At 42.3% G+C, this 57671-nt stretch carries 42 protein-coding genes, 5 rRNA genes, 1 other RNA gene, 8 pseudogenes and 1 other annotated feature (2 of these 57 only partly in view); of the genes and pseudogenes, 46 read left to right on the plus strand and 10 right to left on the minus strand.

Going from position 1 to position 57671, the window contains the following annotated elements; translation table 11 throughout:
* A 23S ribosomal RNA gene (locus tag NDM98_RS13875) occupies window positions 1-1438 on the plus strand (it extends 1497 nt beyond the left edge of the window).
* A gap of 235 nt (window positions 1439-1673) precedes the next feature.
* Window positions 1674-1789: ribosomal RNA gene (gene rrf, locus NDM98_RS13880) — 5S ribosomal RNA — on the plus strand.
* Window positions 1790-2772: 983 nt separating this feature from the next.
* On the opposite strand, the gene NDM98_RS13885 is transcribed toward rrf (NDM98_RS13880), so the two are convergent.
* Window positions 2773-3723: a YaaC family protein gene (locus tag NDM98_RS13885; RefSeq protein ID WP_251608644.1), complete on the minus strand. Its 951-nt coding sequence runs from the start codon at window positions 3721-3723 to the stop codon at window positions 2773-2775.
* A 148-nt stretch (window positions 3724-3871) separates the two neighbouring features.
* Between NDM98_RS13885 and guaB the strand changes: the two genes are divergently transcribed.
* The 7 genes and pseudogenes from guaB to NDM98_RS13920 all read left to right on the plus strand — a co-directional run bounded on the left by guaB (window position 3872) and on the right by NDM98_RS13920 (window position 12055).
* The gene (gene guaB / locus NDM98_RS13890; protein WP_251608646.1) at window positions 3872-5329 is read left to right on the plus strand and encodes an IMP dehydrogenase; all 1458 of its coding nucleotides are present in this window, start codon (window positions 3872-3874) and stop codon (window positions 5327-5329) included.
* Window positions 5330-5481: 152 nt separating this feature from the next.
* A complete protein-coding gene (locus NDM98_RS13895; RefSeq protein ID WP_251608648.1) occupies window positions 5482-6780 on the plus strand; it encodes a D-alanyl-D-alanine carboxypeptidase family protein in 1299 nt (432 codons plus the stop codon).
* A gap of 81 nt (window positions 6781-6861) precedes the next feature.
* On the plus strand, window positions 6862-7746 hold the full coding sequence (gene pdxS / locus NDM98_RS13900; protein ID WP_251608650.1) for a pyridoxal 5'-phosphate synthase lyase subunit PdxS: 885 nt from the start codon (window positions 6862-6864) through the stop codon (window positions 7744-7746).
* Between the two features lie 2 nt (window positions 7747-7748).
* Entirely contained in the window at window positions 7749-8339 is a 591-nt protein-coding gene (gene pdxT / locus NDM98_RS13905; protein WP_251608653.1) for a pyridoxal 5'-phosphate synthase glutaminase subunit PdxT, read from the plus strand.
* Window positions 8340-8553: a binding site (T-box leader), on the plus strand.
* A 64-nt stretch (window positions 8554-8617) separates the two neighbouring features.
* Window positions 8618-9893 (plus strand): annotated as a pseudogene (gene serS / locus NDM98_RS13910) (serine--tRNA ligase).
* Window positions 9894-9911: 18 nt separating this feature from the next.
* Window positions 9912-10700, plus strand: coding sequence for a carbon-nitrogen family hydrolase (locus NDM98_RS13915; RefSeq protein ID WP_251608654.1), 789 nt, complete (start codon window positions 9912-9914; stop codon window positions 10698-10700).
* A gap of 157 nt (window positions 10701-10857) precedes the next feature.
* Window positions 10858-12055 (plus strand): annotated as a pseudogene (locus NDM98_RS13920) (NRAMP family divalent metal transporter).
* 33 nt (window positions 12056-12088) lie between these two features.
* Here NDM98_RS13920 and NDM98_RS13925 read toward each other — a convergent pair.
* The 4 genes and pseudogenes from NDM98_RS13925 to NDM98_RS13940 form a co-directional block, all read right to left on the minus strand.
* Window positions 12089-13103: pseudogene (locus NDM98_RS13925) on the minus strand (ABC transporter ATP-binding protein).
* Complete coding sequence (locus tag NDM98_RS13930) at window positions 13078-14106, minus strand: ABC transporter ATP-binding protein (protein ID WP_251608657.1); 1029 nt, start codon at window positions 14104-14106, stop codon at window positions 13078-13080. The pseudogene NDM98_RS13925 and the gene NDM98_RS13930 overlap by 26 nt, the downstream one beginning before the upstream one ends.
* Window positions 14107-14155: 49 nt before the next feature.
* Window positions 14156-15076 (minus strand): ABC transporter permease, encoded by a 921-nt coding sequence (locus tag NDM98_RS13935; RefSeq protein WP_251608661.1) that lies wholly within the window; start codon window positions 15074-15076, stop codon window positions 14156-14158.
* A 17-nt stretch (window positions 15077-15093) separates the two neighbouring features.
* Window positions 15094-15993: an ABC transporter permease gene (locus tag NDM98_RS13940; RefSeq protein ID WP_251608664.1), complete on the minus strand. Its 900-nt coding sequence runs from the start codon at window positions 15991-15993 to the stop codon at window positions 15094-15096.
* A gap of 338 nt (window positions 15994-16331) precedes the next feature.
* Between NDM98_RS13940 and NDM98_RS13945 the strand changes: the two genes are divergently transcribed.
* The 30 genes and pseudogenes from NDM98_RS13945 (at window position 16332) to rsmI (ending at window position 43582) form a co-directional block, all read left to right on the plus strand.
* Window positions 16332-17948: a glutathione ABC transporter substrate-binding protein gene (locus NDM98_RS13945; protein ID WP_251608667.1), complete on the plus strand. Its 1617-nt coding sequence runs from the start codon at window positions 16332-16334 to the stop codon at window positions 17946-17948.
* A 721-nt stretch (window positions 17949-18669) separates the two neighbouring features.
* Entirely contained in the window at window positions 18670-20265 is a 1596-nt protein-coding gene (locus tag NDM98_RS13950) for a glutathione ABC transporter substrate-binding protein (protein ID WP_251608670.1), read from the plus strand.
* A 200-nt stretch (window positions 20266-20465) separates the two neighbouring features.
* Window positions 20466-21806, plus strand: a complete 1341-nt coding sequence (locus NDM98_RS13955; protein ID WP_307728820.1) for a glutathione ABC transporter substrate-binding protein — start codon at window positions 20466-20468, stop codon at window positions 21804-21806.
* Entirely contained in the window at window positions 21754-22041 is a 288-nt protein-coding gene (locus tag NDM98_RS24140; RefSeq protein WP_307728821.1) for a hypothetical protein, read from the plus strand. The genes NDM98_RS13955 and NDM98_RS24140 overlap by 53 nt, the downstream gene beginning before the upstream one ends.
* 97 nt (window positions 22042-22138) lie before the next feature.
* Window positions 22139-22654 carry a tRNA adenosine(34) deaminase TadA gene (gene tadA / locus NDM98_RS13960; protein WP_251608673.1) on the plus strand — a complete coding sequence of 172 codons (516 nt, stop codon included), beginning with the start codon at window positions 22139-22141 and terminating at the stop codon, window positions 22652-22654.
* 66 nt (window positions 22655-22720) lie between these two features.
* An RNA gene (ffs, locus tag NDM98_RS13965) (signal recognition particle sRNA large type) lies at window positions 22721-22987 on the plus strand.
* Between the two features lie 134 nt (window positions 22988-23121).
* Window positions 23122-24826, plus strand: a pseudogene (gene dnaX / locus NDM98_RS13970) (DNA polymerase III subunit gamma/tau).
* A 16-nt stretch (window positions 24827-24842) separates the two neighbouring features.
* The gene (locus NDM98_RS13975) at window positions 24843-25154 is read left to right on the plus strand and encodes a YbaB/EbfC family nucleoid-associated protein (protein WP_251608676.1); all 312 of its coding nucleotides are present in this window, start codon (window positions 24843-24845) and stop codon (window positions 25152-25154) included.
* A 12-nt stretch (window positions 25155-25166) separates the two neighbouring features.
* On the plus strand, window positions 25167-25763 hold the full coding sequence (gene recR, locus NDM98_RS13980) for a recombination mediator RecR (RefSeq protein WP_251608680.1): 597 nt from the start codon (window positions 25167-25169) through the stop codon (window positions 25761-25763).
* 8 nt (window positions 25764-25771) lie between these two features.
* Window positions 25772-25999: a YaaL family protein gene (locus NDM98_RS13985; protein ID WP_307728824.1), complete on the plus strand. Its 228-nt coding sequence runs from the start codon at window positions 25772-25774 to the stop codon at window positions 25997-25999.
* Between the two features lie 72 nt (window positions 26000-26071).
* Complete coding sequence (locus NDM98_RS13990; RefSeq protein WP_251608685.1) at window positions 26072-26335, plus strand: pro-sigmaK processing inhibitor BofA family protein; 264 nt, start codon at window positions 26072-26074, stop codon at window positions 26333-26335.
* 432 nt (window positions 26336-26767) lie between these two features.
* Window positions 26768-28320, plus strand: a 16S ribosomal RNA gene (locus tag NDM98_RS13995).
* A 243-nt stretch (window positions 28321-28563) separates the two neighbouring features.
* Window positions 28564-31496 (plus strand): 23S ribosomal RNA (locus NDM98_RS14000).
* Between the two features lie 233 nt (window positions 31497-31729).
* Window positions 31730-31845: ribosomal RNA gene (gene rrf, locus NDM98_RS14005) — 5S ribosomal RNA — on the plus strand.
* Together the 16S, 23S and 5S rRNA genes form the textbook arrangement of a ribosomal RNA operon.
* A gap of 55 nt (window positions 31846-31900) precedes the next feature.
* Window positions 31901-32092: a hypothetical protein gene (locus NDM98_RS14010; protein ID WP_251608690.1), complete on the plus strand. Its 192-nt coding sequence runs from the start codon at window positions 31901-31903 to the stop codon at window positions 32090-32092.
* Between the two features lie 774 nt (window positions 32093-32866).
* On the plus strand, window positions 32867-33538 hold the full coding sequence (gene yknW / locus NDM98_RS14015) for a YknW family membrane protein (RefSeq protein ID WP_251608694.1): 672 nt from the start codon (window positions 32867-32869) through the stop codon (window positions 33536-33538).
* Window positions 33539-33559: 21 nt separating this feature from the next.
* Window positions 33560-34678: an efflux RND transporter periplasmic adaptor subunit gene (locus NDM98_RS14020; RefSeq protein ID WP_251608696.1), complete on the plus strand. Its 1119-nt coding sequence runs from the start codon at window positions 33560-33562 to the stop codon at window positions 34676-34678.
* Entirely contained in the window at window positions 34671-35339 is a 669-nt protein-coding gene (locus tag NDM98_RS14025; RefSeq protein ID WP_251608698.1) for an ABC transporter ATP-binding protein, read from the plus strand. Before NDM98_RS14020 ends, NDM98_RS14025 begins: the two co-directional genes overlap by 8 nt.
* A 23-nt stretch (window positions 35340-35362) precedes the next feature.
* A pseudogene (locus NDM98_RS14030) lies at window positions 35363-36557 on the plus strand (ABC transporter permease).
* A gap of 122 nt (window positions 36558-36679) precedes the next feature.
* Window positions 36680-36877 carry a sigma factor G inhibitor Gin gene (locus NDM98_RS14035; protein ID WP_251608700.1) on the plus strand — a complete coding sequence of 66 codons (198 nt, stop codon included), beginning with the start codon at window positions 36680-36682 and terminating at the stop codon, window positions 36875-36877.
* A 111-nt stretch (window positions 36878-36988) separates the two neighbouring features.
* Window positions 36989-38122: an aminotransferase class I/II-fold pyridoxal phosphate-dependent enzyme gene (locus NDM98_RS14040; RefSeq protein WP_251608704.1), complete on the plus strand. Its 1134-nt coding sequence runs from the start codon at window positions 36989-36991 to the stop codon at window positions 38120-38122.
* Window positions 38095-38430 (plus strand): Orn/Lys/Arg family decarboxylase, encoded by a 336-nt coding sequence (locus NDM98_RS14045; RefSeq protein WP_251608708.1) that lies wholly within the window; start codon window positions 38095-38097, stop codon window positions 38428-38430. The genes NDM98_RS14040 and NDM98_RS14045 overlap by 28 nt, the downstream gene beginning before the upstream one ends.
* On the plus strand, window positions 38427-39071 hold the full coding sequence (tmk, locus tag NDM98_RS14050) for a dTMP kinase (protein WP_251608710.1): 645 nt from the start codon (window positions 38427-38429) through the stop codon (window positions 39069-39071). Before NDM98_RS14045 ends, tmk begins: the two co-directional genes overlap by 4 nt.
* A gap of 18 nt (window positions 39072-39089) precedes the next feature.
* A complete protein-coding gene (darA, locus tag NDM98_RS14055; protein WP_251608713.1) occupies window positions 39090-39419 on the plus strand; it encodes a cyclic di-AMP receptor DarA in 330 nt (109 codons plus the stop codon).
* Between the two features lie 25 nt (window positions 39420-39444).
* Window positions 39445-40434 carry a DNA polymerase III subunit delta' gene (gene holB, locus NDM98_RS14060; RefSeq protein ID WP_251608716.1) on the plus strand — a complete coding sequence of 330 codons (990 nt, stop codon included), beginning with the start codon at window positions 39445-39447 and terminating at the stop codon, window positions 40432-40434.
* A 3-nt stretch (window positions 40435-40437) separates the two neighbouring features.
* A complete protein-coding gene (locus NDM98_RS14065) occupies window positions 40438-41265 on the plus strand; it encodes a PSP1 domain-containing protein (protein WP_251608718.1) in 828 nt (275 codons plus the stop codon).
* 12 nt (window positions 41266-41277) lie between these two features.
* The gene (yabA, locus tag NDM98_RS14070) at window positions 41278-41628 is read left to right on the plus strand and encodes a DNA replication initiation control protein YabA (RefSeq protein WP_251608721.1); all 351 of its coding nucleotides are present in this window, start codon (window positions 41278-41280) and stop codon (window positions 41626-41628) included.
* An 88-nt stretch (window positions 41629-41716) separates the two neighbouring features.
* The gene (locus NDM98_RS14075; protein WP_251608724.1) at window positions 41717-42454 is read left to right on the plus strand and encodes a tRNA1(Val) (adenine(37)-N6)-methyltransferase; all 738 of its coding nucleotides are present in this window, start codon (window positions 41717-41719) and stop codon (window positions 42452-42454) included.
* Window positions 42451-42747, plus strand: a complete 297-nt coding sequence (locus NDM98_RS14080) for a GIY-YIG nuclease family protein (protein ID WP_251608727.1) — start codon at window positions 42451-42453, stop codon at window positions 42745-42747. Before NDM98_RS14075 ends, NDM98_RS14080 begins: the two co-directional genes overlap by 4 nt.
* A complete protein-coding gene (gene rsmI, locus NDM98_RS14085) occupies window positions 42713-43582 on the plus strand; it encodes a 16S rRNA (cytidine(1402)-2'-O)-methyltransferase (protein ID WP_251608730.1) in 870 nt (289 codons plus the stop codon). Before NDM98_RS14080 ends, rsmI begins: the two co-directional genes overlap by 35 nt.
* Before the next feature lie 131 nt (window positions 43583-43713).
* Here rsmI and abrB read toward each other — a convergent pair whose 3' ends face one another.
* Window positions 43714-43998, minus strand: a complete 285-nt coding sequence (abrB, locus tag NDM98_RS14090; protein ID WP_251608733.1) for a transition state genes transcriptional regulator AbrB — start codon at window positions 43996-43998, stop codon at window positions 43714-43716.
* A gap of 341 nt (window positions 43999-44339) precedes the next feature.
* Here abrB and NDM98_RS14095 point away from each other — a divergent pair, with 341 nt between their 5' ends.
* From NDM98_RS14095 to metG, 3 genes and pseudogenes are all read left to right on the plus strand, one after another.
* Window positions 44340-45296, plus strand: coding sequence for a DNA double-strand break repair nuclease NurA (locus NDM98_RS14095; protein WP_251608736.1), 957 nt, complete (start codon window positions 44340-44342; stop codon window positions 45294-45296).
* A gap of 98 nt (window positions 45297-45394) precedes the next feature.
* Complete coding sequence (locus NDM98_RS14100; RefSeq protein WP_251608739.1) at window positions 45395-47152, plus strand: ATP-binding protein; 1758 nt, start codon at window positions 45395-45397, stop codon at window positions 47150-47152.
* 343 nt (window positions 47153-47495) lie between these two features.
* Window positions 47496-49476: pseudogene (gene metG / locus NDM98_RS14105) on the plus strand (methionine--tRNA ligase).
* A gap of 41 nt (window positions 49477-49517) precedes the next feature.
* On the opposite strand, the gene NDM98_RS14110 reads toward metG, so the two are convergent.
* From NDM98_RS14110 to NDM98_RS14125, 4 genes and pseudogenes are all read right to left on the minus strand, one after another.
* Window positions 49518-50750 carry a CNNM domain-containing protein gene (locus NDM98_RS14110; protein ID WP_251608742.1) on the minus strand — a complete coding sequence of 411 codons (1233 nt, stop codon included), beginning with the start codon at window positions 50748-50750 and terminating at the stop codon, window positions 49518-49520.
* Between the two features lie 159 nt (window positions 50751-50909).
* Window positions 50910-51753: pseudogene (locus NDM98_RS14115) on the minus strand (aldo/keto reductase).
* A 295-nt stretch (window positions 51754-52048) separates the two neighbouring features.
* Window positions 52049-53233 carry an acyl-CoA dehydrogenase family protein gene (locus NDM98_RS14120; protein ID WP_251608745.1) on the minus strand — a complete coding sequence of 395 codons (1185 nt, stop codon included), beginning with the start codon at window positions 53231-53233 and terminating at the stop codon, window positions 52049-52051.
* Between the two features lie 116 nt (window positions 53234-53349).
* On the minus strand, window positions 53350-53925 hold the full coding sequence (locus tag NDM98_RS14125; RefSeq protein WP_251608748.1) for a hypothetical protein: 576 nt from the start codon (window positions 53923-53925) through the stop codon (window positions 53350-53352).
* A gap of 203 nt (window positions 53926-54128) precedes the next feature.
* On the opposite strand from NDM98_RS14125, the pseudogene NDM98_RS14130 reads away from it, so the two are divergent.
* From NDM98_RS14130 to rsmA, 4 genes and pseudogenes are all read left to right on the plus strand, one after another.
* Window positions 54129-54898, plus strand: a pseudogene (locus NDM98_RS14130) (TatD family hydrolase).
* Window positions 54899-55226: 328 nt separating this feature from the next.
* Complete coding sequence (locus NDM98_RS23565) at window positions 55227-56498, plus strand: G5 and 3D domain-containing protein (protein ID WP_285803931.1); 1272 nt, start codon at window positions 55227-55229, stop codon at window positions 56496-56498.
* A 118-nt stretch (window positions 56499-56616) separates the two neighbouring features.
* Window positions 56617-57180, plus strand: coding sequence for a ribonuclease M5 (gene rnmV, locus NDM98_RS14145; protein WP_251608751.1), 564 nt, complete (start codon window positions 56617-56619; stop codon window positions 57178-57180).
* Window positions 57173-57671: the 5' portion of a 16S rRNA (adenine(1518)-N(6)/adenine(1519)-N(6))-dimethyltransferase RsmA gene (gene rsmA, locus NDM98_RS14150; protein WP_251608753.1), read on the plus strand. It continues 380 nt past the right edge of the window; 499 of the gene's 879 nt are visible here — the first part of the coding sequence; the start codon lies at window positions 57173-57175; its stop codon lies off the right edge, out of view. The genes rnmV and rsmA overlap by 8 nt, the downstream gene beginning before the upstream one ends.

The following is a 57671-nucleotide window of genomic DNA, read 5'->3' on the forward strand; positions in this document are numbered from 1 at the left end:
GCGCTGATGGATATGCGCGTCTAAGCTGTTAGGCTGGAAAGTAGGCAAATCCGCTTTCCGTTCGGCTGAGCAGTGATAGCGAGGGAAATTTAGTACCGAAGTCCCTGATCCTCCGCTGCCTAGAAAAGCCTCTAGCGAGGTGGAAGGTGCCCGTACCGCAAACCGACACAGGTAGGCGAGAAGAGAATTCTAAGACGCGCGGGAGAACTCTCGTTAAGGAACTCGGCAAAATGACCCCGTAACTTCGGGAGAAGGGGTGCTCTATTAGGGTGCAAGCCCGAGAGAGCCGCAGTGAAAAGATCCAAGCGACTGTTTAGCAAAAACACAGGTCTCTGCGAAGCCGCAAGGCGAAGTATAGGGGCTGACACCTGCCCGGTGCTGGAAGGTTAAGAGGAGGGGTTATCCTTCGGGAGAAGCTCTGAATTGAAGCCCCAGTAAACGGCGGCCGTAACTATAACGGTCCTAAGGTAGCGAAATTCCTTGTCGGGTAAGTTCCGACCCGCACGAATGGTGTAACGATTTGGATACTGTCTCAACGAGAGACCCGGTGAAATTATAGTACCTGTGAAGATGCAGGTTACCCGCGACAGGACGGAAAGACCCCATGGAGCTTTACTGTAGCCTGATAGTGGATGTTGGTATCGTTTGTACAGGATAGGTAGGAGCCTTTGAAACCGGAGCGCCAGCTTCGGTGGAGGCATTGGTGGGATACTACCCTGACGGTGCTGACATTCTAACCTCGACCCGTGATCCGGGTCAGGGACATTGTCAGGTGGGCAGTTTGACTGGGGCGGTCGCCTCCTAAACAGTAACGGAGGCGCCCAAAGGTTCCCTCAGAATGGTTGGAAATCATTCGAAGAGTGCAAAGGCATAAGGGAGCTTGACTGCGAGACCTACAAGTCGAGCAGGGACGAAAGTCGGGCTTAGTGATCCGGCGGTGCCGAATGGAAGGGCCGTCGCTCAACGGATAAAAGCTACCCTGGGGATAACAGGCTTATCTCCCCCAAGAGTCCATATCGACGGGGAGGTTTGGCACCTCGATGTCGGCTCGTCGCATCCTGGGGCTGAAGTAGGTCCCAAGGGTTGGGCTGTTCGCCCATTAAAGCGGCACGCGAGCTGGGTTCAGAACGTCGTGAGACAGTTCGGTCCCTATCCGTCGCGGGCGCAGGAAATTTGAGAGGAGCTGTCCTTAGTACGAGAGGACCGGGATGGACACACCGCTGGTGTACCAGTTGTTCCGCCAGGAGCATCGCTTGGGTAGCTACGTGTGGACGGGATAAGTGCTGAAAGCATCTAAGCATGAAGCCCCCCTCAAGATGAGATTTCCCATGGCGTAAGCCAGTAAGACCCCTTAGAGATGATGAGGTTGATAGGTCTGGAGTGGAAGCGTGGCAACACGTGGAGCGGACAGATACTAATCGGTCGAGGACTTATCCAACATGGTGAAAGACAGTGTGAGTAGCATAGAAACAGGAAGAAGAAGTCACTTCGGTGAATTCCTCCTCCTGTGGGCACGATTTGGTTTTGAGAGAATCTTTTCTCAAGATGGACAACAAGCATCAAGTGATTCGAGGACACAAGGATTGGAACGAAGGAGCGTATCTTCATACGTGACGGAGTGACAAGACGAAGTGGACGAAGAAGCGCGCCGATGATTGGCCGTCCAGGCATAGTCCGGTAGCAATAGCGAAGAGGTCACACCCGTTCCCATGCCGAACACGGCCGTTAAGCTCTTCTGCGTCAATGGTAGTTGGGGGCTTCCCCCTGCGAGAGTAGAACGTTGCCGGGCACTTTAAGAACCCCTTCATCTGATGGTTAACCCATTGGATGAAGGGGTTTTTTGTGTATCCGGATAGTGCAGGGTTCGGTACCAAGAAGTTCGAAGTCATGAGCAAGAAGAAAAAGACGTGAACCAAGACGGATTGTGCTTCTATTAAGAAGGGGAGGGGGATAGTAAGAAAAAAGGGCGGAGAATCAAGAAGAAAAGATGGAATGGAATAAACCTATTCAGGTTTAGATAGATTGAAGCTGAAGCTGAAGCGGAAGGGAGAAAGGCAATAGCAAGAAAGAGAAGGTCTTAACCAAGATGGAGTATAGATTCATCAAGACGCCAGCTTCCGAAGCAAGAAAAACTGAAGGATAAGCAAGAGCAAATCAGCTTTTACACAGCAGCAAGCCCCGATACCAAGATAAACAGCTAGGTAACCAAGAACCTCCCTTCATTAGCAAGAGAAAAGACGACGTTAGCAAGAACCTTTTTCATACCACCAAGAACCATCTCGCCGTACCAAGAAGCCCTTCCCCACACCAAGCCCGAGCCCTACGCACCAAGAGAGAAAGCCCAACAGTAAGAGCTCTGCCCAACCATTTCAAAAGGAATAAACCTATCCAGGTTTTAAACCGATTAAATTAACCAGAAAACCAAGGACAATACCAAGAACAACAAAGCCTTATCCAATGAAGAGTACCCATTCACCAAGAACCGAGCTGCACCACCAAGAGAAACTGGAGGAAAAACAAGAGCAACCAACCTCTTACCCAGCCACAGGCCTCGACACCAAGAAAAATAGCTAGCGCACTAAGAACCTCGCCTCACTAGCAAGAGGAAGGGGAATATTAGCAAGAGCCTCCTTCAAAAAACAAGAGCGATCACTCCCAAGCAAGAAGTAACTCTCCTTACCAAGAACCATCTGCTCACACCAAGAGACACCTCCCCATACCAAGCCCCAAGCGCCAAACACCAAGAACTTCCCCACACCAATCCATCCCACGTCATTCAAGCGAACATAAATAATGTTCAAAAAGCATAGGTAGTTTCATGTTGGAGATGGAGAGGAACTGTTTGATAAAGGGAAGGTCTTCTCCTTCAAAGTTATGGTGAAGTTCTCCCCACCACTCTGCTTCGTAGCGGCAAATCATGCTAAGGTTGTAGAGAAGAAGATAGTGAATAGATAGTTCTGGTAGGGGGCAAAAGTCTTCTCGTTTGCGCAGGATGTAGTGTTTTCCATCGATTGCTGTGAGCCAAGGTGGGCTTTGATATGAAGTTGGTTTGAAGTGTAAAGGTATTGTGATGCTATGGTTGTTTGATTGAATACCCATTTGTCGATTAAACCAGTTGTTTTGATTCTGTTGTTCTAAGAATAGTCCAAATCGATTAGCTGTCATGTGGAGATCATCTAATAGGTCGGAGGCTATGCTAAAGGATTGATAACGGTACGTAACGGGCAGACTGATTTTCTGGTTTTGCATTGTGGAATATAAGGAGTGCATGTCAGCGATTTGTTTCATTAGTGCATTCATTTTATATTTTTCGGATGGCATCTGTTTCACATGAAACATTTTAGAGAGAGAGTGCAGAAAAAGGCCGTTCTTTTGGATTTTTATTTCGTCATCAAGAAATCGATAGCCTTGTTTTTTTCGCTTTCTGGTGGTGACACCATGGGCGAGGATGGCGGAGTTTTCTGGATAAAAAGGGTCCGCTGTTAAGACGCATGCTTTGAGCATCTGAACAATTCCGTAGAAGAGCAGCATAGGTTGTATTTCAATTGGTGATTGAGCTGCTTGTTTAAAGTATAATCGTCCCTGCTGTAGGTGGTAAATAAATGAATAGCTGGTATGATAACTTAAAGTTTTGGCGTTAGGGAATGATTGTTGTTCGTAACAATTGGTTAAAAAACGCTTTGTGTAGCTGATTGATTCAAATGGTACCAAGGCATCTTTCAATGGAATCACTCTTTCAACAAATATCGTTAGTATATTCAGAAAAGTTGTACTTAACGCCTTTTCTTGACAGTAGTTTACCCAATTGATACGCTACTAATAATATTCTGAGGTACTTATCTATATTATATTTGGGAGGATGATTCACATCATGTGGGAAACTAAATTTCAAAAAGAAGGCTTAACTTTTGATGATGTATTACTTATACCTGCCAAATCAGACATTTTACCGCGTGATGTCTCGGTGAAGACAGAGCTTTCGGAAAATCTGAAGCTTAATATTCCTGTTATCAGTGCAGGGATGGACACGGTAACGGAATATCAAATGGCTATTGCGATTGCTCGTGAAGGCGGTCTTGGTATTATCCACAAGAACATGTCGATTGAAGAGCAAGCGGAGCAGATTGATAAGGTTAAACGTTCGGAGAGTGGTGTTATTACAAACCCATTCTATTTGACTCCAGATCGTCAAGTATTTGACGCGGAACATTTAATGGGGAAATATCGGATTTCTGGAGTTCCAATTGTTGATGAAAATCGCAAACTTGTAGGGATTTTAACGAACCGTGATCTACGTTTTATTGAGGACTATTCGATTACGATTGATGACGTGATGACAAAAACGAATCTAGTTACTGCTCCTGTAGGTACAACGCTTCAGGAAGCAGAAAAAACGTTACAGCAATACAAAATTGAGAAGCTTCCACTTGTTGATGATGAGGGCATTCTTAAGGGTCTAATTACGATTAAAGATATTGAGAAAGTAATTGAGTTTCCGAACTCAGCAAAAGACACACAAGGTCGTTTAGTAGTTGGAGCGGCGATTGGGGTCTCAGCGGATGCTGAAATGCGGATCGCTGCTGTTGTTGAAGCTGGGGTAGATGCCATTGTTATTGATACGGCTCATGGACATTCTAAAGGGGTTCTTGATAGAATTGCGCAAATTCGCGAGCAATACCCTAACTTAACCATTATTGCAGGTAACGTGGCTACAGCGGAAGGTACACGTGATCTCATTAAGGCTGGGGTAGATGTTGTGAAAGTAGGAATTGGACCTGGTTCTATCTGTACGACTCGTGTTGTGGCAGGCATAGGTGTTCCTCAAGTGACAGCAATCTATGATTGTGCAACAGAGGCACGTAAGCACGGCACACCTATTATTGCAGATGGTGGAATCAAATACTCGGGAGATATCGTAAAAGCACTTGCTGCCGGTGGACATGCTGTTATGCTTGGAAGTTTGCTTGCTGGTACTTCTGAAAGCCCTGGAGAACGTGAAATCTATCAAGGACGTCAATTTAAAGTCTATCGTGGAATGGGTTCTTTAGGAGCAATGGAAAAAGGCAGTAAGGATCGTTATTTCCAGGAAAATAATCAGAAGCTTGTTCCTGAAGGTATTGAAGGAAGAACACCATATAAAGGACCTTTAAGTGACACGATTCATCAGCTAGTTGGTGGTATTCGTGCTGGTATGGGCTATACGGGTACACCAACTATTGCAGATTTACGTGAAACAGGAGAGTTTATAAAAATCAGTGGAGCTGGCTTAAGAGAGAGTCATCCGCATGATGTTCATATTACAAAAGAAGCGCCGAACTACTCTGTTTAATGAGTGACGCGAAATTGTAACGTTTTTCAAGTAGATAGAGTCTAACTCTATCTATTTTTTTATACTTGCATATGATAAAATTACCTCTGTGTTAAAAATAGCGGAGGTGGAAGGTTTGAGTAAGCCAGGCAAAACAAAAGGCACTACTTGGAATGATGGCAGCATCGCTGGCATTAACAATTGGATTAAACCCGCATACAGCGGAAGCGGCTGTTGATGTGAATGCATCAGCATCGATTTTAGTAGACGCAGATTCAGGAAAAATTCTATTTGCAGATAACATAGATGATCAACTACCGATAGCAAGTATGACTAAAATGATGAGTGAGTATTTAATTTTAGAAGCGATTGATCAAGGAACGATTAACTGGGATGACGAGGTTAGTATTAGTGATCCAGTCCGTGCTCTTTCCTTAAAAATAGATTTATCTAATGTACCACTTAGACAAGATTACACCTATACTGTAGAAGAGTTATATCAATCCATGGCCATTTATTCAGCAAATGCGTCAACCATTGCTTTGGCTGAGCATGTAGCTGGTTCTGAAACTGATTTTGTGCAAATGATGAATGACAAGGCAGGAGAGCTTGGACTTGAAAGTTATAGCTTTGTTAATTCAAGTGGATTAAATAATAGTGATCTTGCTGGTAATCATCCAGAAGGCACGGAAGCAGATGCAGAAAATGAATTAACGGCTAAATCAGTTGCACAGCTTGCGTATCATTTGATAAATGATCATCCTGAAGTTTTAGAAACAGCAAGCATTCCGGAACTTGAGTTCCAGGCAGGAGAAGAAGAAGTTATTCAGATGCAAAACTGGAACTGGATGATTCCTGGTGTAAATGCACAACATGAATATGATGGTGCGGATGGACTAAAAACAGGGTTTACATCAGGTGCAGGCAATTCATTTACTGGAACAGCTAGTCGAGACGACATGCGTTTAATTACAGTTGTAATGGGTGCCGTTACTCGTGATGATCGTTTTGATGAAACGGCAAAGTTGTTTGATTATGGATTTGATAATTTCCATGAAGTCGAATTATTACCTGAAGGGTATAAGCCTGATGGTGAAGATGTGATTCCTGTAACAGGCGGGAAAGAGAATGAGGTTTCCATTTCTACATCTGAGGCTCTTTCAGTAGTTGTGAAAAACGATGAAGAAGAGCTTTATTCACCAGAGGTTACATTATCTGAAGAGTTATTAAATGAAGATGGAGAGTTTGTGGCTCCACTTGAAGAAGGACAAGAGGTTGGAGAAGTTCAATTAGCGTATAATGGTGAAGAAGACGTCCAATACTTATATGATAATCGATCAAATTCAACTCCACTTGTAGCGGATCAAGCTGTGGAAAAAGCAAGCTGGTTTACGATGAGTATGCGAGGCATTGGAAGCTTTTTCTCAGGTATTTGGACATCCGTTTCTGATACTGTTACAGGCTGGTTTTAAAGGTAAGCACCAACTCCTTTTTGAGTATGTGTAATTAAACAATATACTATATTTCAGACTATTAGAGTGGGGGATTTTAAAATGAGTCAAACTGGTACAGATCTTGTGAAACGTGGTATGGCGGAAATGCAAAAAGGCGGTGTCATCATGGATGTGGTGAACGCCGAGCAAGCAAAAATTGCGGAAGAAGCTGGAGCTGTAGCCGTTATGGCACTTGAGCGTGTTCCTTCAGATATTCGTGCCGCTGGTGGAGTAGCAAGAATGGCTGATCTTCAAATTGTTGAGGATGTTATGAAGGCTGTTTCCATACCTGTTATGGCAAAAGCGCGTATTGGGCATATTGTAGAGGCGCGTGTTTTAGAATCAATGGGTGTTGATTACATTGATGAAAGTGAAGTTTTAACACCTGCCGATGAAGTCTTTCACTTATACAAACGTGATTATACAGTACCATTTGTTTGTGGCGCACGTGATCTAGGTGAAGCAGCTCGTCGTATTGGCGAAGGAGCATCTATGATCCGTACAAAGGGTGAACCAGGAACGGGTAATATTGTAGAAGCTGTTCGTCATATGCGTATGATGCAAGCACAGATTAAAACAGTAGCAAATATGTCTAAAGATGAGCTGATGACAGAAGCGAAAAACCTTGGGGCATCTTATGAGCTTCTTCTAGAAATCAAAGAAACAGGGAAATTTCCTGTTGTGAATTTTGCAGCTGGCGGTGTGGCCACTCCTGCTGATGCGGCATTGATGATGCAGCTTGGTGCAGATGGTGTATTTGTTGGCTCTGGTGTCTTCAAATCGGACAACCCTGAGAAGTTTGCTCGTGCTATTGTTGAAGCTACAACTCATTTTACAGATTATGAGTTGATCGCAAATGTTTCTAAAGGCCTTGGTTCAGCAATGAAAGGATTGGAGATCTCTACACTTGCTCCATCTGATCGTATGCAGGAGCGCGGCTGGTAAGTATGATCAAAATTGGTGTACTTGCTCTGCAGGGAGCTGTGCGGGAACATGTGCGCAGTCTTCAAGCAGAGGATACTGAGATTATTATTATTAAAAAGGCTGAGCAGCTTCAAGAAATAGATGGCTTAGTTTTTCCTGGTGGCGAAAGTACAACGATGCGCCGCCTGATTAATCAATACAATTTTTTTGAACCTTTAAAGGCATTCGGTAAAAGTGGAAAACCAATTTTTGGTACATGTGCAGGGCTTATTCTTATGGCAAGTGAAATCGCTGGTCAAGACCAAGCGCATCTTGGACTAATGGATATGAAGGTTCAAAGGAATGCATTTGGTCGTCAAAGGGAAAGCTTTGAAACAAGACTTGAAGTTCAGGGTGTTGCAGAGGATCTGCGCGCTGTTTTTATTCGAGCACCTCTAATTGAAGAGGTGGGCGAACACGTAGAGGTACTCTCTACATACAATGGAGAAATTGTAGCTGCACGAGAAGGTCATTACTTAACGTGCTCATTTCACCCTGAATTAACAGATGATTTCCGTTTGCATCGTTTTTTTGTTACAATGGTGAAAGAAGCAAATAAACAAAGAACTAAATAAGAAAATATGTTGATAGGGATTAGTAAGGCTTATACGTTTGATTCAGAGAGCCGGTGGTTGGTGCAAACCGGAACAGACTAGCTTGAATCCACCCTTGAGTGAATGGTCGAAATAATAGTAAACTGTTCCGTTTTGCCTTCGTTACAGGTTTCGAGTGGTCTTCATTTTGTGAGGGCTATAAGGGTGGCAACGCGGGTAAACTCTCGTCCCTTCTATACACATGTATAGGAGTGGCGGGAGTTTTTTGTTTGAATTGAAGAATCTGAGGAGGAAAAAAGATGTTAGATGTGAAGCAATTACGAAAAGAATTAGAGACAGTAAAAGAATTATTAGCTACTCGAGGTGGCGAACAAAAAGGGTTAAATCAATTTGAGCAGTTGGATAGCGAGCGTCGCGCGTTAATCGTTGAGACGGAAGAACTGAAAAGTCGCCGAAACCAAGTATCTCAAGAGGTAGCAAAGATCAAGCGAGAAAAAGGGGATGCGGATGCTCTCATTAAAGAAATGAAGCAGGTATCTGAAAACATTAAGGCATTAGATGAAAAGCTACACCAGGTTGATGAGCAATTAGATACCATCTTATATACATTGCCAAACCTGCCTCATGAGAGTGTACCTGTTGGCGAATCTGAGGAAGATAATGAGGAGTTACGAAGCTTGGGGCGAGACTAAAGAGTATTCTTTTGAACCTAAACCTCATTGGGACTTAGCAAGTGATCTTGGTATTGTTGATTTTGAGCGTGCAGCAAAAGTAACAGGTAGCCGCTTTGTCTTTTACCGTGGGATGGGTGCTCGGCTAGAGCGTGCACTGATTAACTTTATGATGGATTTGCATGCAGATGAGCATGGTTACGAAGAAGTATTACCGCCTTACATGGTGAACCGTGATAGTATGCTTGGAACGGGGCAACTTCCTAAGTTTGAGGAGGATGCATTTAAAATTCGTGAAGAGGATTATTTCTTAATTCCTACGGCGGAGGTTCCAGTTACCAATCTGTATCGTGATGAAATTATTGAAGGGGATAAACTTCCACTGCGTTATGCAGCATATAGTGCATGCTTCCGTTCTGAAGCAGGATCTGCAGGTCGTGATACACGAGGATTGATTCGTCAGCACCAATTTAATAAAGTAGAGATGCTTCATTTCTGTAAACCAGAAGATTCTTATGCAGAGCTTGAGAAGATGACAGAGCATGCAGAACGAGTTCTTCAGCTTCTTGATCTGCCATATCGTGTGCTAACATTATGTACAGCAGATATGGGCTTTACAGCGGCTAAGACATATGACCTTGAAGTATGGCTACCAAGCTATGGAGAGTACCGTGAAATCTCTTCTTGTAGTAATGTAGAGGGTTTCCAGGCGAGACGTGCAAACATTCGTTTCCGTCGTGAAGCAAAAGGCAAAGCGGAGCATGTTCATACGTTAAATGGCTCTGGTCTTGCTGTTGGCCGTACAGTAGCAGCGATTCTTGAGAACTATCAGCAAGAGGATGGAACCATTAAGATTCCAGAAGTCCTACAGCCATATATGGGCGGTAAAACAACCATTCAATAAGAAAAGGGGGATCACAAGATGAAATATGCGATTTGCCAAACGAAGCTTGTTCCTGGTCAACCAGAGGCAAACTATCAGATTATTGAGCAATGGACACATGCAGTGATGTCTGCAGAGCAGAGGCCTGATATCTTGGTCCTTCCGGAGATGTGGACGACAGCCTATACACTGCCTGATCTAGAGCAGAAAGCAGAACATCGTCTTGAGATCACTCTTCCGTTTCTTCAGCGACTTGCAACGCAGTACGATGTTCATTTTATTGGAGGATCGGTTGCCAATAAAAAGGATGGAGGAATTTATAATACAGCTCTTGTTGTCAGCAGACAGGGAAAGCTTGTGTATGAATATGATAAGGCTCATTTAGTTCCTATGCTAAATGAGCCAGCTTTTCTCCAAGAGGGAGAGTCGCTTTCGCAAGTATTTGAGCTAGATGGCGTAAAAATGGGTGTCATCATATGTTATGATTTACGTTTCCCTGAGCTAGCCAGGTCACTTGCCCTTGAAGGGGTACAGGTGCTCCATATTGTAGCAGAATGGCCTGAAGCAAGAACACTACACTGGCAGGCTTTACAGGTAGCACGTGCTATTGAAAATCAATTTTATGTTGTATCAAGTAATGTAATTGGAACGCACGATGGAGTTGAATTTGCAGGTCGTTCAATGGTGGTTGATCCTTGGGGGAACACTCTTGCCATGGCATCTCAAGATATCGAAGAATCCATCACTATCTCCTTAAAGCTAGATCAGGTACCACAAGTGAGGCAAGATGTACCAGTTTTTAAAAGCCGACGATCAGATCTCTACTAAAGTAATTAAAAAAACAGTGACAATCGAAAACAATAAATATTACAATATCCCTAACCATTCGACATAATTTTCAGAAATAAGGGTAAACATGAAGATTATAATCTATTTTAGAAAAGAGGGATATTGATTGAGCAAATCACCATTATCACAAACACAGATGAGTGACAAGCAGCGAAGCTCTTTTATTCGCGGAGCTATTTTTCTTATGGCAACGTCGTCTATAGGGCCAGCTTTTTTAACTCAAACTGCTGTTTTCACTCAACAATTTTTGGCAAGCTTTGCTTTTGCCATTGTTGCTTCTGTAATCATTGATATAGGAGCACAATTAAACATATGGAGAATCATTTCCGTATCCGGTATGCGAGGCCAGGATATCGCTTGGAAAGTGTTACCTGGTCTTGGTTTATTTGTTGCAATCCTTATGGTATTTGGAGGCTTTGCATTTAATATCGGTAACGTGGCAGGTGCAGGGTTGGGTTTAAATGTATTATTTGGGATTCCTGTGTTATGGGGTGCCGTCATTACTGCAGCTATCGCAATCATTATTTTTCTAATTAAAGATGCGATGAAGGTAGTCGATCGGGTTATTCAAGTATTAGGAATTATCATGATTTTAATGGTAGGTTATGTCATGTTAAGCACTAGTCCTCCGGTTCAGGAAGCTTTGGTTAAAGCTGTTTTACCTGATAATTTTAAGAGTCTTCTTCTTCCAATTGTCACACTCGTTGGAGGGACTGTAGGTGGCTATATATCATTTGCTGGTGGTCATCGATTAATCGATGCCGGTATTACGGGGAAAGAGAACGTGAGATTCGTTAGTAGAGCGGCAAACTTAGGTATTCTAACAACTAGTACTGTTCGGGTATTTCTGTTTCTTGCTGTATTAGGTGTTGTAGCCATGGGTTATACATTAGATGCTGATAATCCAGCAGCAACGGTGTTCCAAGTAGCGCTTGGGTGATGTCGGCTATAAAATGTTTGGAGTTGTTTTATTTGCAGCTGCAATTAGCTCTGTTATCGGGTGTGCGTATACAAGTATCTCATTTTTACGATCATTCCACCCATTTTTCGCAACATATAATAATTGGATCATAGCTGGGTTCATCGCAATCTCTACGATTATTTTTGTTTTGGTTGGACGACCAGTAGCATTACTGATTATTGCCGGTTCACTAAATGCTCTAATCTTGCCAATTGTATTAACCACTATATTAATTGCATCAAGAAAAAAGTCAATTGTGGGGGATTATCATCATCCTACTTGGATCATTATTTTTGGAATTATAGCTGTGCTTGTTACAATAGTTGCAGGTTACATCTCCCTAGGTGGAATAGCAGATTTATGGAGAAGGTAAAAAAAGGATGCCGCAGTGGCATCCTTTTTTTTGTTACGTATAGGCAGGCTCACGCTTGCCTTGTTCAATCTCTTCCATGTAGTGACATGCAGCCATATGACCTTCTTTAAGATAATCAGTTGTGCGAAGCTCAGGTGTCTCCGTACGACATTTATCAGTGGCAAATGGACAACGTGTATGGAAACGACATCCTTCAGGTGGATCAATAGGAGATGGAACATCTCCTTTTAAGATAATGCGATCAGCTTTATTTGCTTGGATCTGGTACTGGGATCGCAGATAGTAATGCTTTGGTGTAAGGATGCTGCGATTGATCAAATACAGATTTCTTATCACCAATCTCAACGATACGTCCAAGATACATAACAATCACTCGATCTGAAATGTGGCGAACCACACCTAAATCATGCGAAATAAAGAGATAGGTTAGCTTCAGTTCACGCTGAAGTTTTTTAAGAAGGTTAATTACCTGTGCTTGAATGGATACATCCAATGCTGATACAGCTTCGTCACATACAATTAGTTTTGGATCAACAGACAATGCACGGGCAATTCCGATACGTTGTCTCTGCCCGCCACTAAATTCATGTGGGTAGCGATCAATTTGGTGTGGTCCAAGACCAACTGTATCCATCAATTCTTTAATACGGTTTTCACGGTCTTTTTTAGGTACAGCATTTTGAATTTCCATTGCTTCGTAAAGAATCTGTCTAACTGTTTGACGCGGGTTAATCGATGCATATGGATCTTGGAAAATAATCTGAAGATCCTTGCGCATTTTTCGCATCTCTGACTTGCTAATGGAAAGTAGGTCTTTTCCTTGAAATTCAATTTCACCACTTGTTGGTTCATCAAGTCTTAAAATGGCACGTCCAGTAGTAGACTTTCCACAACCTGATTCTCCAACAATACTAACCGTTTCTCCTTCTTTAATGGCGAAGGATACGCCATCTACTGCTTTAACATGGTTAACGGTCCGACCAAGCATTCCACCTTTAATTGGGAAATGCTGTTTTAGGTCATTAACCTTGAGTAGTTCTTGTGCCATGAACCTTCACCTCCGGATCGCCGTCCCACTCATCAGAGTAAATCCAGCAGCGTATTTGATTTCCGTGCTCGTCTTCTTCTAAATCCGGCAGACGATTGCATATCTCACTAGCATGCGGGCAACGTGGTGCGAAACGACAGCCAGTTGGCATATTAGCGGGACTTGGAACAGATCCTCTAATTACAGACAGATCTTCTCCTTCTACGTCAACGTCGTGGCGTGGAAGTGATTCAAGTAAACCAACAGTATATGGGTGACGAGGATTAGCAAAAAGCTCTTCAACAGTTGCGTACTCAACGACTTTTCCGCAGTACATAACGGCTACATAGTCACAGGTTTCAGCTACAACTCCAAGATCATGAGTAATCATGATAATCGACATACCTAAACGATTCTGAAGATCTTTCATTAGTTCTAGAATTTGCGCTTGAATCGTAACATCTAGTGCTGTTGTTGGTTCATCAGCAATTAAAAGCTCAGGATTACAGGCTAAGGCCATAGCAATCATGACACGTTGACGCATTCCACCAGACAATTCATATGGGTATTGATGCACGCGTTTTTCTGGTGAAGGAATACCAACCAGTTTTAACATATCAATTGACTTTTTAATGGCTTCTTTTTTGCCAACATTTTCGTGGATGCGGAACGACTCGCCAATTTGCTGACCCACTGTATAAACAGGGTTCAGGGACGTCATTGGTTCCTGGAAAATCATTGAGATCTCATTCCCACGGATTTTTCGCATTGCACTTTCACTTTTATTTGTTAGATCCTCGCCTTTAAACTCAATTTCTCCTCCAACAATTTTCCCTGGATTTTGGATTAATTTTAGAATCGACATAGCTGAGATACTTTTACCAGATCCAGATTCACCAACGATTCCAAGGGTTTTGCCTTTAGGTACATCAAAGGTTACTCCATCTACGGCACGAACCTCCATACCTTGAGTGAAAAATGAGGTGCGAAGATCACGGATTTTTATAATCGAATCATTGCCCATGAAGGGTCACACACCTTTCATAAAATAATTGTCCTAGTTTAGAACAGGATCAGTCTACGTCCACTCGTTTGTTTAATAGCTTGTATGCTACATCAACAAGTAAGTTTACAACTACAAATAAGAGAGAAACAACAAGCACAGTTCCTTGAACAATTGGGAAGTCACGAGCTCGAATCGAATCAATAATTAAGCGTCCCATTCCGTTGATGGCAAAGACAGATTCGGCTAAAACGGTTCCTCCAAGTAGTGAACCAAATTGCAGTCCTACAACTGTTACAACAGGAATCATTGCATTTTTAAGGGCATGCTGATAAACCACATAACGTTCTTTTACCCCTTTTGCTCGTGCTGTACGGATATAATCCTGTCCAATAACTTCGAGCATACTTGAACGAGTCATACGAGCAATGATCGCAGCTCCAGTTGTTCCAAGTGTAAGTACTGGTAACACCATTTGACTAAATGATCCCCAACCAGATGAAGCAAACCAACCTAAATTAATAGAGAAGTATTGAATAAGCATTAATCCCATCCAGAAGTTCGGCATAGACAAGCCAAACAAAGCTACAATCATAATTGCTGTATCAGCAAAGCTATAACGTTTGGTTGCGGAGATAATCCCTGCAATCATTCCTAGAAAGATACTGAAAATCGTACTATACAAGGCAAGCTCAACGGTTACCCAAAAGCGAGCTCCAATTTCGTCTCCAACAGCTCTACCATTTCGAATGGAATTACCGAAGTCTAACGTAACAACATCTTTTAAATAATTAAAATATTGTGTAGGCAATGGATCATTAAGCCCTAGTCGTTCTCTCATTTGCTCAACTTGGTCGCCAGAAGCTGCCTCTCCGGCAAGAATCTGTGCAGGATCACCAGGAATTAAATGAACAAGACTAAATGTAATAATGGTTACGCCTAAAAGGACCGGAATCGTCTGAACTAGACGTCTGATGATGAAGGTTAACATGTAATCGGCTCTCCTTTCTAATCTCTAAGCTTTGGATCAAGCGCGTCACGTAATCCATCACCAAAAATATTAAATGCTAGAACAACAAGAACAATAGCTAGTCCAGGAAATAAAGCTACGTGGCCAGCGTCGTACATATAGTTTCGACCATCTGCAAGCATCGCACCCCATTCAGGAATTGGCGGTTGAGCACCAAGTCCAAGGAAAGATAAACCGGCAGCGGTTAATATCGCTGAGGCAATACTTAATGTCGCTTGAACAATTAGTGGCGAAGTAATATTCGGAAGAATGTGTTTAAAAATGATGCGGAAATCACTAGCACCAAGTGCTTTTACAGCATCCACATATTCAAGTTTCCGAACGGTTAAGGCAGATCCACGTGCAATACGTGCGAAAACTGGTACAGAAAACAGAGCAACGGCGATAATAACATTATTCATGGATGGTCCAAGCACCGAAACAATCGCAAGTGCTAACAAAATTCCCGGGAAAGCTAAGAGAATGTCTGTGATTCTCATGATGATGTTATCAATTCGACCACCATAATACCCTGAGATAACGCCAAAAAATGTCCCTACAATCGCTCCAAGAGCAACTGATGAAAAACCTACATAAAATGTAAGGCTCATTCCGTGAATAATACGGGTAAAAATATCTCGACCGTGATGATCAGTCCCTAACCAATGGTCAGCAGAAGGTCCTTCTAGTTTGACAGAATAGTCCTGTGCATCTGGTTCTAGGGTTGTAAAATACGGGCCAATCAATGCTACGATAATTAAAAAGATAATTAAAAAAGCTCCTACCATAGCCGGTTTGTTACGGGCTAAACGCTTAAAAAAGCTCTTCATGCTTTTAATTCGCGGATTTTCGACAGGAGCCGGCGTATATTGATTGGATGGATGTTGATGTTCTTGCATAGCTTCTAACTTCCTTTCTTTAGGAGAATCGTTTTGACGTGTAAAAGCCTTATCCAGCCTGTGCTCACGTTGATAGATTATACCATGTTCAGAGAATATTAAAACAAAAAAACTATTAATGAAAAATAATCTTACAGTTTAATTTATGAAAAATGACATATTATGTCGTGTGAGACAACACAAGATTGGCTTTGTGTCGGTGCTAACGAGAATATATAGGTAGAAAGTCCTGTAAAGCAAAGTTTGTCAAGAAAGGTATTGAATCACAAAGTAGTTTTGGGGTATAGTGAATTATGTAATTTTCTGAATACATACAAAAGTGAGAGGGGTTCAAAAACTTGAAAAATTTAAAAAAGACTTATTTATTTAGTTTGGTACTAGCGTTTGCTATTTTTCTAGCAGCTTGCGCAAGTGAACCAACAGGTAACGAAGGAGATTCTGGATCTGATGATGAAGGAACATCAGATAATGGAGGAACGGAAGGAGGCGGAGATCTAATTATCTCGTTAGCTTCTGATGCTGTATCACTTGATCTTCACGGTTCAAATGATACGTATTCTAGTAATGTTGCTTCAAATATCTATGAAACTCTTGTCTATCATGACAAAGAGTTAGAACTAAAAGATGGTCTAGCAGAAAGTCATGAGCAACTAGATGCAAATACATGGGAGTTTAAGCTTGAGCAAGGTGTAAAGTTCCATGATGGATCGGAGTTTAATGCAGACGTAGTAAAAGCAAACCTTGATCGTATTCTAGATCCTGCGATCGCATCTCAACGTGCATTTTTATACGATATGATTGAAGAAGTCGAAGTTATTGATGATTATACGGTTCACATTAAAACAGAGTACCCATTTGCACCACTTCCTGCTCACTTAGCTCATAATGGTGGAGGAATGATGAGTGGAGAAATGATTGCGGAAGATTATGAAGCAATGGAAAATGGCGAAGAGCCAGGATCTGTCATCAACAATAAAGCAATCGGAACAGGATTCTTTAAATTTGATACCTGGTCTCCAGGTAGTGAACTGAAGCTTGTGAAAAATGACGATTATTGGGGAGATCCAGCGAAGGTTGATTCTGTTACCTTCCGTGTTGTTCCAGAGGATGGTACAAGAATCGCTGATCTAAGTACTGGTGCAGCGCACATCGCTGACCCACTTAGCCCAAGTGATGTTGCTCAAATTGAAGCTACTGATAATATGCATTATGAATCAACAGAAAGTGTTGCGATGATGTATATCGGTTTTAACTCTGAAAAAGAGCCATTTGATGATGCAAACGTACGTAAAGCTCTTTCAATGGCGATTAATAAACAAAGTATTATTGATGGAATTTATGATGGACATGGTCTTGAAGCAAAAAGTCCATTGGCTCCAAAAGTTTACGGATACAGTGAAGACATTGATGTGATTGAGTATGATCCAGAAGAAGCAAAAAGTCTTTTAGCTGAAGCTGGTTATGATGAAGGAGAACTTTCGATTACATTTAATACAAGTGATCACCGTGAACGTCAAAGCATTGCTGAAAATGTGCAACAAGCGTTAAATGAAATTGGCGTAAATGTGAACATTAATATGCAAGAGTGGGGTTCATTCTTAGATTCAACGGCTAACGGGGAGCAAGAAATGTTTGTTCTTAGCTGGTCTACTGTAACAGGTGATGGGGATTATGGATTGTTCCCACTATTCCACGAATCACAAAAAGGATCTGCAGGTAACCGTACATTTACAGATAATGCAGATCTGAATGAATTATTAATGGCAGCTCGTCAAAATGAGAACCAAGAAGAACGCCTTGATCAATATCTAGAAGTTCAAAATATCATCGCAGACGAAGCAATCGTCTTGCCACTATTCCACGAAGACTATCTATTAGGTGTTAGTGATAGTGTTGAAGGTTTATGGCAGCATCCTACAAGAAGATTAATGCTTCAAGATGTAACACTTAACTAAACGAAGTACAAGAAGTGGCTGGTACAGATGTTGTTCTAGCTTTCACATAAACCGAACCATTATGTTGCTTAACATAATGGTTCGGTTTTTTGTTGATTAAAAATAAGAGAGTAGGGATACTACTTTGGAGTCTACGTGTATGTTTTGTATGTTCTACGTTGGTTTTGTGCTCATTTGTAAGTAGCGTGGAGTTACATACAGATCAGCGATGTTCTAGTGTAGCTAGTTATGAATTCATTCGCCCCGATATTTCCCAAACTCATTCCAAGTAGATTCGTTTCTATCTTACTACCTATTACTACATCCATTAGAAATTAATTAAAATTCAGACGCTCTGACAAAACGGACGAGATGAGAGGCCGACTCCAACAGGGCTTAAGGGCAAGGTTGAATTGATTTGACAAAGCCAAATTAGGCGGGCGCCCTCCCGACGAGACGTGTGCCCCCAACTCGGTAGCGGCTTGACTTCAGATTCTAATTTCTTTCATATGTTTTCTCATTATTAAGATACATTCATTATTTTCAGATAATATAAAAAATATTGATTAAACTGAATATATTATTCCGAGATAAGTTTAAATTGCTTGTATTAATTGATAAATCAAACAATAAGAATATGTGCTAACGTAGAAATATGTCTAAAATTATTGTCGAACTTTTTAAAATCGTGTATAGTGTATAAATATTAATACATCAATATAATATTCAAGGGGGAAATACAATGAAGTTGGGAAAAAAACATCTTTCAATGTGGATGCTGATTCTAATGTTAAGCTTTGGTTTAGCAGCATGTGCAAGCGAACCTGATAGTAATTCAGGTGATAGTGAGTCTGCTGACGGTGAAGAAGGTTCAGGTGGCGATCTAGTTATCGATATGAAGTCTGAAGCTGTTTCACTTGATCCACACAGTGTGAATGACGTTCCTTCTGGTAACGTACAAACAAACCTTTATGAAACACTTGTTTATTTTGATGAGAACATGGATATCCAAGATGGTCTTGCTGAAGACTGGAAAGTGGATGAAAATGTACTTGAATTTAAACTTCGTGAAGGTATTACTTTTACAGACGGTGAAGCATTTAATGCAGAGGCTGTAAAAGCAAATATTGATCGAGTTAAAGATGAAGCAATTGCTTCTCAACGTGCATTTTTGTTTGAAGATATTACTGACATTAACGTAGTAGACGACCAAACAATTCAATTTATTACTGAAGAACCATCTGCAACATTAATCTTTAGCTTCGCTCATAGCGGTGGAAGCATGATTAGTCCTAAGTCAATCGAAGAAGATTATGCAGCAATGGAAGAAGGAGAAAATCCTGGATCTGTTATTGGTTCAAATCCAGTAGGAACTGGATATTTCACATTTGATGCATGGGAATCTGGTAACTACATTCGTCTAGTGAAAAATGATGATTACTGGGGAGAGCCAGCTAAGCTAGATTCTGTTACATTCCGTGTTGTATCTGAGGATAACACACGTCTTGCTAATATCGAGACAGGCAGTGCACATGTCTCTGATCCAACTGCACCTAGTGATGTAAGTCGAGTAACAGGATCAGATGTAATGGATATCATGGAATCAGATAGCTTAAATGTTTCGTATATTGGTTTTAATACGCAACAAGAACCATTTGATGATGTAAACGTACGTCGTGCGATTACAATGGCTATTAATAACGAAGATATTGTTAACAATCTATATGATGGTTACGGAATTCCTGCTAAAGGACCAATTGCTCCAGGTGTAATCGGATATGATGATAGCTTAGAGCCAATCGGTTATGATCCAGAAGGTGCTAAGACACTTCTAGAGGAATCTGGTTATGGCGATGGAATTGAACTAACTATTTCTACAAACGATACAACAGAGCGTCAAGATTTAGCTACATTTGTACAAGCTGAATTAGGTAAAGTCGGTATCGATGTTAGTATCGAAATTGTTGAGTGGGGTGCTTATTTAGAGCAAACAGCTCAAGGTGATACTGATATGTTCGTTCTTGGTTGGAGTTCTGCTACAGGTGATGCAGATTATGCACTTGAGCCGTTATTCCACTCTAAAAACCAAGGTAATGCTGGTAACCGTGCATTCTATGAGAATGATGAAGTAGATGCATTGTTAGATGAAGCAAAAAATGAACTGGATTCAACTAAACGTAATGAGCTATATAGCGAAGTTCAACAAATTCTAATTGATGAAGCACCATTGCTTTATACTCACCACAAAGTAGAGTTGAATGCAGTTGCAAACACTGTTCACAACCTATACCGTCATCCGACAGGTAACTTCTGGTTGCAGGATGTTTACATCGACTAATAGCTACATTAAAAGGCAGCACTCATTTTGAGTGGCTGCCTTTTGATTTGAAAAAAATGTCGATTAAATAAGAATAATGTCGTGTTTTGTGTGACATTGTGAACAATCACTCGTTTATTATCTGAAAATACGGTATATTAATGTGACACTAGAAATTAGAATTTTTTAAATACTAACAAGAGTTTGAAAGGATGCATATCATGAAAAAGTCTTATTTACTACTTGTATTACTAACAGCGGGGTTAACGGCTTGTGCAAGTGAGCCACAAGCCTCCGGTTCAGATGAGGCAACTTCAGATGGTCAAGGTGGCGATTTGGTTATTGATATGGGGGCAGAAGCTGTATCACTCGATCCGCATTTAGCGAATGATGTTCCTTCCGGTAACGTTGCTTCTAATATCTTTGATCGACTTGTTACATTTGATGAGGAAATGAATATTGAAAAAAGCCTAGCAAAAGATTGGGAGCAGGTTGACGATTTGACGCTTCGATTTGAACTTGAAGAAGGAGTCACCTTCCATGATGGAGAGCCGTTTAATGCAGAGGCAGTTAAAGCAAATATTGATCGAGTAACTGACCCTGACATCGCCTCACCACGTGGTTATTTATTTACAAACATATCTGAGGTTGAAGTCATTGATGACTACACGGTTGAGGTGAAAACAGACGAGCCTTTTGCTCCGTTAATCTATAGCTTTGCTCATAATGGCGGGGGCATGATTAGTCCAAAGTCAATTGAGGAAGATTATGCAGCAATGGAAGAAGGGAAAGAGCCTGGTAGTGTCATTAATAATCATCCGGTTGGTTCTAGTTACTTTGAATTTGAATCTTGGGATACAGGTCAACAGATTAAACTAGTTAATAATGAAGACTATTGGGGTGAGCCTGCTAAGCTTGATTCGGTGACATTCAAAACCGTTCCTGAGGATGGAACACGTTTGGCTGACTTAGAGACGGGTAGTGCACACGTTTCTGATCCATTTAGCCCTTCAGATGTTGAACGAGTAAAAGGGACAGATGGATTAGATATCATAGAGTCCAATAGTATGGGAATAGAGTACATTGGCTTTAATACACAAAAAGCGCCATTTGATGATAAGCGTGTTCGTCAGGCGATTTCAATGGCAGTTGATAATGAAGCAATCATTGAGAATCTATTAAATGGATACGGAGTGCCAGCAATTGGTCCTATGTCTCCTCAGATTATCGGTTTTGATGATACAGTAGAACCCCTTGGATATGATCCAGAAAAAGCAAAAGAACTTTTAGCTGAAGCGGGTTATCCAGACGGATTTAAAACGTCTATTTGGACAAATGACAAGCGTGAACGTGTGGATCTAGTGACCTATTTACAACAAGAGTTAGGTAAGATTGGCATTGAAGTTGAAACAGAAACAATGGAGTGGGGTTCGTATCTAGATCGAACAAACTCTGGAGATCATGATATGTTTGTTCTAGGTTGGAGTGCTTCAACAGGAGATGCGGATTATGCCCTTTCTCCACTATTTCACTCATCGAACCATGGAGCAGCTTGGAAATAAGTCATTCCTTGATAACGAAGAAGTAGATCAACTTCTAGAAGAAGCTCAACATGAGATGGATGAAGCGACACGTATGGGTATGTATAAAGAAGTGCAGGATATTTTAATAGATGAAGCACCTCTTATCTATACGCACCATAAGCAAGAGGTTAATGCGATTCGTGATTCTGTCAAAAATTTATGGCGTCATCAAAGCGGTGATTTTAAGCTGCATGATGTTTATATTGAAGAGTAAAATAAAAGCCCGGGTGCTCCTGGGCTTTTACTCTGTCTTGCGGCAATACTAGTGGATCTGCTACGATACGATGGAGAACAACGTGGAGGCGGATGAGATGTCTAATCTGGTAGAACGCGAACAAGACCACATCTACTGGATGCGGCAGGCAATGAAACAAGCGGAAGAAGCAGAGAGTATTGGAGAGGTTCCAATTGGTGCTGTCATCGTTAGGGAAGGAGAGCTTATTGCTAGTGCACATAACCTACGAGAGACAACGCACAATGCTTGCGCACACGCAGAGTTATTAGCCATTCAAAAGGCTTGCGAAGCTCTTGATGCATGGCGTCTGGAAGGCTGTACTCTTTATGTGACGCTTGAGCCATGTCCGATGTGTGCTGGTGCGATTGTCCAATCTCGGATTCCATTAGTAGTATTTGGTGCAACTGATCCAAAGGCTGGTTGTGCAGGAACTCTAATGAATCTTCTAGATGAGACACGCTTTAATCATAGAAGTGAAGTGATAGGTGGATGCTTAGAGGATGAATGTGGTGCTCAATTAACAGCCTTTTTCCGTAACTTACGTGCATTAAAAAAGCAGAGGAAATTGGAATCGGACAGCCACCTTGCATAAAATGAATTTTTACCGTATACTGATGAATGCATCAGCAATTGATGCCTAACTATATTATCAACTTTGCCGTGCTAGGTGGGGAGGTAGCGGTGCCCTGTCACTCGCAATCCGCTAGAGCGAGACTGAATCCCTTTTCTAGGTCATGCCGTCGTTTGGTCTGCCCTAAGTAAGTAGTGTTGACATTTGGGTTCTGCGCAACGAAAACTCATGAATCCTGTCAGGTCCGGAAGGAAGCAGCAGTAAGTGAATCCTTTCGTGTGCCGCAGAGTTGCCTGGATTGAGCTAACTGCTTAGGTAACGCTTGGGATGGTATGATCGAAGAAAGGTGCACGGTATATATACATAGAACTCAAGCAATTGCGCTGGCCGCAATTGCTTTTTTTCTTGTTTGTACACTGAACTATGAATTGCGTATGGAAATGTCTATAATAGAAGGAAGAGAGAAAAAGAAGGGACGGGATATCAGCATGGGTTACCAGGCATTGTATCGAGTATGGCGCCCGCAGCTGCTGAAGGATGTTGTTGGACAGACACATTTGACAAAAACCTTGCAAAATGCGCTTGTTCAGAATAAATTTTCGCATGCGTATTTGTTCTCGGGACCAAGGGGTACCGGGAAAACAAGTGCTGCCAAAATTATTGCAAAGGCCATTAACTGTGAGAAGGCTCCGGTAGCTGAACCGTGTAATGAGTGTGCAGCTTGCAGGGGAATTTCCAATGGATCAATTGTTGATGTGATGGAAATTGATGCTGCTTCTAATAACGGTGTAGATGAAATTAGAGATATTCGGGACAAGGTAAAGTTTGCTCCTAGTGAGGTGCACTACAAGGTTTACATTATAGATGAGGTGCATATGCTCTCAACTGGAGCCTTTAATGCATTGTTAAAGACTCTTGAGGAACCGCCGCCCCACGCGATATTTATCCTAGCAACAACTGAACCGCATAAGATTCCGCTAACGATCATTTCTCGCTGCCAGCGTTTTGATTTTAAACCGATTTCCTCTGAAGCGATGATGTATCGCATGAAGGAGATTCTTGAAGCGGATCACGTACATGTAGAAGATGAAGCCCTTCAACTTATTGTGCAAGCAGCAGATGGGGGAATGCGGGATGCCTTAAGCTTGCTAGATCAAGCGATCTCGTTTTCAGATGAAACTGTGAGTGCAGAGGCGGTCAGGCTAATTACTGGGGCAATATCACGAGAGTCTCTAGCGCGTGTTGCGATCGGATTGCATGATGGACAAACAGCTGAGCTCCTACATTTAATAGATCAAGTATTAAAAGACGGTAAGGATCCGAAGCGATTTGTTGAAGACCTGCTTTATTATTTTCGAGATGTCCTTCTTTATAAAACATCATCGGATGCGGCGGACTTAATGGAACGAGCTGTTGTTGATGACGGGTTTAAACGTCTTTCAGAGGAACTGAGTTATGAGTGGCTTTATCACGCAATCGATACCGTTAATGCGACACAACAGGAAATGAAATGGGCCACACACCCGAAAATTTTAATCGAGCTAGCGGTCATTCAATTAATGAACAAACCACAAGTGACGGCTCCTGTTGCACAAGCAGAAGCTGTTCAGTCTCCACAGCTTGAAGAAAAAATGAAGAAGCTTGGAGCAGATGCTAAACGAGCTGCAAAAGCAAGGTGTGCAAGCTAGACCTGAAGAGAAAGCAGCGACTCAACCGAAGCGCACAAGAAAAGCACCACAACAAACAAGGCTTGCAACTGGTCAGGTTAAGGAGTTGCTTGGCAAAGCAGAAAAGCAGAAGCTACAACAAGTGACGTCTCAGTGGCCAGATGTAACAGCTCGAATGAAAGTGAAAAGCGTCCCTGGTTCAGCGTGGCTAAATGATAGTCGTCCGGTTGCGGCAGCTCCTGATGGGATTCTATTAGCATTTCAAAATGAGATGCATCGTGATATGATGGATACGAAGTTTAGAGAAATCTTGCTCGAGGTTCTTGGGGAAGTTTTTGGAGAAGGCATGTCGTTTTTAACCTTACTTCAATCTCAATGGACTAAGTTAAAGGATGAGTTTGTAAAGGAACAGAAAACAGGAGAAACTGAAGGAAGTTCAGAGGATCAACCTGTAACTGATCCCCTTATTGATGAAGCCGTTAAGCTTGTTGGTGAGGATTTGATTGAATGGGCAGACCAAAATTGACTGGAGGAATCATAAAATGAAGAACATGGGTAATATGATGAAACAAATGCAGAAAATGCAGAAGCAAATGGCACAGGCTCAGGAAGAGTTAAAGGAAAAAACGGTAGAAGCAACAGCTGGTGGCGGTATGGTTACGGTAACAGCAAGTGGTGACAAACGTATTTTGGATATTACGATCTCTGAGGATGTTGTTGATCCGGATGATATCGAGATGCTTCAAGATCTTGTACTAGCAGCAACAAATGAAGCTCTTAAGCTTGTTGATGAACTTGTTGAGCAAGATATGGGTAAATTCACTAAAGGAATGAATATTCCTGGAATGTTCTAGGGAGGTTAGCCATTGCAATATCCTGAACCGATAGCCAAACTAATTGATGGCTTTATGAGATTACCGGGAATTGGTCCCAAAACAGCGAGCCGTTTGGCGTTTTATGTATTAGATATGAAAGAAGATGACGTTCTTGATTTTGCGAAGGCATTGGTTAATGCGAAGCGAAACTTAACGTATTGCTCTGTGTGTCATAATATTACGGACCAAGATCCATGCCATATATGTGAAGATAAAGCGCGCGATCAGTCTATGGTCTGTGTTGTGCAAGAGTCACGGGATGTTATGGCGATGGAGAAGATGAGGGAATACCCTGGTCAGTACCACGTATTACACGGAGCGATTTCTCCTATGGAAGGAATCGGTCCAGAAGATATTAAAGTCCCAGAACTACTTAAACGATTGCAGGACGATACGATACAAGAGGTTATTATCGCAACCAATCCTACAATTGAAGGAGAAGCGACTGCTATGTATATTTCCCGTTTAGTTAAACCAACCGGTATTAAAGTGACGAGAATTGCTCACGGACTTCCTGTTGGTGGGGACTTAGAATACGCAGATGAAGTGACGTTATCAAGAGCAATTGAAGGTAGACGAGAATTGTAAGGCAGGCGATGTCATTGTTTTTTCGGAAAAAGGGTAAGCTTAGAATGGAAGAAAATGAACGACTGCTGAACCATATAGAAGTCACAAAAGAGCGCTATGATAATCAAAGGCAACTTATTGAACATAGTGTGGATCCGTCAGAAGATGTGATTTCACGAATGAAGCTAACAGAGGCGAAGTATTCGTTTTTAATAAGAGAAGCGAGAATTCGTCGCGCGAGAAAGAACAGCCTGTGAAGACAGGTTGTTCTTTTTTCTTATATAAGGACATACATTGAGGAAAGGGCAAGCTGTATGGGAGGAGAGACAATGGATCCGATTATTCTTTTTGCGTTGTTGGGTGGTGCTGTTATTCTTTTGTTGACCGTGGGAGCGCCAATGAGACCCATTCGTCTTGTAGGTAATATTGCTGTTAAATTAGTGATTGGCTTGCTGCTATTGTTTCTTGTTAATGCGTCAGGAAGTTGGACAGGGCTTCATGTCCCTATCAATCCAGTGACTGCATCTGTGACGGGGCTGTTAGGCGTACCAGGATTAGTTCTACTAGTTGTTGTGAAGCAATTTGTTCTATAGAGAGAAGGAAGCTGAATGTCATTCGAAGACCTACTTCGTAGCTAATACGGAGTAGGTTTTTTATTGTTGATAGAGTAAAGCTCAAATTTATTTTAAAAAGTTATTGCTTTTTAATTGTGGGCATGGTAAATTATATCTTGCTGTCAGGTGAGCAAGTAAACAACTTAAAAAAATCTTTTTAAAAAAGTTCTTTACTTTCTAGTTAACCTCATGGTATATTAGTTAAGTCGCCAACAGCGACACCGAGTTCTTTGAAAACTGAACAAAAGCCAAGCGTACGAAGAGATACACGATATCTCATAGTAATAAAAAGTCGCAAAAAATGATCTCGTTTTCGAGTAAGGATTTGTGCAAATTAAACTTTGTTTGATTTTAGACACATTCGTGTCTGTCATCAAAGTTAGTCAGCAGTTGAGCAATCAACTCACCACTTTTATGGAGAGTTTGATCCTGGCTCAGGACGAACGCTTGCGGCGTGCCTAATACATGCAAGTCGAGCGGACGTTTTTGAAGCTTGCTTCAAAAACGTTAGCGGCGGACGGGTGAGTAACACGTGGGCAACCTGCCTTATCGACTGGGATAACTCCGGGAAACCGGGGCTAATACCGGATAATATCTAGCACCTCCTGGTGCAAGATTAAAAGAGGGCCTTCGGGCTCTCACGGTGAGATGGGCCCGCGGCGCATTAGCTAGTTGGAGAGGTAATGGCTCCCCAAGGCGACGATGCGTAGCCGACCTGAGAGGGTGATCGGCCACACTGGGACTGAGACACGGCCCAGACTCCTACGGGAGGCAGCAGTAGGGAATCTTCCGCAATGGACGAAAGTCTGACGGAGCAACGCCGCGTGAGTGATGAAGGGTTTCGGCTCGTAAAGCTCTGTTATGAGGGAAGAACACGTACCGTTCGAATAGGACGGTACCTTGACGGTACCTCATCAGAAAGCCACGGCTAACTACGTGCCAGCAGCCGCGGTAATACGTAGGTGGCAAGCGTTGTCCGGAATTATTGGGCGTAAAGCGCGCGCAGGCGGCCTTTTAAGTCTGATGTGAAATCTTGCGGCTCAACCGCAAGCGGTCATTGGAAACTGGGAGGCTTGAGTACAGAAGAGGAGAGTGGAATTCCACGTGTAGCGGTGAAATGCGTAGATATGTGGAGGAACACCAGTGGCGAAGGCGACTCTCTGGTCTGTAACTGACGCTGAGGCGCGAAAGCGTGGGGAGCAAACAGGATTAGATACCCTGGTAGTCCACGCCGTAAACGATGAGTGCTAGGTGTTAGGGGTTTCGATGCCCGTAGTGCCGAAGTTAACACATTAAGCACTCCGCCTGGGGAGTACGGCCGCAAGGCTGAAACTCAAAGGAATTGACGGGGGCCCGCACAAGCAGTGGAGCATGTGGTTTAATTCGAAGCAACGCGAAGAACCTTACCAGGTCTTGACATCCTTTGACCACTCTGGAGACAGAGCTTCCCCTTCGGGGGCAAAGTGACAGGTGGTGCATGGTTGTCGTCAGCTCGTGTCGTGAGATGTTGGGTTAAGTCCCGCAACGAGCGCAACCCTTGACCTTAGTTGCCAGCATTTAGTTGGGCACTCTAAGGTGACTGCCGGTGACAAACCGGAGGAAGGTGGGGATGACGTCAAATCATCATGCCCCTTATGACCTGGGCTACACACGTGCTACAATGGATGGTACAAAGGGTTGCGAAGCCGCGAGGTGAAGCCAATCCCATAAAGCCATTCTCAGTTCGGATTGTAGGCTGCAACTCGCCTGCATGAAGCTGGAATTGCTAGTAATCGCGGATCAGCATGCCGCGGTGAATACGTTCCCGGGCCTTGTACACACCGCCCGTCACACCACGAGAGTTTGTAACACCCGAAGTCGGTGAGGTAACCTTTTGGAGCCAGCCGCCGAAGGTGGGACAGATGATTGGGGTGAAGTCGTAACAAGGTAGCCGTATCGGAAGGTGCGGCTGGATCACCTCCTTTCTAGGGAGTAATACTTCTAGTCGATCACACAGGTTCGCCTGATGTGAATACGCTTTGGCTTTTGTTCGGTTTTGAATGAACTTCGTTCATTCTGAACCCACTTTTTTTGTGGGCAATGGTTCTTTGAAAACTAAATCGTGCAATGCAAAACACACACAACGCAATCATCTCTATAGATGTGAGCGAGTCTTTATATACACCATACTTGATGAATGGCATCGTCAGATGACCTGAAATCAAATTGGTTAAGTTAGAAAGGGCGCACGGTGAATGCCTTGGCACTAGGAGCCGAAGAAGGACGCGACGAACGGCGAAACGCCTCGGGGAGCTGTAAGTGAGCTTTGATCCGAGGATATCCGAATGGGGGAACCCACCATTTTTAATCGAATGGTACCCGTATCTGAATACATAGGATACGAGGAGGCAGACCCGGGGAACTGAAACATCTAAGTACCCGGAGGAAGAGAAAGAAAAATCGATTTCCTGAGTAGCGGCGAGCGAAACGGAAAGAGCCCAAACCTGAAGGCTTGCCTTCAGGGGTTGTAGGACATTCCATTGGAGTCATAAAGAAACGGAGTAGGTGAAGCATCTGGAAAGATGCGTCAAAGAGGGTAACAACCCCGTAGCCGAAACTTCGTTTCCTCCGGAGTGTATCCTGAGTACGGCGGGACACGTGAAACCCCGTCGGAATCCGGGAGGACCATCTCCCAAGGCTAAATACTACCTAGTGACCGATAGTGAACCAGTACCGTGAGGGAAAGGTGAAAAGCACCCCGGAAGGGGAGTGAAAGAGATCCTGAAACCGTGTGCCTACAACTAGTCAGAGCCCATTAACGGGTGATGGCGTGCCTTTTGTAGAATGAACCGGCGAGTTACGATGTCGTGCAAGGTTAAGCTGATGAGGCGGAGCCGTAGCGAAAGCGAGTCTGAATAGGGCGATTTGAGTACGCCGTCGTAGACCCGAAACCGAGTGATCTACCCATGTCCAGGGTGAAGTTCAGGTAACACTGAATGGAGGCCCGAACCCACGCATGTTGAAAAATGCGGGGATGAGGTGTGGGTAGGGGTGAAATGCCAATCGAACTCGGAAATAGCTGTTCTCCCCGAAATAGCTTTAGGGCTAGCCTCGAGGGAAGAGTCTTGGAGGTAGAGCACTGATTGGACGAGGGGTCCCCACAGGATTACCGAATTCAGTCAAACTCCGAATGCCAAGTACTTATCCTCGGGAGTCAGACTGCGAGTGCTAAGATCCGTAGTCAAGAGGGAAACAGCCCAGACCATCAGCTAAGGTCCCAAAGTATACGTTAAGTGGCAAAGGATGTGGAGTTGCCCAGACAACCAGGATGTTGGCTTAGAAGCAGCCACCATTTAAAGAGTGCGTAATAGCTCACTGGTCGAGTGACTCTGCGCCGAAAATGTAACGGGGCTAAACGTATCACCGAAGCTATGGATGAACACCTTAGGTGTTCGTGGTAGGGGAGCGTTCCAAGGACAGCGAAGCTAGATCGTGAGGACTAGTGGAGTGCTTGGAAGTGAGAATGCCGGTATGAGTAGCGAAAAGAGGGGTGAGAATCCCCTCCGTCGAAAGCCCAAGGTTTCCTGAGGAAGGCTCGTCCGCTCAGGGTCAGTCGGGACCTAAGCCGAGGCTGAAAAGCGTAGGCGATGGACAACAGGTTGATATTCCTGTACCACCTCTCCACCGTTTGAGTAATGGGGGGACGCAGAAAGGTAGGGTGAGCGCGCTGATGGATATGCGCGTCTAAGCTGTTAGGCTGGAAAGTAGGCAAATCCGCTTTCCGTTCGGCTGAGCAGTGATAGCGAGGGAAATTTAGTACCGAAGTCCCTGATCCTCCGCTGCCTAGAAAAGCCTCTAGCGAGGTGGAAGGTGCCCGTACCGCAAACCGACACAGGTAGGCGAGAAGAGAATTCTAAGACGCGCGGGAGAACTCTCGTTAAGGAACTCGGCAAAATGACCCCGTAACTTCGGGAGAAGGGGTGCTCTATTAGGGTGCAAGCCCGAGAGAGCCGCAGTGAAAAGATCCAAGCGACTGTTTAGCAAAAACACAGGTCTCTGCGAAGCCGCAAGGCGAAGTATAGGGGCTGACACCTGCCCGGTGCTGGAAGGTTAAGAGGAGGGGTTATCCTTCGGGAGAAGCTCTGAATTGAAGCCCCAGTAAACGGCGGCCGTAACTATAACGGTCCTAAGGTAGCGAAATTCCTTGTCGGGTAAGTTCCGACCCGCACGAATGGTGTAACGATTTGGATACTGTCTCAACGAGAGACCCGGTGAAATTATAGTACCTGTGAAGATGCAGGTTACCCGCGACAGGACGGAAAGACCCCATGGAGCTTTACTGTAGCCTGATAGTGGATGTTGGTATCGTTTGTACAGGATAGGTAGGAGCCTTTGAAACCGGAGCGCCAGCTTCGGTGGAGGCATTGGTGGGATACTACCCTGACGGTGCTGACATTCTAACCTCGACCCGTGATCCGGGTCAGGGACATTGTCAGGTGGGCAGTTTGACTGGGGCGGTCGCCTCCTAAACAGTAACGGAGGCGCCCAAAGGTTCCCTCAGAATGGTTGGAAATCATTCGAAGAGTGCAAAGGCATAAGGGAGCTTGACTGCGAGACCTACAAGTCGAGCAGGGACGAAAGTCGGGCTTAGTGATCCGGCGGTGCCGAATGGAAGGGCCGTCGCTCAACGGATAAAAGCTACCCTGGGGATAACAGGCTTATCTCCCCCAAGAGTCCATATCGACGGGGAGGTTTGGCACCTCGATGTCGGCTCGTCGCATCCTGGGGCTGAAGTAGGTCCCAAGGGTTGGGCTGTTCGCCCATTAAAGCGGCACGCGAGCTGGGTTCAGAACGTCGTGAGACAGTTCGGTCCCTATCCGTCGCGGGCGCAGGAAATTTGAGAGGAGCTGTCCTTAGTACGAGAGGACCGGGATGGACACACCGCTGGTGTACCAGTTGTTCCGCCAGGAGCATCGCTGGGTAGCTACGTGTGGACGGGATAAGTGCTGAAAGCATCTAAGCATGAAGCCCCCCTCAAGATGAGATTTCCCATGGCGTAAGCCAGTAAGACCCCTTAGAGATGATGAGGTTGATAGGTCTGGAGTGGAAGCGTGGCAACACGTGGAGCGGACAGATACTAATCGGTCGAGGACTTATCCAACATGGTGAAAGACAGTGTGAGTAGCATAGAAACAGGAAGAAGAAGTCACTTCGGTGAATTCCTCCTCCTGTGGGCACGATTTGGTTTTGAGAGAATCTTTCTCAAGATGGACAACAAGCATCAAGTGATTCGAGGACACAAGGATTGGAACGAAGGAGCGTATCTTCATACGTGACGGAGTGACAAGACGAAGTGGACAAAGAAGCGCGCCGATGATTGGCCGTCCAGCATAGTCCGGTAGCAATAGCGAAGAGGTCACACCCGTTCCCATGCCGAACACGGCCGTTAAGCTCTTCTGCGTCAATGGTAGTTGGGGGCTTCCCCCTGCGAGAGTAGAACGTTGCCGGGCACTAAAAAAGAACCCCTTCATCTGATGGTTAACCCATTGGATGAAGGGGTTTTTTGTGTGGATATGGATTGGAGAAGCAAGAGATATCGGAATTGGAGTCAGAGGAAGAAATCGATTCGGATATAGACCGATTAAAAGCAGTAAAGAGAAGGAACAAAGGCAATACCAAGAAACAGGCGAACGTAACCAAGCTAGAGCACCTATTCACCAAGAAACAAGCTTCATTAACAAGAGGAACCGGAGATAAAGCAAGAACAAATCATCTTTTACCCAGCATCAAGCCCCGACACTAAGAAAAACAGCTAGCTAACCAAGAGGCACCCCACACTAGCAAGAGAAAGAACAACGTTAGCAAGAACCTTTTTCATACCACCAAGAGACTTCTCTTCACACCAAGAACCACCTCCCCACACCAAGCCCGAACTCTCCGCACCAAGAGAGAAAGCCCAACAGTAAGAGCTCTGCCCAACCATCTCAAAAGGAATAAACCTATCAAGGTTTAAATCGATTAAATAAACCCTGCAAACCTCTTAACCCGAAAACCAAGGGCAATACCAAGAACCATCAACCCTTAACCAAGCTAGAGCACCCATTCACCAAGAAACGAGCTGCACCTCCAAGAGAAACAAATGAAAAACCAAGACCAATCCTCTTCTTACTAAGCTAGAGCTCCAGACAACCAGAAGAACCCCAAGAAAACCAAGAGCCTCACCTCATCAGCAAGAGAGAACCCAACACTACTAAGACATGGCACACTACACCAAGAAAGAAACGTATTTATCAAGAGCGCCCTCCCAACACCAAGTCCTGCACGACTCATAAAAGGAATAAACCTATTCAGGTTTAGATCTCTTAAATCTCACAACCTCATTCCAAGTCCCACCCCTCTAATTCAAGAGCAAACCTAAAGAACTCCATAATCATATTCCAATTAATTTAATAAATTTGGAAAAAGTATGAATCTATTTGTGAGTTAACACGTATAGGTAGATGACAATCTTTTTGGAGGGGATATTTACATATGAGTTTAGTAGAAAACGAAAGTAAAAAACCATCAATGGTAGGCATTTTTTCTAGTCCAATTGTTCAACTTGAAAGAATTAAGGAAAGACCGTTAGTTTTGATTCCATTATTAGTTGTTTTAGCTATCAGTATCATTGGATCTGCGATTTTAGCGTTTATTCCCGATTACTCAAGCATGACTGAGTTAATGATTCAACAAGGTTCGGCTACTGAAGAAATGATTGAAGTATTAGAAGTGATGAGTAGAGTCATTGTGTTAATAGCGGGTATTTTTACTCCGGTTTTGCTGGCAATTCTACCTGCTTTTATTTTTTGGTTGGTTGCTAAAATTACTGGGAGTATGGTTACGTATAAACAATTAGTCTCACTTATGCTTTATATTAGCTTGATTGCAGCAATCGGTTATTTATTTAATGCGGTAGTAGTCGCTCTATTTAATCTTGAGCCAACAGTTATCGTAACAGGTATTGGGCAGTTTTTTGATTCTATGGAACCTATGTATAGTTTTTATAGTCTAATAGATATATTTACTATTTGGTATGTGATTTTGACAGCTCTTGGTTTGCGTTATGTGGCAGGTTTTAATAATGGGCTCGCTTGGTCCTTACCGATTCTTTATAGTGTGGGATCAGCATTAATAGGTTATCTTAGCACATTAGCAGCTATCTAAACTTTATTAAGGAGTGAGTAGATGAGTAAAAAGAAATTTTTTATCGCCTCTGGTATCATCGTTGCTGTGCTATCGTTTGCTTCAATTGCCATTGTGCAATCACAGTCTCAAAATGTAAGTGGTTCGATTGTAGATGTTGTGAATCCAGTAATTGAACCTCTTAAAACAGAGGTAATGCTTCCTGGGACGGTGAAGTCGGAGCATCGACAATCCATTAGTTTTTCGCCTGACTTAGGAGAGACGTATCAACTTCTTGTAGAAGAGGGGGATGATATTAATGAGGGTGCGGACCTAATTCAATATGATGGAACTCAATCAAAATCAGAGCAAGAGAAAGTAGCTCTACAGATTGAAGCCGGTTACTTACATATAAACTACCTTGAAAAACAAGAAGAAGAGGTAAAGAAACGTGAAAAAGATTTAAAAAAAGAAGTAGGAGAAAAAGAGGCAAAAGAAACAGTTCAAGCCGAAAAGGATCAACTTGAATTTGAACGAAAAAATGCCAATCTAGATTTACGACAGTTGTTACTGCAAAAGGAAGAGTTAGAGGAGCAGAAACAGAAACTTACGATAAAAAGTGAATTGGCTGGTACGGTTTTATCTGCAGAAGAGAATCCTATTGAGCAGAAACCTATTATTGAAATTATAGCCGCGGATCAATTAATTGTTGAAGGTACATTAAGTGAATATGATTCTTTAGTTGTTGAAGAAGATCAGACGGTCGCTATAACCTCAGATGCTCAGCCGGGTGAAGAGTGGACAGGTACTGTAAGCTCCATTGGGTTTATGCCTATTGAAAACGAACTAACGGGTGGTGATGGTGAGCGAACGGAATATCCTGTAACCATTAAACTAGACGATGGAGATATAACTAAATTAAAGCCAGGATATAATTTGATCTTAAGAATTGCAACAGAAGAAAAACAAGCGCTTACTGTTCCAAATTCTGCTGTTTTATCTGAAGAAGGCACGAGTTATGTTCTGATTATTGAAGAAGGGAAAGCGATAAAAAGAGAGGTCACGGTCGGTATACAGTCAGGGTCAAATTCAGAAATTGTAAATGGTCTATCTGAAGAGGTAGATGTGGTTGTTAATCCTTCAGGGGTTAACGAAGGAAATGAAGTGAGTATTAATGATTAAGTTAGAGAAGGTAAACAAGTCCTTTAAAGTGGCCATGGAAGAAACGCCGGTTTTAACAGACATTCATTTAGAAATTACAGAAGGATCTTTTTCAGCGATTATGGGCCCGTCTGGATCCGGTAAATCAACTTTAATGAATGTCATTGGGTGTCTGGATCAGCCAACTACTGGGAGTTATTTTTTAAATGGCGAGAATGTTACGAACTTAGACGATATTCAGCTTGCAAAGCTTCGGAATAAATACATCGGTTTTATTTTTCAGCAGTTTCACTTATTGCCACGATTAACAGCTTTAAAAAACGTTGAGCTACCAATGGTGTATGCAGGAGTTAGTAAAAAAGAGCGTGAAGAACGTGCACGACATGCACTGGAACGGGTTGGTCTTGCTGAACGTGTAAACTACTTACCTAATTCATTATCAGGTGGTCAAAAGCAGCGAGTGGCTATTGCGCGTTCTCTAGTGAATGATCCAACCATTATATTGGCTGATGAACCAACAGGGGCACTTGATACTAAAACCAGTGCTGCGATTATGGAGTTATTGACCGACTTGAATAAAGAAGGCACAACGATTGCCATTGTTACACATGAACCTGAAATAGCTGAATATACGGAGAGAACTATTTTTGTAAGAGATGGACGCTTAGTTGAGTCACTCTAAGTACTCGGGAAAGGAATGAAGAGATGGGTTTTGTAGAGAATATTAGAATGGCTGTCGCCTCTATACGATCACATAAAATGCGTTCTCTCTTAACGATGCTGGGTATCATTATCGGAGTTGCTTCTGTCATTATTGTTGTAGCGATTGGACAAGGTGGAGAAGCGATGCTCAAAGAGCAAATTGTTGGTGAGGGCAATACGAGTGAACTGTATTATGCACCATCAGAGGAGGAATTGCAGAGCAACCCTTCTGCTTGGGAATCTGCATTTAGTACGGAGGATGTTCGCGAACTTGAACTATTAGATGGCGTTTCTAATGTTGTGGCATATAGCATGGAATATGGTTCAGCTTTTTTTCAAAATGAAGAGACAGATACAAATATCTTTGGTGTGAATCAGGCTTATATGGATGTTCAAGGCTTCACCGTTTCTAAAGGGAGTACGTTAAGTGATCAGGATTTTGTTAGCGGTCAAAGAAAGGTGTTAATATCAGAAACTCTGAATGAAGAATTATTTGGTGAGGAATCGTCTATTGGTGAGATCATACGAATTGGTCAGCAGCCAGTTGAGGTAATCGGAGTGCCTGGAACCACCAACAGGACTGTTAGCATTCATGAGTGGAAGTGAAATTTATCTTCCGTCTGAAACTTGGCGGACCATTTATGGAAAAACAGAATATAGCCAATTAACCATTCAGGCAGAAAATCTGGATGACCTCCAAGCAACAGGAGAGTCTGCAGCAGATTATTTGAATAACAAGTACGGGACAGACGAAGCGTATCAAGTTTTGAATATGGAACAAATGGCGGAGGGACTTGGCCAGGTCACACGAATTATGACATTGATTATTGGCGGCATTGCCGGCATCTCTCTATTAGTTGGAGGAATTGGTGTGATGAACATTATGCTGGTTTCTGTGACAGAGCGGACAAGGGAGATCGGTATCCGAAAATCACTTGGTGCAACTAGAGGTCAGATCTTGCAACAGTTCCTAATCGAATCGATTATTTTAACGTTAATAGGTGGCGGTATTGGTATTGCTGGCGGTGCCTTATTGGTAACAATTGTATCGGCTATATTTGGCTTACCTACCTTAGTTTCCATCCCGGTTGTCATTGGTGGTTTACTATTCTCGATGCTAATCGGTATTATCTTTGGCATTATGCCGGCTAACAAGGCTGCAAAGCTTAATCCAATTGATGCATTAAGGTATGAATAAATGATTCTTTCTATTTCATAGGCACATAGACCGGCTTCTGTGAATATATGTAAGGGAGAGTCATTTTAGAGGTTTGGAAAAAGTGGGCTTGGGCGATACTGTTACAAAGGAGTTGGTCTCTAATGAAGAAAACGGGTGTTATACGCGTTCAGATGGGTCAAACCTGTTTAATCTGTGAAACAAGGAAACTGCAAGGTTTTAACCTTTTTAACTCTTTTGTTTGTGAGACTTGCGAGCAAAAAATTGTAACAACAGAGGCAGGGACAGAGGAGTACACAGAATATGTCCATAAAATGCGCGGGATGATGACAGGACACTAGTAAATAAATAGAAGAGACAAGCTGATGATAAACGGCTTGTTTTTTTTGTTTAGAATTGGCTTATCTTACGCTAGAATAGGAGAGACTAGTGAGTACAAAGAGGAGAGAAAAATGACAGAACCTACATTGAACATGCCTCTTGTTCAGGCTATTCAAAGGCATAGCCAAACCAAGCCACATTCGTTTCATGTGCCTGGTCATAAAAACGGATCCATCATTCCTACAGGCCTTGAGGATTTTAAGAATATTCTACATTATGATCTAACGGAGATTGAAGGCATGGACGATTTACATGATCCGACAGGCCCAATAAAAGAAGCACAGCAATTGCTGGCGAAATATTATCAAGCGTCAGAGAGTTTCTTTTTAGTTGGGGGAACCACGGTTGGTAATCTGGCAATGGTGTATGCTTTATGTGAGCCAGGGGATGTGGTATTCGTTCAGAGAAATAGTCATAAGTCTATTCTTCATGCAGTTGAGCTTGCTGGGGTGACGCCGGTTTATTTAGCGTCGGAGGTTGATGAGTCAACAGGCATTGCAATGGGTGTGACAGAAGAAATTCTGCAGGAAGCACTACAAAATTACCCGGAGGCAACGGCCCTCATTATGACATATCCTACGTACTATGGGGTATGCCGCTCCCCTGAAAAGCTTATTCAGCGGGCGCAGCAAGCTGGTTTACTGGTAATGGTGGATGAGGCGCATGGCGCACACTTTGCCATAGGGGAGCCGTTCCCAGTTTCAGCCCTTTCAGTGGGTGCCGATGTGGTTGTGCATTCGGCTCATAAGACTCTTCCGGCGTTAACTATGGGTTCTTATTTACATGTGGGTGAGCGACTGCATGCGAATCAAATAACAAAAATTAAGCGTGCTTTATCGATATTCCAATCGAGTAGTCCTTCGTATTTAATTATGGCTTCTTTGGATGCAGCAAGAGCATACTTGCAGTCTTATACAAACGAGCAATTAACTAGCACTATAGCTTCTATTCAAGCAATTAAAGAAGGTATCAGTCTGATTCCTCAACTTGAGGTCGTGCAGTGGGAAAAAAGCGGGTATTCATATGACCCACTAAAGGTTACAATTAAATCAATATCATCGTTATCCGGGTATCAGCTTCAAGAGCTATTGCACCATGGGGGAATAGACGTAGAAATGGCAGATGAGCAGCATATTTTGCTTGTTATGGGTCTTGAGCCAATGGAAAAAGGGGAGCTATGCTCAGTAAGCTTTCTGGACTATTAGCAACATATCAAGTGAATGAAAATCAGCAACAAAAAGAATCATTCAGACACGTGTCGTCCGAAGAATATATCAAGCATATACATACCTATAAAACGAAACGAATTCGATTTTGGGAAGCAGAAGGTTGGATAGCAGCAGAGGCTGTCATTCCATATCCTCCTGGCATCCCTCTGCTTTATCCAGGGCAACAAATTGATAAAGCAGTGTTGCAGCAGATTGACCAGCTGCAACAAGCAGGTGCGAGATTTCAAGGAATAGATGTTATGGAAAATGGGATTTGTGTGGCAGAGCTGGAGGATAGAATATGAATAAAGGATGGTTTATTACATTTGAGGGTGGAGAAGGTGCAGGAAAAACCACTGTAATCTCGAATGTAGAACAAAGGTTAAATCAAATAGGGCTTGATACATTGAGAACAAGAGAGCCAGGCGGAATTAAGATTGCTGAGAAAATCCGGACCGTGATTTTAGATGTAGAACATACTGAGATGGACGGCCGTACGGAAGCGCTCCTTTATGCAGCTGCGAGAAGACAGCATTTAGTTGAAAAGGTCATTCCGGCAATTGAGGCAAATAAGGTCGTTTTGTGTGATCGATTCATTGATAGTAGCTTAGCGTATCAAGGGTATGCAAGAGGTTTAGGCATTGACGAGGTTCTCTCAATCAATGAATTTGCGATAGAAGGACACATGCCAGACCTAACAATTTATTTTGATGTGGATCCAGAAGTTGGGCTCTCGAGAATTCAACGTGATCAAGACAGAGAATTAAACAGGCTTGACCAAGAAAAACTCGAGTTTCATCATCTTGTAAAAGAAGGGTACGCCCGTGTGAAGAATCGTTATCCAAATCGCATTCGAACAGTGGATGCTAATCAATCAATTGAAACCGTCACTGAAGAAGTGATTCGTGTGATTCAATCACAAATACGTTATAATAAAGATAAGTAAAAGAAGGAGTGGATGAGAGTGAAACTAATCATTGCGGTCGTACAAGATAAGGACAGCGCACGGCTATCAGACGCTCTTGTTAAAGCAGATTTTCGAGCTACGAAGCTTTCTAGTACTGGTGGATTTTTAAAAGCGGGAAATACAACGTTTTTAATAGGTATAGAAGATGATAAGGTCAAGGAACTAATGGAAATTATAAAGGAAAATTGTAAGAGCCGTGACCAGCTTGTAGCCCCTATATCGCCTATGGGTGGGAACGCCGATTCTTATGTACCTTACCCAGTAGAAGTACAGGTTGGTGGAGCAACGGTCTTTACTCTACCTGTTGAAGAATTTGAACAGTTCTAATGGATAATGGTAAGGACGTGTGAACATGACAACTTGGAATGATCTACAACAAACACAGCCAAGAGTCGTTCCATTTATGATAAAAAGCCTTGAAAAGGATCGACTTTCTCATGCTTATATTTTTGCAGGAGAGTCTGGTACTGGGAAAAGAGAAATAGCTCTTCAGCTGACGAAGAGCTATTTTTGTAGAGAGCGTAATGGAGCGGAGCCTTGTGGTCACTGTGTGGATTGCAAACGAATTGAAAAAGGCAATCATCCAGATGTGCATATAGTTGAGCCCGATGGAGCCTCAATTAAAAAGCATCAGGTGGAATTTCTGCAGAAGGAATTCACCTATCGAGGCATGGAATCTTCCCATAAAATATATATGATTACAGAAGCAGATAAGATGACGGCAAGTGCTGCAAATAGTTTGCTTAAGTTTTTAGAGGAACCGGAATCACCAACACTTGCGATTTTATTAACGGAAAGAGAGTCTTCCTTATTGCCAACCGTTCGTTCAAGAAGTCAACAAATCTCGTTTCAGCCGTTGTCAAAATCTGTATTTGCCGAGAAGCTTCAAGAATTAGGGGTCTCTCGAATGCATTCTTTGGTGCTTGCAGAAATTACGACAAACTTAGACCATGCTAACCTTTTAAATGAAGCAGAATGGATTGCACAAGCCCGAAGCGTAGTGATACAATTGATGGGAGAGCTTTATCTTAGACCGAATCAGGTTCTGCTTACGTTGCAGGATAAGTGGCTTCCATTAAGTAAAGAGAAAGTTCACCAGGAAGCTGGTCTTGATATGATTCTCTTATGGTTAAGAGACCTTTTATATATACAAACGGGTAAATCAGATACACTCGTTTTTCCAGATCAACAAGATCAATATGAACAACTCGCGCTCTCCATCTCACAGCAACAGAATGTTGAGCATCTGTCTGGCGTGTTGGAAGCAAAACGTCATCTGAAGGCTAACATGAATTATCAGCTTGTCATGGAGAAGCTGTTGCTCAGCATACAGGGGGTATAGACGTTGCATCAAGTTGTAGGCGTTCGCTTCAAAAAAGCGGGCAAAATCTATTACTTCTCCCCAGGGGAATTTAAGTTAGATTTGGGTGAAGCAGTAATCGTTGAAACGTCACGAGGAATAGAGTTTGGAAAAGTTGTGATTGCTGAGAAGCAAGTGAATGAAAATGACGTTGTCCTCCCATTAAAACAAGTCATTCGACTGGCGACGGCTAAGGATAAACTGACCGTAACGGAGAATGAAGAGGAAGCGCTTCAGGCTTTTGAGGTATGCTCGGAAAAGATCGCAGAACATCAGCTTGATATGAAGTTGGTTGATGTCGAATATACATTTGATCGAAATAAAGTTCTGTTCTATTTTACAGCGGATGGACGGATTGATTTCCGTGAATTAGTAAAAGACTTAGCTGCTGTTTTCCGGACAAGAATTGAGTTAAGACAAATTGGCGTGCGTGATGAAGCCAAAATGCTTGGTGGAATTGGTCCTTGTGGACGTGTGCTTTGCTGCTCTTCATTCCTTGGTGATTTTGAGCCAGTTTCCATTAAAATGGCGAAAGATCAGAACCTTTCCTTAAATCCGGCGAAGATATCAGGCCTTTGTGGACGATTGATGTGTTGCTTGAAGTATGAAAATGACACATATGAAGAAGCTAAGAAGGAACTTCCTGATGTTGGAAGAAGTATTATGACACCAGATGGAAAAGGTAAGGTTATCGGATTAAATTTGTTAGAGCGTCTTGTACAGGTTTCATTGAACGAAGGAGATCAGGTACTTGAATTTACTCTAGAAGAACTGAACGGAACACGGGCTGTATCGGCTGAATCCGCAGAATGATGGGGTGGAAACGTGGATAAGAAGGCAATCTTTAAGAAGGTTAGCCAGATGGAGGAGGGTATTGGACAACTTCACCAGGAATTAAGCGGACTAAAAGAACAGTTGGCTTATCTAGTGGAAGAGAACCATTACCTCCAGATCGAGAATAAGAACTTAAGAGAGCGTTTTGATTGGGAAACGCAGCAGGATGAGAAACAAGTTCCTGCAGAGAACAAAAGCAAGCCAACGATTGGAGAAGGACATGACAATTTAGCTCGTCTCTATCAGGAAGGTTTTCATATCTGTAACACTCATTATGGAAGCTTACGAGCTGATGGTGAAGATTGCTTATTTTGTCTGTCATTTCTGCATCAAAAGAAATAATACATGCCTCCACCCGATTGTGAGGTCAACCCGTCAGAGTATGGTGGGTTGACCTCTTTTTTAGTATGATGGCAAAAGGGGTTGTACGATGAATCTATTAGAAAATGAACGTCTTGATTATATACCGGGAACTCCGTACTCTATTATTCAAAGTAGAGAGGTATTCTCTTTTTCAATGGACGCGGTACTGCTTGGACGATTTGTCCGTGTCCCTATCCAAAAAGGTCGAATAATCGATCTTTGTAGTGGTAATGGCATCATTGGACTTGTGTTAAGTGAAAGAAGTAAAGCCGATATTACGTCCGTCGAATTGCAGGAACGACTGCATGATATGGCGACGCGCTCGGTTTTGTATAATAGTAAACAAAAGCAAATTCTCTCTTTGCAAGCAGATGTAAACAACCTTCCGCCTTCAATTGAAGCAGGATCCTATGATGTAGTTACATGTAACCCTCCGTACTTTAAAGCAAATGAACAATCGGATCAGAATCATAATCCCCATTATACTATTGCAAGGCACGAAGTTCACTGCACGCTTCAAGATATCATTCGCACGGCATCCATTTTGGTTAAACAAAAGGGAAAAGTAGCTCTTGTGCACAGACCTGAACGATTAACGGACATGATTGATTTAATGAGACAATATCGCATTGAGCCAAAACGGTTACAACTAATCCAGCCTAATCAACATAAGGATGCGAATATGGTATTGTTAGAGGGGATAAAAGACGGAAAATCTGGGCTAACCTGCCTGCCTTCTTTATGTGTATACGGGCAAGATGGGGTGTATACAGATGCCTTTCGGGAGGTTTATGAACAAAAATGACCGATTTACATTATGTGTATATTCTTAAGTGCCGAGATAACACTTGGTATACGGGCTACACTAATAATCTAGAAAAACGACTTCAAAAGCACACAGAAGGAAAAGGGGCAAAATATACAAGAGGAAGAGGCCCATTTACGTTAATGTGGTCAGAAGAGTGTGCAACAAAAAAAGAAGCGATGCAACTCGAATACGCGCTAAAAAGAAAATCACGATTAAAAAAAGAAGAATATGTGAGGCAAAGAAAGGAGAAGTCAGATGCAGCAACAGATCAGTTATCAAACGAATCCTGATAAAGGAGTCTTGTACTTAGTACCAACCCCAATCGGAAATTTGGAGGATATGACCTTTCGCGCTGTTCGTATATTAAACGAAGTCGACGTTATTGCAGCTGAAGACACACGACAAACTCGAAAGCTTTGCAGTCACTTTGATATTCATACCCCTCTTACCAGATATGATGAACATACAAAAGAAAAGGTTGGGGCTCACCTCATTAAGCAAATCAAAGATGGTAAATCACTTGCTCTAGTTAGTGATGCAGGCATGCCTGCAATATCTGATCCTGGACAAGAAATTGTGAAATTGGCTATTTCCGAGGAAATAGCGGTGATTGTATTGCCTGGTGCAAATGCAGCATTGACTGCACTTGTTGCCTCTGGTTTATCAACGAATCAATTTTATTATTATGGCTTTTTACCACGTCAAAAAAAGGCACGTGCAGAAGAACTAAAGCAGATTTCGTCAATTAATGCATCGCTGATCTTTTACGAATCTCCTCACCGTATTAAAGAAACCTTATCTGCGATATATGAGGTACTTGGCAATCGGCAAATAAGTATTGGTCGAGAGCTCACGAAGAAATTTGAAGAATATCAAAGAGGAACTGTTGAAGAGTCATTAAGCTGGGTAGAAACGGGCATCATTAAAGGTGAGTTTGTAATAGTTGTTGATGGAACAACAGAACAACAACAAGAAGAAAAGTGGTGGACCGAACTTGCCATTAATCAGCATGTAGAGCACTATGTTTCGCTTGGACTTTCATCTAAAGAAGCAATTAAACAAGTGGCAACAGAGCGTGAAGTGCAAAAACGAGACGTCTATCAATCGTATCATCTGGATGAATAGGGGCATTATTTGATTTTATAAGCTGATTTTCCCATTATGCTAACTAGGGGAAATCAGCTTTTTCTATGTTAAGATGAATGATTAGTAGGCATAAAAAATAGACTCCATAGAAAAGGAGTCTACTAGATAAATTATTTGTTATTAGCAACGTAATCTTGAAGAGATTTAAGGATATCTTCAGCACCTTGAGGGCTAAGAATGATTTTACCGTTTGCAATAGAAAGGTTATCATCAGAAACCTCTCCAGTAATTTGACAAGTCATGTTTGGCTTATATTTCTTTAAGATGATGCGCTCGTTATCAACATAGATTTCAAGAGCGTCCTTCTCAGCGATATCTAATGTGCGACGAAGCTCGATTGGAATAACTACCCGTCCTAATTCGTCAACCTTACGTACAATACCTGTAGATTTCATGCTATATATTCTCCTCTCGAGTATACGAGACCTCACCGATATTAGGAAATTATGAATCTAATAGGGTAAGAACTCATGATTTATTTGTGTCATAATTCGACATTTTACATCTACACTAAGAATACCAAGGTTTCCAAATCAAGTCAAATGTTTTTTTAGAAAAAGTTTAGAATTTGTTCTGCTTAATGATTGGGAAAAAACATAGTATATTTATTTATAGTAAATAAAAGGATATTAGTGTTTTCTAGTAATTATCGAATTAATCTTCTATACCCTGATACAATAGGTATTAATCATTTTTGTTGGATGTATAGGTAACTAGTAAAAAGGATGTGTTTAGAATGGATATCGAACACGAATTAGTGGAGAAATTAAAAAATGTAGGAGAAAAGCTTCGTAGTAGCTATGATCAGGGTCATACTAATAACGACATTATTCGACAAAAACTCGAAAAATGTCAGTCGGTTTTTCGACAAATGCAGTCGTTAACTAAGGAGAATCTTGCAGAATTACTTGATAAGAAAGAGATTGCTGGAGTAGATGGCTCGGTTAATCAGACAAAAGGTGAGCCACCGCATGTTATTTACTTCTTTCAATCTCTCGCAAAAACCACTACTGGTCACGGGGTGAGAAAATCAGATGTATATGTGCCGCTCTTAGATGATACAGACGATGAGGAAGCTGTCCAACCTCTTAAATGGCGATCACATTTGCTATCAAAGCTTGAGCTTCAGGCTGCTCAACAATTAATAGAAGAAAGAGAGCTTTCTTTTTTATTAATGGATGGTGCTCTCTATCATTACCGGATTGATGCAGAGGAAGATTGGGAGAAACTTAGACAAATGGCATTGGATAAAGGTGTACTTCTTGTTGGCGTTTCCGAGGAAATTACAACGGAGAATCTAGTGAAGCTAGATGCGTTCTCAGATTACGCAAACAAACCGTATTGTTATGATCGAGATTTGCTTTTTGGTGTCCTGAAAAAAGGAGAAAGCATTTATATAGAAGAAATTCAACATAAAGCAGGGTTACAATCAGTCTGGACAAGGTTTGGAGCAGCGCCTCAGATTACAGGATTTGATATGCTAGAGGAGCAAGCATATCGTAGGGAAGAGATATCCGATCTTCTATTCACCCTAACACCAAAAGATGGAAGAGGCATTCCGCTTTGGCTTGATTATGTAGATCGTGATATTCGGATAACGGACAAGCTGGTTGAAGGATTATTAGAGCAGTATCTTGATGCAGAAACTAGGCATCGGTTCTTTACACGAAAACGTAGTGATAGACCGTATTAATAGATAATAGGAGATGATCTAGATGCAGATTGTGGGTGTAACGACACAGCATGAGGTGTACGTGGCTTCAAAAACTCATAAGTTTAGAATGAATGAGCTTGGTTGTACTTGAAGATGAAGACTTGCATGATCCTAAAGGAGAGGTTGTTGAAACCTTCTCTTACAATCGCTACATTCCAATGGGTTTTGACAAAGGGCTAGCTGATCAAAGCGTGCTCGAAACATTAGAGCAAATTGGGTATGACATTGGTGCAGATGATATTCATATAGCAAAGGTCCGTTTATTTGAAGAGGCCGTGCAGCCAATTCAAACAGGAGCTACTGTTCGACATCCAGCATTTGAGGAAATAAAAGATCTACTCGTCACGACCACTGCTCGTGATGGCATGGTACTTGGAGAAATTAAGTCAACCGATTTTATTGCGCCTTCTCTGCCACAGGAATTAGATGGCTTATTGCATATGCAGGAGCAAGGTGTACTTCGTAAACAAAATGGTGTGCCTTTTATCTTTGATATTCGTGCGATGCAGCAGTATCCGCACATTGGTGTGTTTGGTGGATCTGGATCTGGTAAGTCATTTGGGTTACGAGTCATGTTAGAAGAGCTGATGAAGCTTAAGATTCCGACACTGGTATTCGATCCACACTTTGAAATGAACTTTTCAGCTAAATCAGAGGGTGTGGAGGATGCTCCTGGTTACGCGGATCAATACGATGTTGTGCAAATAGGACGCGATGTGGGTGTAGATTTCTCTGCCCTTTCGACAAGAGATGTGGAGCGACTGCTCTCAGCATCCGGGTCCCTAACGGAGTCCATGGTTAATGTCATTCAAAGCATACATAAAAGGCGGGACAGCTATCAGTCTTTTAGTGATCGTGTAGCTAATCTGTCTGAGGCCCTTGAGATGGGTAAGCAAAAAGTCGAGGGCATGCTGCATGATGGGGGGATGTCGAGAGACGAAATCAGTCGTTTTAGCACATTTAAATCGTTGCTTGATCAATATGGAAGCTTACCGCTATCCTCGATAAAAGGTATTCAATGGCGGGCAAATCGTCTTCATCAGGCGGGTTTATTTCAGCAAAACATTCGTGCAATTGAAACGAGTATTCATCAAGGCAAACTAGTGGTGATACAAGGCGCAGTTTGGCTGCTTCAGGTATTTTCAAGCTATGTGATTGGCTCATTATACGGTCAAAGGCGTGCCTATCGTGATGCAAAGCTTCAACAGGAGCAGGGGCAATTTTTCCCGCCGTTTGTTGTGGTGACAGATGAAGCCCACAACTTTGCGCCAAAAGGTTACGATGCTCCGGCCAAATCGGTGTTAAAAGAGATTGCGCAAGAGGGAAGAAAATATGGGGTGTTTTTGATATTTGCTACGCAGCGTCCTACGCTACTCGATGAGACAATTACGGCGCAGCTTAACTCTAAATTTGTATTCAGGACGGTACGGGGAACGGATATTCAAACAATTAAAGAAGAAACAGATTTAACATATGAGGAAGGGAAACGGTTGCCGTACCTGCGGTCTGGAGATGTGTTTGTTTCTTCTGCTATAATCGGGCGGACGATGGCTGTACGGATCCGGATGGCACACTCTACAAGCCCGCATACGTTAAATCCATTTGATGAGCTTCAGCAGATGAATGCACAGGGAGATGAGGTTGTGCTTGAGGCGCTTTATCCTCACTTGCCGTTGTCTGAAATGAGTTTAGTGAAGGAATTGACACAGTTAAATCGTGATGCAGCAAAAAGTTGGGATGTATCAACGTGGAAACAGGAGCTTGAGCGATTATGTAGAGATGAGTTGCTGGTTAAGCAAAAGACGCCGTTTGCTACGCTTTATGACCGCGCTTGACACAGTTAGGGTTGTTTCGGTATATTCAAGGATATACTGATTTATATATTCATTCCAATGAACGGATAAGTACACGACACAGATTCACACAGAGAGCTTGGGGGAGCTGAAAACCAGTTGAGGATGTTAGTGGAATATGGTCCTGGAGGATTCTGTCTTCGAGTGGTGATTCTGCCATAAGGGGAGAGCGTAGCTGGCGATAACAGATAAGTCATGATGACTTTACGAGCCCTTCTGCTGTGAAGCGAGGGGGAACTTGGGTGGTACCACGTGAGCACAGCTCTCGTCCCGATTACGGACGAGGGCTTTTTTATATGGAAAAATGACTGAAGGAGGGCACACCATGCCTGAAGAAAAGAACAGCTTTTATATCACAACCCCGATTTATTACCCAAGTGGCAAATTGCATATTGGTCACACGTATACAACAGTAGCAGGAGATGCAATGGCTCGTTACAAACGCCTGCGCGGTTACGAGGTCCGCTATCTAACAGGCACAGATGAGCATGGACAAAAGATCGAGAAGAAAGCGGCAGAGGAAGGCCTGACACCGCTGCAATTTACAGACAAAATGGTTGAACCGATTAAGGCACTCTGGGAAAAGCTTGATATTTCTTATGATGATTTTATTCGGACAACAGAAGATCGACATAAGGACGTTGTTGAAAAAATATTTGAGCAACTGCTTAAACAGGATGATATTTACCTTGGTGAATATGAGGGCTTGGTACTCAGTTTCAGATGAAACTTTTTATAATGAGCGCGACCTTGTTGATGCAACAAAAGATGAGCAAGGCATTGTAACAGGTGGAAAAAGTCCCGATTCAGGTCATCCAGTTGAAAAGGTACGCGAGCAATCCTACTTTTTCCGGATGAGTAAGTATGCCGATCGTCTGCTTGCTCATTACGAGGCGAACCCTGATTTTATCCAACCGGTTTCACGCAAAAATGAAATGGTGAATAACTTTATCAAACCAGGACTTGAGGATTTAGCCGTATCTCGTACAACTTTTAGTTGGGGTGTGAAGGTTCCGAGTAATCCAAAACATGTGGTTTATGTGTGGATTGATGCATTAGCAAACTACATTACCGCTCTTGGATATAGATCGGATGATGATTCCCTGTACCAAAAATACTGGCCAGCGAGTGTTCATTTAGTAGGTAAGGATATTCTACGCTTCCATACGATCTATTGGCCAATTATGTTGATGGCGCTGGATGTACCACTACCGAAAAAAGTGTTTGGACACGGTTGGTTTTTAACTAAGGACGGCAAGATGTCCAAATCAAAAGGTAATGTTGTAAATCCAGTACCATTAATTGATCGCTATGGTTTAGATGCGATTCGTTACTATCTGCTGCGTGAAGTGCCATTTGGCTCGGATGGTGTCTTTACACCTGAAGCGTTTGTTGAGCGCGTGAATTATGATCTTGCAAATGATTTAGGGAATCTCCTTAATCGAACAGTGGCAATGATTCAAAAGTATTTTGATGGGGAGATTCCGGCTTATGTGAAAAACGGTACGCCATTTGATGAGGATCTGCTTGATCTTGTTGGGGCTACAGTGACAAAAGTAGAGAATGCGATGGAAGAAATGGAATTCTCGATTGCGTTAACAGCAATCTGGCAGCTAGTCAGCCGTACGAATAAATACATTGATGAAACACAGCCGTGGACTTTGGCGAAGGATGAAGGGGAGAGAGAACGCCTGGGCACCGTGATGTACCATTTAGCGGAGTCACTACGTATTATCTCTGTGTTAATCCAACCGTTTATGACAAAAACACCGGATAAAATCTGGTCGCAATTAGGTGTGGAACAGACTATTACAACATGGGATTCCACAGCCGAATTTGGACAAATTCCAGCCGGAACAAAGGTTGGTAAAGGTGAACCGATCTTCCCTCGTTTGGATGTAGCAGAAGAGGTTGCTCACATTGTTGAATTAATGGGTGGGAAGGTAAAAGAGGAAGAAGAGCCAGAAGAAATTGAAGATGAGAATCAAATTACGATTGAAGACTTCTCAAAAGTAGAGTTACGTGTGGCGGAAGTAACATCTGCTGAGCCAGTTGAAGGAGCCGATCGTCTGCTTAAGATTCAGCTTGATTTAGGCTATGAGCAACGTCAAGTTGTATCCGGTATCGCAAAATTTTACAAACCAGAAGACCTAGTTGGTAAAAAGGTCATCTGTGTCGCAAATCTAAAACCAGTGAAACTGCGTGGAGAATTGTCACAAGGTATGATCCTAGCAGGCACTAAAGGTAAAAAGCTTCAGTTAGCTACTATTGATGGAGCACTTCCAAATGGAGCTCAAGTAAAATAAAGAAAAGCAGTACTGCGTCATTGTAGCGCAGTACTGCTTTTTTACTCTTGAATGTATTTTTTTGTAATCCGGACTCGATTGACTTTTCTAGTATCTGCTTCAAGAATTTCAAATTCAAGATCTTGAAGATATATTTTTTCTCCTACACTCGGTAAATCACCAGAATGATGAATTAAAAAGCCAGCAAGGTTATCCTCGTCCTCAGGGATATGGGTGTGAAAGATAAGGTTTAGTCGACGAATTGAGATCTTTCCATCACATATGATTTGGGTATCTGTATGTTCTTCCACAAGAACATCATCTATATCTGTCTCATCTTCAATGTCTTGACCGATAATGGCTTCAATTAGATCCTCGTGAGTGATGATTCCTTCAGTACCACCGTACTCATCAAGAACGATCGCAATATGTTTTTTCTCCTGAATCATTCGTTGAAACACCACGTTGACCTGGTGGAACTCATAAACAAATAAAGGATCTAGATCTGCGATGTCTCTTATTTTCTTTTGAGGACTTTTCAGCCAGTTGAGTACAAATTTCGTATGGAAAACGCCGATAATCTGATCGAGGCTTTCTTCATAGATTGGATATCTTGAATACTGATTATCAGATAGAATCTCTTGAGCTTCTTCAAACGTCATCTCTGCAGGTATGCCTCTTATATCAATACGTGGCGTTTGTAAGACATCCGCTACGTTCAATTGTTGAAAATCAAGCATACTTTTTAAACGATAAACCTCATCTTGCTCGAATGTACCTTCTGTTTCTCCAATATCAAACATTGCTCGCATTTCGTCCTTTGAGAAAGAAACTTGATCTGCATTTTTTTGACCAAGTAATGTAATAACCATTCGAGTGAAAGCGTTTAGAAAAAATGTTATGGGTTTTAATATAATTAGCTGTAGACGGATAATCGGAAAAACCAAATAAGCTATTCGTTCAGGGAAGGCTGCAGCTATAGACTTAGGCAGTACCTCTGAAAAAATAATAAGACAAACAGTTAGTATACCAGTGGCAATCGCAACATTTACTCCATAGTCTAAAGCAACAATAGTAACGAGAGAAGGAAGTATAATGTTTGGTATGTTATTGGAAACAAGAATTCCAGGAATAAATTCGTCAGCATTTGTGACCAATTTTAAAAGCTGTTCAGATTTTTTATCGCCATTGGCTGCTTTACTTTGCAGTCTAACCTTATTCGTAGCTGTTAAAGCTGTTTCGCTTCCTGAAAAGAAAAATGAAGCAAAAAAACAAAGTACTATCGCAATGATCAAATGTGTTCCCTCCAGTTTAGTCTACACAAATAAATGAGTAGACAGTTAAACATATCATATAATTGCTATGTGGCAAGGTCAAGGAAGTGGATGCTCCAAGCTTTTATAATCATAAAGAACCCCCTATTAAGAAGAAATAGGGGGTTCAACACTATACAATTAAAACTCTTCATAAACAGCTTGGGTCTTGGTCGTGAATCCTTCCATCTGGTCGAGTGAGTTTACTGATGATTTGCATGTCTTCATCAGATAAAGAGAAGTCAAATACAGATAGATTTTCGAGCTGACGGCCGGCTGAAGATGCTTTAGGGAGAGGCAGTGCTCCTAGCTGGATATGCCAACGCAAGATAATTTGCGGAATCGATTTTCCGTGAGCCGCAGCAATGGTCTGAATATCTTTATTCTCAAGCACATTGCTTGCTCGGCCAAGAGGGCTCCATGATTCCGTAATGATGCCGTGCTCTTGATCAAAGGAACGTTGCTTTTCTTGTGAAAAATGAGGATGTAGTTCCACTTGATTAATACTTGGTGTCACGCCGGTCTCTTGAATGATTTTTTCTAGATGTTCGGGTAGAAAGTTTGATACTCCAATTGAACGAATTAACCCCCATTTTTGGGCATCAACCAAAGCTTGCCATGCTTCTACAAATCGTTCTTGCGATGGATTTGGCCAATGAATTAGGTAAAGGTCATAATAATCTAAGTCTGTTCGTAATAGGGATTCTTGAATCGTAGACACGGCTTTTTTATAGCTATGATGTCTGCCGGGAAGTTTAGAGGTAATTCGCAATTGCTCTCGTGGAACCGTACTTCTTTTAATGGCTGCACCAACAGCCCCTTCATTTTCATAATTAAAGGCAGAATCAATCAGTCGGTACCCGATATCAATGGCGCTTGAAATGATATGAACACCTGCTGTTCCTTTAATATTGGCTGTTCCAAATCCGATAGCCGGAACTGTTAAGCCATCATTTAACGTTCTAGTGGGAATGGAGTTTGTCATGGTATGGCTCCTTTCGAAAGTTAGATATAAGAAACTATACCCTGTTATTAGAAATCTTATTACATTGAATTAAAAGTGGCATTGACTTGTCTATCTTTGGCAGAACTTAGACGCCGTCAAAAATGATCAAGTATATTATGTGAACGATGAGCCATTGTTTGTCTACACGTCGCTTGCTATCAAAAAATCGTTAGAAGAAATTACTGATGTGTTAGTCAAATAACAGAAGAAATAAAACGACGAACAATCCTAAATAGGACCATTCGTCGTTTTTTACTTTTATCTGTACCCTATTCTATTCATTATTTTGAGGAGTGTCAGCCGCTTTAATATCCTCTATAGCCTTCTGCGCTAACTTCGAAATGGTCATGTCATCCATTGGTGGGTTGTGCAAACCGGCGCGCACATCGCGATAGTGGCGTTGCAGTGGGCAGGCAAGCTCTAAACTTTTAGAGCCAACAATTCGCATCGCTTTATCTACTACTTGGATACTATTATTTACGACGGTGTGTTTAACCACACCGATTTCGTTGTTGATCAAAGGTCGGGTTAACTCGTTATCGTATGCTCTGGTGACCGAATAGATGATGTGGCGTGACTGCATCATCAGTAAATCGATTTCACCAATTGCTGTTTGCACATTTGGAAGGTCACTAATCGTGCCAGAGATACTATTAGGTGAATGCTTAGTCGCGTATGCAACGGCATAGTCGCGTGCAGCTTGGGCGATGCCAAGGTAATTAGCGGGAATGTGCGTCATCCATGCATTCACGTTACTTCCTCTTGGACCGTTGTTGACTTCTACTAAATAGAAATCATCTACTTTTACATCCTTTAAGATGAGATCATGACTCTCGGTACTTCGCATGCCTACCATATTCCAGTTCTCCCGAATGGAGATGCCTTCTGTATCACGGTGGATTAAAAAGAACCCCACAGCTTGTTTCTCTTCAATCCATACACCTGTAAGGTAATAGGTGAGATATGGAGACATTGTAGTGAATGTTTTTTCTCCATTAATAACCCAAGTATCACCAGAACGAACCGCTTGTGTACCTGGACGTCCGCCTCGAGTAGGGCTACCAGTTTGTGCTTCGCTGACTGCGCGATTTACTAGAGCACCTTTTTTCACTTCTTCAGCAAAAAAGGATAGCTGCTCTTCCGTCCATAATCTCTTCTCATAGATTTCGCCCACAACCCCTTGGTGCCAGCTGATAGAAAGGGCAGTAGCTCCATCCATACTTCCGAGTGTTTCTTGAAAAAGAACTAAATCAGAGGTAGAGAGACCACTGCCTCCATACGATGTTGGTAATGCGAGTGATGTATAACCTAACTTTACTAATGCTTCTATATTATTTATTGGGAACTGACCATTTTCGTCATTTTTTCTGGCGGATTGTTCAATTTGAGTTCGGAGTTGTTCGAGTTTAGCTAACCAGACTTTTTGGAATTCGTTTGTTGCGAATAGTGCTGTTGACAAGGCCATTCATCTCCTCTATTAAAATACACGTTCCTGTATACCCGTATTTTAACATGATCAGACAGATAAATCGCACTTAACGGATAAGGATTTAGGTAGTAAGTGATATGAAGTGATTAGACCGATTTTTCCCAAACAATTTTTAGACCTTCGTTTTCTTCAACTTTCATACGATATTCAGACATGTTATCTGGAAGGGGTGGGGTGACAATAAATTTGTAGGATCTATGTCCTGAATTCCCACCACCATCAGATTGACGTACCTTATAATGAGGACCAAAAGACATGTTCATGGTGAAAAACTTAAACGGTATATCAGCCGGATCATCGTTGCTATAATCCCAATCAAGGTTAAGATTAATGACACTTGCATTCTGAAATTGGCGTACATATGTCACAGAGAACAAAACATTGTTGATATCTTCTACTTGCATCACCGTAACATGTTTTCTAAAACCTTCGGGAACGATCTCTGGTAAATAACTCTCTTCGTTATATGCATTGCTGAAAAGAGCCTGAAGAAACCTTTCAACTAAACCATATTTTTCAGACCAATTCGATATAAGCTCTAATGGAGGATATCCTGGATTGCCATTAGATACATTCTTCCGTTTCTCTAACAAAGAACAAATTTCCTCATCAATTCCTGCAGCTCTGTCATCATAATAATCGGTTGGCTTTTTATAGCTCATGATTACCTCCTGATAATTTGGTTTATGACTTCCATTTTATCACTTATCTAGAAGTTGTGGTGGGTTGTATTTGCAGGTTATCCTTGTTTTTTTAAATACGTATTTGTGCTTTTTGAACATATAAAGAAACCCCGATCACTTGCATCTACGTTCACATAAGCGGTAAGATTCTTTGCATAGATGGAAGGATTGGAGGGTTTTTGATGTTATTTGATACACATGTGCATTTGAATGCGGACCAGTTTGAAGAAGACTTGGAGCAGGTGATTGCTAGAGCTAAAGATGCTGGCGTAGAGCGTATGGTTGTAGTTGGTTTTGATGAAAAAACGATAAATAAAGCGATTGAATTAGTTGAGACATATGACTTTTTATATGCAGCTGTTGGCTTGGCATCCAGTTGACGCTATTGATATGACTGATGAACACTTAGTGTGGCTTGGAAGAGCTTGCAGCTCATCCAAAGGTAGTAGCACTAGGTGAAATGGGTCTTGATTATCATTGGGATAAGTCGCCTAAAGATATTCAAAAAGAAGTTTTTATTAAGCAAATCCACTTAGCTAAGAAGGTAAATCTTCCTATAATCATTCATAATCGTGATGCGGATAAAGATATTGTTGAGATTCTGGAGGCTGAAGGCGCTAAAGACGTTGGTGGAATTATGCATTGCTTTGGAGGCAGTGTAGAAATTGCTGATCGTTGTCTAAAAATGAATTTCTATATTTCATTAGGTGGTCCGGTTACGTTTAAAAATGCAAAGCGGCCAAAAGAAGTAGCAAAACATGTACCTATGGACAGGCTTCTAATTGAAACGGATTGTCCTTATCTTGCTCCTCATCCAAATCGTGGGAAGAGGAATGAGCCAGGTTACGTAAAATTAGTTGCGGAAGAAATTGCAGCGCTACGTGAGATGAGCTACGAGGATGTTGCGCGTCAAACGACTCAAAACGCAGATGTGTTATTTAGGCTAGCTTAATAACAGATCAAGTATCAGCGAGCGTAGATATTTACACAGAATAGACCTTGAGAAGAGCCTAATTTAGTAGGCTTTTTTCTATTTATGCACAAAATATTTCGACACCAATTTACAATGCTTTGGACAACTCTTGTTGATTCGTTTTTGTTCTACAGCAACTAACTCGGACATATGGCTAAGTGTCGAGAGAATTATCTTTTCTTTTAGAAAATGTCAAGAGATAATAAGGGCATTCTTGGTGGTAAAAATGAATTTTTTCTAAAGTTTATTTGACAAGAGGGGGGACAATCGATATACTTCATAGCGTTAAGAGGAGGAATGTATACATATGGAAGCGACAAAGACATATAGGCTTCTTTTGGATAATGTTTCTAATCATAAGTACCTCATTTCGATCATTGGCTTTGTGATTGCATTAGCTGCTGTTTTTTATGCGGTTTTTGAAATGACAAAAAATACTGTTACAGTTAGCATCGATGGGAACGAAGAAGTTATTCTTTCAACCCACGCTGAAACCATAGCCGATTTATTTGCCGAGGAAGATTGGGATACAAACCAACATGATTTGATAGAACCGTCGTTGGATACGCCAATTGACGAAGATAAACAGGTTCTTTGGAAACAAGCAAAAGAAGTAGCCGTTACAATTGACGGAGAGACAGAAGATGTTTGGACAACGCAAGAGAATGTCAGTGGATTACTCGACGAATTATCGATTGAGTATAAAGAACAAGATGAGCTAGAGCCTAATGCAGATACAATGATTACAAATAATATGAACGTTCAATATCAGCCGGCCTTTCTTGTTACATTACTAAGCGATGGGGAAGAGCAGGACATTTGGACAACTTCGACGACTGTCGCTGACTTTTTGGATAGAGAAGAGATTGAACTAGGAGATCTGGATCGAGTCGAACCCATTTTAGATGACCATTTAGATAAAGAAACTGAAGTTCAAGTTACACGCGTTGAAAAAGTCACCGATGTGGTGGAAGAATCAATCTCGTATGAAACAATTACGAAAAATGATGATAAGTTAAATAAAGGTACAGAGAAGGTTGAAGAGGAAGGCAAAGAAGGTGTTCTTAAGAATACCTTTGAAGTTGTCCTTGAAGACGGGGAAGAAGTAACTCGTGAGTTGGTCAAAACAGAAACGGTTGAAGACCGTGTTGATCGTGTTGTAGCTGTTGGTACACGTGAGGAAGCACCTGCAGTTGCAGCGAATGATGAACAGCCAGTTCGTGAAAAGAAACAAGAAACAAAAATAGCCAGTGAAACGGTGGAAGCACCAGCATCAGAACCAAAATCAGAGAAGTCCTTTACCATGACAGCCACGGCTTATACGGTTGGTTGTGCAGGGTGTAGTGGTGTGACAGCAACTGGTATTGATCTAAATAGCAACCGGAATATGAAGGTTGTGGCCGTTGATCCGAGTGTCATTCCACTTGGTTCAAAAGTACATGTAGAAGGCTATGGTACAGCGATTGCCGGAGATACTGGCGGCGCGATTAATGGAAATAAAATTGATCTACACGTACCTTCGCAAGCAGAAGCTGAACGGTTTGGGCGTAAGCAAGTAAAAGTAACGATAGTCGAATAAAAAAATGAATCAACTGAGTCGATCCACAGAGTACACCTCTAGTGATGATCGGCTTCTTTTGTTTTGGGTGAAATCGGTATACAATAAGGAGCAGAAAGTTTGAGATCGGAGAATTGGGATGAAGATTAAAGAAGTGATTGTGGTAGAAGGCCGAGACGATACGACTGCGATCCAACGTGCAGTGGATGCAGATACAATTGAAACAAATGGATCAGCCATTGGTGAGTCTGTGCTTGCTCGAATTGCTCTTGCAAAACAGAGGCGGGGAATTATCATTCTAACGGACCCCGATTACCCAGGTGAGAGAATTAGGCGCGTCGTTAGCCAACATGTGCCCGGGTGCAAGCACGCTTTTTTGCCAAAGCATGCGGCTATCTCTAAAAAAGGTGATGATCTAGGTGTTGAGAATGCATCACCCGAGGCGATTCGTCTCGCATTAAGCTCTGTTCAGGAGGAAGCGGTGGAGGCACCTGCTCAAATCCTTTGGGAGGATCTTCATGCGGCTGGTCTTGTTGCAGGTGAGCATGCTAAAAGAAGACGAGAGCAGTTAGGTGAGAAGCTCTCCATTGGCTATGCAAACGGAAAACAGTTACTGAAGCGGCTTCATATCTTTCAAATACAGCCCGAAGAATTTCGTGAGGCGTTGATTTTAGTTCTTAAGGAGGAACAACAGCATGACTAAGGATATTGCAACCCCGTTGCGTACAAAAGAAATACTCGCGAGGCACGGCTTTCATTTAAAGAAAAGCCTTGGTCAAAATTTTCTTATTGATACCAACATCCTCACAAATATTGTGGAGGCAGCAGAAATAGATGAAGAAACGGGTGTCATTGAAGTAGGTCCTGGAATCGGGGCTTTAACGGAGTATTTGGCAAGGAAGGCTAAAAAAGTGGTTGCGATTGAAATTGATCAACGACTGCTGCCGGTGTTAGCGGATACGCTATCTCCTTATCCAAATGCAGAGGTGATTCATTCGGATGTACTGAAAGCTGACCTTGAACAGCTTCTTATTGATAAGTTTTCCGATGTGAAACAAGTTAAGGTCGTAGCGAACCTGCCATATTACGTTACCACTCCAATTTTAATGAGGTTTTTAGAAGGAAGATTAGATGTGACGAGTATAACCGTTATGATTCAATCAGAGGTCGCACAACGTATCGCTGCAAAACCCG

The organism is Alkalicoccobacillus plakortidis (assembly GCF_023703085.1).
Taxonomy (GTDB): domain Bacteria; phylum Bacillota; class Bacilli; order Bacillales; family Bacillaceae_D; genus Alkalicoccobacillus; species Alkalicoccobacillus plakortidis.

Excerpts from the sequence above, each read along its gene's own strand:
- guaB (WP_251608646.1), top strand. The coding sequence starts at position 3,872 with ATGTGGGAAACTAAATTTCAAAAAGAAGGCTTAACTTTTGATGATGTA.
- NDM98_RS13895 (WP_251608648.1), top strand. The coding sequence starts at position 5,482 with ATGATGGCAGCATCGCTGGCATTAACAATTGGATTAAACCCGCATACA.
- pdxS (WP_251608650.1), top strand. The coding sequence starts at position 6,862 with ATGAGTCAAACTGGTACAGATCTTGTGAAACGTGGTATGGCGGAAATG.
- pdxT (WP_251608653.1), top strand. The coding sequence starts at position 7,749 with ATGATCAAAATTGGTGTACTTGCTCTGCAGGGAGCTGTGCGGGAACAT.
- NDM98_RS13915 (WP_251608654.1), top strand. The coding sequence starts at position 9,912 with ATGAAATATGCGATTTGCCAAACGAAGCTTGTTCCTGGTCAACCAGAG.
- NDM98_RS13930 (WP_251608657.1), bottom strand. The coding sequence starts at position 14,106 with ATGGGCAATGATTCGATTATAAAAATCCGTGATCTTCGCACCTCATTT.
- NDM98_RS13935 (WP_251608661.1), bottom strand. The coding sequence starts at position 15,076 with ATGTTAACCTTCATCATCAGACGTCTAGTTCAGACGATTCCGGTCCTT.
- NDM98_RS13940 (WP_251608664.1), bottom strand. The coding sequence starts at position 15,993 with ATGCAAGAACATCAACATCCATCCAATCAATATACGCCGGCTCCTGTC.
- NDM98_RS13950 (WP_251608670.1), top strand. The coding sequence starts at position 18,670 with ATGAAGTTGGGAAAAAAACATCTTTCAATGTGGATGCTGATTCTAATG.
- NDM98_RS13955 (WP_307728820.1), top strand. The coding sequence starts at position 20,466 with ATGAAAAAGTCTTATTTACTACTTGTATTACTAACAGCGGGGTTAACG.
- NDM98_RS24140 (WP_307728821.1), top strand. The coding sequence starts at position 21,754 with ATGCCCTTTCTCCACTATTTCACTCATCGAACCATGGAGCAGCTTGGA.
- tadA (WP_251608673.1), top strand. The coding sequence starts at position 22,139 with ATGTCTAATCTGGTAGAACGCGAACAAGACCACATCTACTGGATGCGG.
- NDM98_RS13975 (WP_251608676.1), top strand. The coding sequence starts at position 24,843 with ATGAAGAACATGGGTAATATGATGAAACAAATGCAGAAAATGCAGAAG.
- NDM98_RS13985 (WP_307728824.1), top strand. The coding sequence starts at position 25,772 with ATGTCATTGTTTTTTCGGAAAAAGGGTAAGCTTAGAATGGAAGAAAAT.
- NDM98_RS13990 (WP_251608685.1), top strand. The coding sequence starts at position 26,072 with ATGGATCCGATTATTCTTTTTGCGTTGTTGGGTGGTGCTGTTATTCTT.
- yknW (WP_251608694.1), top strand. The coding sequence starts at position 32,867 with ATGAGTTTAGTAGAAAACGAAAGTAAAAAACCATCAATGGTAGGCATT.
- NDM98_RS14020 (WP_251608696.1), top strand. The coding sequence starts at position 33,560 with ATGAGTAAAAAGAAATTTTTTATCGCCTCTGGTATCATCGTTGCTGTG.
- NDM98_RS14025 (WP_251608698.1), top strand. The coding sequence starts at position 34,671 with ATGATTAAGTTAGAGAAGGTAAACAAGTCCTTTAAAGTGGCCATGGAA.
- NDM98_RS14035 (WP_251608700.1), top strand. The coding sequence starts at position 36,680 with ATGAAGAAAACGGGTGTTATACGCGTTCAGATGGGTCAAACCTGTTTA.
- NDM98_RS14040 (WP_251608704.1), top strand. The coding sequence starts at position 36,989 with ATGACAGAACCTACATTGAACATGCCTCTTGTTCAGGCTATTCAAAGG.
- NDM98_RS14045 (WP_251608708.1), top strand. The coding sequence starts at position 38,095 with ATGCTCAGTAAGCTTTCTGGACTATTAGCAACATATCAAGTGAATGAA.
- tmk (WP_251608710.1), top strand. The coding sequence starts at position 38,427 with ATGAATAAAGGATGGTTTATTACATTTGAGGGTGGAGAAGGTGCAGGA.
- holB (WP_251608716.1), top strand. The coding sequence starts at position 39,445 with ATGACAACTTGGAATGATCTACAACAAACACAGCCAAGAGTCGTTCCA.
- NDM98_RS14075 (WP_251608724.1), top strand. The coding sequence starts at position 41,717 with ATGAATCTATTAGAAAATGAACGTCTTGATTATATACCGGGAACTCCG.
- NDM98_RS14080 (WP_251608727.1), top strand. The coding sequence starts at position 42,451 with ATGACCGATTTACATTATGTGTATATTCTTAAGTGCCGAGATAACACT.
- rsmI (WP_251608730.1), top strand. The coding sequence starts at position 42,713 with ATGCAGCAACAGATCAGTTATCAAACGAATCCTGATAAAGGAGTCTTG.
- abrB (WP_251608733.1), bottom strand. The coding sequence starts at position 43,998 with ATGAAATCTACAGGTATTGTACGTAAGGTTGACGAATTAGGACGGGTA.
- NDM98_RS14095 (WP_251608736.1), top strand. The coding sequence starts at position 44,340 with ATGGATATCGAACACGAATTAGTGGAGAAATTAAAAAATGTAGGAGAA.
- NDM98_RS14125 (WP_251608748.1), bottom strand. The coding sequence starts at position 53,925 with ATGAGCTATAAAAAGCCAACCGATTATTATGATGACAGAGCTGCAGGA.
- NDM98_RS23565 (WP_285803931.1), top strand. The coding sequence starts at position 55,227 with ATGGAAGCGACAAAGACATATAGGCTTCTTTTGGATAATGTTTCTAAT.
- rnmV (WP_251608751.1), top strand. The coding sequence starts at position 56,617 with ATGAAGATTAAAGAAGTGATTGTGGTAGAAGGCCGAGACGATACGACT.